The organism is Pseudomonas sp. Root401, from assembly GCF_001425105.1.
Taxonomy (GTDB): Bacteria; Pseudomonadota; Gammaproteobacteria; order Pseudomonadales; family Pseudomonadaceae; genus Aquipseudomonas; species Aquipseudomonas brassicacearum.
In genome coordinates this window covers 123819-178009 of sequence record NZ_LMDO01000005.1, presented here as the reverse complement: position 1 = coordinate 178009, position 54191 = coordinate 123819, and the positions used below count along the sequence as shown (strand labels likewise).

Genomic DNA, 54191 nt, shown 5'->3' with positions numbered 1-54191 from the left:
GGCACATTCAACATCGCTGCAAGCTGACCCACCGCCATCGCGAGCAAGCTCAGCTCCCACAGGGATTTGTGGTGAAGGCGGGATCTCTACCCCCCCCTCGAGATTCAGTGTGGAAGCAAGGCTTGCCCGCGATGGCGGTGGCACATTCAACATCGCTGCAAGYTGACCCACCGCCATCGCGAGCAAGCTCAGCTCCCACAGAGGATTTGTGSTGAAGGCAGGATCTCTACCCCCCCTCGAGATTCAGTGTGGGAGCAAGCTCAGCTCCCACAGGGGATTTGTGCTGAAGGCAGGATCTCTACCCCCCTCGAGATTCAATGTGGGAGCAAGGCTTGCCCGCGATGGCGGTGGCACATTCAACATCGCTGCAAGCTGACCCACCGCCATCGCGAGCAAGCTCAGCTCCCACAGGGNCAATGTGGGAGCAAGGCTTGCCCGCGATGGCGGTGGCACATTCAACATCGCTGCAAGCTGACCCACCGCCATCGCGAGCAAGCTCAGCTCCCACAGGGGATTTGTGCTGAAGGCAGGATCTCTACCCCCCCTCGAGATTCAGTGTGGGAGCAAGGCTTGCCCGCGATGGCGGTGGCACATTCAACATCGCTGCAAGTTGACCCACCGCCATCGCGAGCAAGCTCAGCTCCCACAGAGGATTTGTGCTGAAGGCAGGATCTCTACCCCCCCTCGAGAGTCAATGTGGGAGCAAGGCTTGCCCGCGATGGCGGTGGCACATTCAACATCGCTGCAAGCTGACCCACCGCCATCGCGAGCAAGCTCAGCTCCCACAGNATTCAACATCGCTGCAAGTTGACCCACCGCCATCGCGAGCAAGCTCAGCTCCCACAGAGGATTTGTGCTGAAGGCAGGATCTCTACCCCCCCTCGAGAGTCAATGTGGGAGCAAGGCTTGCCTGCGATGGCGGTGGCACATTCAACATCGCTGCAAGCTGACCCACCGCCATCGCGAGCAAGCTCAGCTCCCACAGAGGATTTGTGCTGAAGGCAGGATCTTTACCCCCCTCGAGAGTCAATGTGGGAGCAAGGCTTGCCCGCGATGNCATCGCGAGCAAGCTCAGCTCCCACAGAGGATTTGTGCTGAAGGCAGGATCTTTACCCCCCTCGAGAGTCAATGTGGGAGCAAGGCTTGCCCGCGATGGCGGTGGCACATTCAACATCGCTGCAAGCTGACCCACCGTCATCGCGAGCAAGCTCAGCTCCCACAGAGGATTTGTGCTGAAGGCAGGATCTYTACCCCCCTCGAGAKTCAATGTGGGAGCAAGGCTTGCCCGCGATGGCGGTGGCACATTCAACATCGCTGCAAGCTGACCCACCGCCATCGCGAGCAAGCTCAGCTCCCACAGGGATTTGTGGTGAAGGCAGGATCTCTACCCCCCTCGAGAGTCAATGTGGGAGCAAGGCTTGCCCGCGATGGCGGTGGCACATTCAACATCGCTGCAAGCTGACCCACCGCCATCGCGAGCAAGCTCAGCTCCCACAGAGGATTTGTGCTGAAGGCAGGATCTGTGAACACCCTGCTTCTACATCAGGTTCTGTATCCTGGCATCAGGTTTGGCGTTGGAAGGCATAGTCGCGTTCGACCTTGCACACCCTCGTATGGCAATGGGTATACCAGGTGGAGCGGCCGCGCTCACGGATCGCGCTGTGTTCGGGATGCTGCTTCCAGGCCAGGATCGCAGCTTCATCGCTCCAATAGGACACGGTAATCCCCAGACCATCTTCGCCACGCGCCGATTCGACACCGAGAAACCCTGGCTGCTCTTGAACCAAGGCCAGCATACGCTCGGCGGCTTCGGCGTAGTCTTGGTCCCCCTCGGTGCGCAGGGAGGTGAAAATCACGGCGTAGTAATGGGCACTCATGGCGTTGTCCTGGCGCAGGCTTCGACAAACGCGTTGACCAGCGGCGGCACGCGCCCTTCCAATGCGGCACGTTCAGGCTGGAACAGCGTGGCGACGAAGAACGGATGGTCCAGCAGCTCCACCGCTCGCAGGCCGCCGGCCGGGTCCCGGGCGACGGGGTGCAGGCGCTGATCGAGCAAGTCCTTTTCAAAATCCGGGTTGACCCCGAAGCGGCAATGGTAGCCCTCGAATACCATCAGGCGGCCATAGGCCTTGGCAATCAACGAGTCCGCATCGAGCTGAAGGCTGTCGATGGTTTCGACCAACGCGCAGCTCAACGGCGTCAGCAGTGCCCGTTCAGCCTCGGGGTCGGTTTCGCCATGGGCGGCGTCGGCCCAACCCATCACGTTGCGGGCGTATTCCAGCACGGCATGTTGAAAACCACCGCAGGTGCCCAGGAAAGGGCGACGCTGTTCGCGGGCAAAACGAATCGCTTGCAAGGCACCGGCTTCGTTTTGGTAGGGGCTGCCCGGCACGCACCAGATACCGTCGAAATCCTCCAGCACTGCGTTGTCGGCGATGAGCGGCGTTGCCAGCCATTGGACGCGAATGTCATGGCCGGTTTGCCCGCCGGCCAGCTCAAGTGCGATGGGGATCGCGCGGTGAGCGGTGATGTGTGGGTCGTGGTCGCCGACCAGGGCGATGTGTAAAGGACGCTGTTTTTCCATGAGAGACTCGCCGCTTGTTGATTCCTGGTCGCCACTATAGATTGGCGTTCACGCAATCAATATTGGCGTTTATCCAAGTGATCAATGCAGCAGCGCACTATCGTCTGGACTATCCCGACCTGTCCCTGATCCTCGCACTGGTCCGTGGCGGCACACTGGCCCGTGCCGCACGGCTGCTGCAGGTGGACGTGTCCACGGTGTTTCGTTCGGTACGTCGGCTGGAGGCGGCCCTGGGCCAGCCCTTGTTCGAAAAAAGCCGTTCCGGGTACTTGCCCACGAGCCTGGCCCAGGCACTGGCCGAGCAAGCCGAGCGTGCCGAACAGGCCTTGGAGGCGGCGCGGGTGGGTGTAGAGCAGGGCGGCGAGGTCATCAGCGGGACGGTACGCCTGACGTGCAGCGACTCGGTCCTGCAAGCCTTATTGCTGCCTGCGCTGGCGCGCTTCATGCCCGCTTATCCGGCCTTGACCCTTGAGCTGAGCACCTCCAACGACTTCGCCAACCTGAGCCGCCGCGATGCCGACATTGCGTTGCGCCTGACCCGTACGCCGCCGGAGCACCTGGTTGGTCGCAACCTGGGCAATGTGGCTTACCGGGTATGTGCCAGCGCCACCTACCTGCGCTCGGCGAATACGGATGACCTGGCTTCCATGACCTGGATCGCGCCGGACGATTTTCTCCCGGATCACCCCACCGTAGCCTGGCGCCGCCAGCATCTCCCCGGCGTGGTGCCCGCCTATCGCTGCAACAGCATGCTCTCGGTTACCGAACTGGTGCGAGCTGGCTTGGGTGTGGCGGCGCTGCCGGACTTTCTGATCGATGAACACCAAGGCCTGATGCCCCTTGGCGAACCGCTGGAGGGGTATGACACAGCCCTGTGGCTCCTGACCCGCCCCGACTGCCGGGCCTTGCGCTCGGTGGTGAGCTTGTTCGATGAGCTGGGACGCAATCTGCGCTGGCGCTGACTTTTAACGGGCAAGGTGTGCATGGCTCAATGGATGACGTTCCCCCAACGGTTATAGTGCCTTGAGCACCAGCCCTTGGCAGAGAACATCACGATGACGAAGTCTTCCCAACCCACTCCCGCCGCACCCGTTGACCACTTGCGCTTTCATCGCCCTCACGCGCATCTGGCGCCGACCTTTGGCAATGACCGCTTTGCGCTGAGAGCGGAGGCGTTCGCGCGTTTTTTCGGGACGCCGATGTTCCTCGGTGCGCAAACCCTGATCGTGTTGCTATGGATCAGTCTGAACCTGGTGGGGGTCTTTCATTTCGATGCTTACCCGTTCATTTTGCTGAATCTGGCGTTCAGCCTGCAGTCGGCCTATGCCGCGCCGCTGATTTTGCTGGCGCAAACCCGCCAGGCCGCTCGGGACAAAGCCCAGGCGGAAGCCGATGCCCAGCATCGCGAAGCCTTGGCCGTCGCCAACAGCGAGCGCCAGGCCCAGGCCGCGCAGAATACGGCGCAGTTGCTCGAATTGTTGGAGCAGAACACCCGCCTGACGGAAATGACCAAGGCATTGACCGAGCGTATCGACAACTTGACCACTGAAATGCACCAGAAGGTCGTGCACAACCCAACGACGCAATAACCCTTCATTACAGGACCTCTTGATCAGGCCTGGTAACGGCTCAGGAACATGTCGAGGGCCGATTCGATCACCTGGGCCTGCTCATCCTGGGTCAGGCTGGGTTGCCCCATCGAAACCTGTGGCCAGAAGGCGAACGTCTTGAGCAGCCCATGCATTTGCTGGGCGGCAAATGCCGGCTCTGCGGGTTTCAAGCGGCCATCGGCTTGGGCTTGGCGAATCCAGGCCGTCAGGCCTTCCTCACGCTGGCCCATGCGCGACACCATGTCCTGAGCTCGCTCGGGGGAATGAATGGTGGCGGCGATGGCGATGCGCGCCAGGTCGAGGAAATTCTCATCCGCCAGCAGCTGCAGTTTGGCTTGCAGCAATGTTTGAAGCTGCTCCCGTAGCGGCTTTTGCGGGCTGTAGGGCATGTCCTGTTCTGCAGTAATGCTGTTCCATAACCGATTCAGAATTTCGGCAAACAACGCTTCCTTGCTCGGGAAATGGTTATACACCGTGCGTTTCGATACGCCGGCGGTCGCCGCGATCTTGTCCATGCTGGTGATCTCGAAACCGCTGCTACGGAATTCAGCAATCGCGGCCTGGAGGATGGCTTCGCGTTTTCGTTCGGTAAGGCGCTGCGGTACGGTCATGGGCAATTCGTCGGTTGAAGTGAGAGATCTTACACTCAGCAGTTTACTTGCTCCGGGGATTCATGCAATCTAGAAACTACACCGAGTGGTGTAGTTTTTGAGTCGAGCGGCTGAGCGTGCATGCAACGGCCATCCAGCGTCCCACAACGACGAAGCGCAATGGCGACGACGTCCTTGGAGTTATCGCACCATGACCATTCCCTCTCTTTCGAGCGACAATCCGTCCAGCCATGACGCATCTCGGCATGAACAGGGCAAGTTTCGCAATCATGCCTTCACACCTCGGGAAGGCTTTGGCACCACCCTGCGCATCATCTGGAACATGATCTTCCACAAGCCGCGCACCACCCGGCCTGCTGGCGCCATCGAGGTTCAACCGCTGACGCGCGCCGCGCTGCTGGCGGCGCCGAACAACAGCGCATTCCGCCTCGGCCATTCCACCGTATTGCTCAAGCTGCGGGATAAATTCTGGCTGACGGACCCGGTGTTCTCCGAGCGCGCCTCACCCGTGCAATGGGCCGGCCCTAAGCGTTTTCATCAGCCGCCCATCAGCCTGGAAGAATTGCCGCCGATCGAAGCGGTGATCCTTTCCCACGATCATTACGACCACCTCGATCATCAGGCCATCCTCAAGCTGGCGGCCAAGACTCGCCACTTCCTGGCGCCCCTTGGTGTGGGCGACACCCTGATCAAATGGGGCGTCGACGCCAACAAGGTGCGTCAGCTGGACTGGTGGCAAGGTACCGAGGTGGACGGTATCGAGTTCATTGCCACGCCCTCTCAGCACTTTTCCGGTCGCGGCCTGTTCGACAGCAACAGCACCTTGTGGGCCTCGTGGGTGATGATCGACGGCGCCACGCGAATTTTCTTCAGCGGCGACACCGGCTACTTCGAGGGTTTCAAACGCATCGGCGAGCGATATGGCCCCTTTGACCTGACGCTGATGGAAACCGGCGCCTATAACGTCGATTGGCCCCATGTCCACATGCAACCGGAGCAGACCCTGCAGGCTCATATCGATCTCAAGGGCCGTTGGCTGCTGCCGATCCACAACGGTACGTTCGACCTGGCGATGCATGCCTGGTATGAACCCTTCGATCGCATCCTGGCCCTGGCCTGGGAGCGCAATGTTTACATTGCCACGCCGCAAATGGGCGAAGCATTCACCCTGACGCAGCCGCAACGTGGCCGCGCCTGGTGGCTGGACGTGGAGCCCTCGGCGTACCAGGACCAGGCCGGTATCGCCTAGCACTCACAGGCTTGGCGTTATTCAATCATGGCGTAATCGGAGCGCCCCATCGGGTCCGGCGTCGCACCCTTGATGTTCATGCCGCGCCCCGGTGCGAAGCCGGGGAAGAACACCAGGCCCTCGGCCTCCAGGCGAAAGGCCAGGGCCAGGCGAGTGACATCGAGCAACTCGCCGCCAGCCTCGAAGCGGCGGATGGCCTGAACCGAGACGCCGGATTGGCGGGACAGTTCCTCGACACTCCAACCCAGCATGGCTCGCGCCTGTGCACTGTGGGCAGGGGTGAATTGATAGACAGCGATGCGTTCCAGGGTGGTTTTGATTGCGAGAGAGGCCATGGGGGGCTCCAAAGCTGTGGGATTAAAAAATACTGTGTTTTTGTACAGTTGTTTTGAATCCCGATCAATCTCATTTCTTGATCAATGACCGGCGGTCTTCTCCAGCCAGGCGCTCGGGGCGTGACCCAGTACGCGACGAAACATCGTGGAGAATGCCGCAGGGCTGTCGTAACCCAGGTCCAGGGCGATTCGGGTCACTGAATTGCCTACGGCCAATCGGGACAATGCCGACATTACGCAGGCTTGTTGTCGCCATTGGCTGAAACTTAACCCGGTTTGCTGGCTGAACAGGCGGTTGAATGAGCGCAAGCTGATAGGCAACTGCGCCGCCCATTGCACGGGCGAGACGTGGGCGTCCGGGTGTTTCAGAAATGCCTGGCACAGGCCGAGCAGGCGCGGGTCCTGGGGCAGCGGAAGGTGCAGTGGCAGATGGGCGCTGCGCAGCAGTTCGTGCAGCAGCAGATCGATCAGCGCACCATCGCGTCCAGCCTCGTCATAGTCCAGCACAAGCTCCACGGCTTCCATCAGCAACTGGCGCATCAGCGGTGACACGCTGATGACCTGGCAACGGGCGTCCATGGTCGTTACCGCGGCCGGTTCGATATACAAACTTCGAGTGCTGACGCCCAGCATCAGTACCTCATGGGCAACCCCGGGCGGAATCCACACCGCCCGTTGCGGCGGCACCACCCAATTGCCGTCCGCGGTGCTGACCTGCATCACCCCGGTGGCGCCATAGAGCAACTGTGCGCGGCGATGGCGATGCATCGGCAACACTTGTCCATGGGCGTAATCGGTGCCAATGGCAACCACGGCCCTGGGTGTCGCATCCAATAAATCGATCGAAGTGTTGCGCATCGATGAGCCACTCGTCTTGGCGTAAACGCGAACATTATTGGCCTGTTTGCTACGGCGGGCCAAGCTTCGCTTACCTATTGTGGGTGTCTCCTATTCCACGGATTTGCCTCGATGTTCTATGTATTGCTTGCCTGCTTTGGCTGCCTGAGTGGTGTGACGGCTGTGTTGTTCGGCTTCGGCGGCGGATTCGTCGTGGTGCCCTTGCTATACCGCATGCTCACCGCCAGCCACGGCGCTGACGATCCTATTGGCCAGTCGGCGATGCACATCGCCGTGGCCACCTCGACCTGTGTGATGATCGTCAACGCGCTGATCGCCACCGCCAAGCATCACCGCGCCGGTAACCTCATTCGCCACTACGTGTGGCCGTTGGGCGGCTTCATCGGCCTGGGCGCTATCGTTGGAGCCATTGCCGCGATGTGGGCGAGTAGCGAAGTCATTCGCTATGCCTTCATCGTTTATCTGGGCGTGACCATTCTGGACTGCTTGTTCAGACGCGGTTTTCTGACACAGTCTGACGCTGTAATCCCACGGCGATTGGGCAGGGCGGAGGTATCGGCAGGCGGAATCAGCATCGGCGCCATCGCCACTTTTCTGGGTGTGGGTGGCAGTGTCATGACGGTCCCGTTATTGCGTCGTTGCGGGCTGAACATGTCGCGCGCGACGTCCATGGCTAACCCGCTGAGTTTGCCGGTTGCGGTGGCCGGGACGTTGACTTACATGGCCATGGCCGGGTTTACCGAATTTGATTTGGGGCCGTGGTTTGTCGGGTATGTGGATTTGCAGGCGTTTGCGGTTTTGACACTAGGCTCGTTAGTGGGGATTCGATTAGCTACGCCATGGATCGGGCGGATACCGGATGGGGTTCATGCCTGGGTTTATATTGGATTGTTGGTCATTGTGATGCTGGGCATATCGATACAATAAATCGCAGCATGGTGTTGCTCGATATCTTGTTGAGGAGGGTGGCATGTCGATATCTGACGCTGACTGGAAGCATTACGAGGAACTCCGCGATCTGGCGCTGGAGCGCTTCTGCCAAGGCGTACTTTCGGATGCCCAGACGGTGGCCCAGAACGGAGCTTTATCTGCTCACGCTCGATATCGCACGCTCTACGGCCTCATGCGAGATCGGGACAAGAGCTTGGCGATGGCGTTCAACGTAGGTCGACGTCGAGACATCTCTTTATCTTTGAGATTGCTGATTGCGTACGATCTGCTGAGCGATCAGGAGTTGACGATTCTGAGTGAGGAATTACGTGAAAGGGTCTCTGATGCTGTTCGCCAACCCTTCGAGATTGAATGGGCCGACGACGCCTAGCGTTTCTAATATTTTCCGAGAGTTTGAATGCTGATCTTCAACTGCACCGAAGCGGCCAGCAACTTTTTCAGCCGTGTGAGCAAAGGTAAGAAAGTCACCCCGGTAGAGAAACCACCATCACCTGTTATCGAGGGCGATGAGCTAGGTGAGCTCGACGAACAGTGGCTGGTTCACGTGATCACCGTGCAGCGCAAACATGTGTTGTTCGTCATCCACGTGCAAACCCGTTACTGCATGATTTTCGCTGGTGCTAAAAAAGCGGACGTCGAAGGTTTTGTTCAGCGATTTTCCGAGCGATGGATCAATGGCCTGATGCGCCACGCAGGGCAGCATGATCTTCTTCGCTGGGTCGATGACGAACCGATGATGGAGCGCTTCCAGGAAAATTGTCGTGAGTACATCTTTTATAAACGTGGCCACCGTGGTGCGCAAAAGCACCTCAACGAGATTTCCTGGATTTTTGAGGACTGTGCCGCCGAATGGGGCACGTTACCCTCAGATGAGTTCTCTGCAGGGCGCTTCGACGGCAGTATGAATGACACCCCGAGAAGCAGTAAGGGACATAAGGACTATTACTACCCGGACGAAGAAATGATCGTCCACTGGTTGCGGCGTTATGGCGGTTTGGATGAGTCCGCCGCCCAGGCCGCACGTGAGCGGCGCATGGAAGTGAAACGGGAGATGCGGGCGTTCGAACGTCAACTTGCTCAAGACGCGCAATGAAGAAGGCCTAGCACCACGGCTAGCCTAGGCGAAGTCACTTATCGGCCAGCCCCGGCGCCTCCCGAATAATGAAGTGATCCAGGTTCTCGATATTGGCACTGAACACCCCGAACGTTTCTTCGGGGTTCTTCTTGCTCGGCACCTGTTTCAACGCCGGCGTCACGCCATAAAAGAAGCAATACAACGGCGCGTCACTGTCGACGGCATGCTTGATCTCTTCCAGGAACGCTTTGCGCTTGCGGTAGTTATCGATCAGCTTCTTGCTCAGGTAAACGTTGACTGAGTAAGGCTTCTTCTTCGCCTCGTCCGGTTGCTTGAACCAGACCTTGGGTTCGAAATCGATACGAAAGCTTTGCGTGTAATCCTTTATTTCCTTGATCTTGCCCCAGTAAATCAAGCCCTTATTGTCCTGCAAGTATTCGATCTTCTTGAAGAACGATCCATAGGGCGCGGTGTGCTCGCCAATCTTCAACAACTTGCGCTTGAGCAGGTCCTTGTCCGCGAAGTTCGACACAAAACACTCCACCGGGTGGGCGAAGACGCTGGTCTTGTCGGGTGTCGAATCATGGGCGGAATGAGCGTCATCACCGTGGGACGATAAGGTGGGCGATGTAGGCCGAGTCGCTGCTTCAACGTCCTTCGACGGATCGGACGGCTTGCGCACGTACTGACGCCGAGTCAGCAACAGCTCCGACGGAAAATGCTCCTCACGGTCGTCATCCGTTTCCGCCTCAACACTTTCCGCATCCAGCCCCGGCGTTTTCGGACTGACATAAGGACAGCCTTCGATATGCCGGGTAGTTGGCTGATTCTTGAAATGTGGCGTGCGGATGTAATTGACGTTCTTGGCGTTGAACGTCGTCAGCCGATTGTCCTCATCAAACGCCGCCCGACAGGCATCATTGGGGCACTGAAAGCGCTCCTTGGCCGAATCGAAGGCCATGGTCTCGTCGAAATTCAGATCCCGAACGTCATAGATCGAAAGCTTGGTATCGAGGCTGAGGCAGTAGGCGGTATCGAATTTCATCGGGGCTCGCGTCCATGAGAGGAAGTGTATTAATACCGAAGGACGCGGCGGGCTGCACCCAAAGTTTCAACACACCACAAACCCCCTATGTGGGAGCGAGCTTGCTCGCGATTCCCAAACCCAACCATCAAGCCTGCCACCCACCTGCGCCCTGATATCAACCTGTGGCGAGGGGGCTTGCTCCCGCCGGGCTGAAGCAGTCCCCGTTCGCAGCCGTGCAGGTCTCGTCGAACGCTCGCATAGTGGCCTTGTCGATAGCGCTGATTTTCAACAGCGCTTCAACCTGGTAATGACGGCCTCGATCCAGCGTCAAAGCACGCAGTCATAGGTGCGGATGTTCTGCCTCAGCGCCGCCAGAAACGAGAAGGCATTTTCCACCCGCTCGCCCTGGAACCCGTGGTAATAGTTTTCCGGCGTCAGTACGGTGCCGGCGCTGCGTTTGTTGTCGGGGTGCAGGCAGTAGGGGATCGACAGAAAACTACTGTCGAAGGCGCCGAGCAGGGCTTCGGACAAGTTGCTGTCGTGGGCCAGCGCGCCTTCGATCAGGCGTTTCGCGCCGCGCAGGACGCGCCCGTGTTCCTGGGAATCGAACGGAATCTGCGGTAAGACACCGTTGGTGTTCAGGCAGTAGTCGCAGTACTCCAGCGCCGCGATATTTTCCTCTATCCGAGGAATGCGCCTTGATTCCACCGGTGTCTTGATGATCACGCGCTGCACACCCGTAGCGCGGATCATGGCCAGCGCATCGCCAGTGATTCGGCAAAAACCGCCAAGCGAGCGCGGGAAGAACCCCATGAACACATAACCGACAAAGTGATAGCTGCCCGGTGCAAAATATTCGGCCGCGAGTTGTTGGAGGGCCGTCACCGCCGCACGATCCTGCACCGGCGAGGTGCCTTGAGCGTAGGAGAACGACAGCGTCTTGATGCCATGGGCGCGCAAGAACAACCCTTCAAGAATATTTAGCGCCACCAGAATCACCGGGTCGCACATCTGCCCCATCATGCAGCCGGCGAAGCTTTCGATATGACTGTTGTCGACGCCGCTGGACAGCACCTGACAGGCTTTCTCCCAGTGACCGAACGCCTCGCGCAACGGCGTGCGACTGTACGGCAGGCAATAGGAAATCGGCCCGCCCTCGGTGGTGGGCAGACCGACTTCGACCATGCGCTTGAAAATGTGCAACGGGTCGGGTGAACCATGACGAACCTGCACCGGCAGACGGTAGTGCGCATCAATCTGATCGATCATGGCACGGGTCTGCGCCAGCGGATGGTTGACGATCGGATAACCGTTGAGCATCGATTCGCTGTCGATGGCCCGTTGCGCGGCTTCAAGATTGTTTACTCGGGTGAACGCATCAAGCGTGATGGTGCACACAGTATTCGCCCGGCTCGCTGCGGTGGCTTTCAGACCGGCTTGCATCCTGGCTGGGTCACTGAAGCCCATTCGCGGCTGGAGCACCGGGCCATGCGCGTTGAAGCGTTCAAGAACATGGGTGTTGAAATCGATCATCCTGATCTGCCTTTGTCTGCGAATCGGTAGGGGCTACGGGTCAGCGAGCGACCCGTTTCTCCACGTAATGCTCTGGATACAACTGGGCAGACACCAGTTTCTGAAAGGCATCGAAGCTGTTGGCCACGCTGTCGTCGAACACCTCATCGAAACCTGCGGCGCGCAGTGTGTCGCTATGTCGGGCAATGGTCTGGGGATCGTTTTCGGTGCAGATCTTGCCGCCGATATACACCCCGTCGGTGTGTTTGGTTTCGCTACGAATACGCCGCGCGAGTTCAGCGCCTTCGATGTAGCCATGGCCATTGACCGTGCTGACGACAACCATGGCGCTGGCGTGGCGGTTGAGCCGCGCGATCACCTCATCCATGGGTGTGTTCGGTCCCAGGTTCTCGACGTTGTAGCCCATGTCAGTGAGCAGGAACTCCATGAACACCAGATTCCAGCTATGGGAGTCCGAAGGTACGGTGGTGAGCAGAGCAGTTTTGCTGAAAGTCATCGTTAAATCCCTTTTAAGTTGCTGTCCTGGTTGCGTAGTACGGGAGCGCCCGCTGAAAGTTACGAAAGTTGGTGGTGACCGAGTTGATGTAGCCCCAGTTGTCGGCGTAGTTCGTGGGAAAGGGTTTGGAACCTTCGATCCTGTCGCGTTCGCGGGCAGTAATGTAGTTCGGCCAGTCTTTGGATCGTGGGCGCCGGTGATGAAAGTCGTGGCAAGGTGTATCGCCGACCATCACAAACACCCGGACAAACAAGTGGAACGCCAGCATCTTGATCAGCCACACGCTGATATGGGCGAAACGTCGAACAGTTCCCGCACCTTCGGGTATGCGCAGTTCTTCGCCGATAAATACGCCGGTGGTGCTCTCGCAAATGAAGTCGATGCCGCGTCGTTCCAGCACGTCCACGCTGGGCCAGGTGTGCTCGGCCGCCAGGCGAAATGTGGTGCTGATGTGGTAGCCGGCGAAGATCGGAATCACCCACGCCACGATGAACAGATCGAAATGACCCAAGGCTGCCGACAGCAGCGCAAGGCCCGCCCAGAAGACCAGCGTCAATCCTGCAACTCGGCGGTTTGCAGCCGTGGCGGTGCCTTTCAATCGGCCCCAGCACGAGCGCAGCACGGCCAGTGGCGACAGCGCGGTCGAGACCAGTTTGGTCCACAGGGTGGCGATGCTGTCGGACGGTTTTAACCCCACCACACTTTGCAGGTAGGAGAGGGTGTCATCGTCGTCGGTCAGCAGCGTTTTCGAACTGTGATGCAGAGCGTGTTCGCTCTTGTAGGTATCGAAGGGTTTGAGCATCAGGACGCCGGAAATGATCCGGCCGACGGTCATATTGGTCTCGCGCGATTCGAAGACCATGTCATGGGCGCAGTTGTGGCAGATCATCACTTGCATCTGCTTGATGCCACCGGTGGCCAGGACAAAGCCCAGCAGCCACAGCGCAATGCTGGCCTGCGAATAACCGATACCGGCCAACAGCGCGCCGCCGGCTATTAATCCCGCCGACACAACGATATGGTGGAGCGGCTTCAGAGGACGGACTTTATCGAGATCTTCGGGGAGAGGCTTGGCTGTCAGCCAACTCAGAAACGGCTGCATGAACCCTGGAAGGGCGCGCATTGAGTTACGTATCATCCATGTCTCCTCTAGGGTTTTGCTCCATGCAAAAACTGTAACGTGGCCTCTGGATATTTCGAATAGAAATAGGTGGGGATCGATTTTCCATTTTTGGGTATGTCATCGACATGGATTGGGATGATCTGAAGGTTTTTATCTTCGTCGCTAAATCGAACAACGTGACCGAGGCCGGAATTTCGCTCAAGGTTTCGGCCTCGACGGTGTCGCGCAAGATCGCGGCGCTTGAGGAATCGCTCGGTACGGTATTGTTTTCGAAGAAGACTAACGGCTACTTCCTGACTGAAGCGGGGAGGGCGTTGCTGCCATTGGCACTGGAAACGGAGGAGCGTTTCAAACTGATCGAGCGGCAGATGTCGCAACCGGGTGATCGGATGGCGGGGCAGGTGCGAATTGATTGTCCGGAACTAATGGGCACGCACTTGATCATTCCGCAACTCGCGGCATTTCATGATCAGCACCCCGAGATCAGCTTCGACTTCATTAACTCGGCGGTGTCATCGAAACTCACACAGAGCCACAGCGACATCATTATCCGCTTGCGCAGACCGGAGAACGGTAACTTCACCATGCGCCGGGTCGGGACACTGATGCAGGGGCTTTTCTGTTCCCAGGCGTATGCCGATGCCAACGGTCTGCCGGCCGAGCCCGCCGACCTCAAGCACCACAGCCTGATCGGCTGGACCGAAGAAATGTCGTATATGCCGCTCGCCCAATGGTTGAACGAAATGGCCGGAGACCAGAGGCTGTGGATGCGCGTTTCAAACCTGAATGCGCAGCTCAAGGCCGTCGAAGCCAATCTGGGGATTGCCGCGTTACCCGTCTATGTCGGACATCAGTCCGGTCTGTGCCAGGTATTGGCCAATCGCCCTGCGCGTAGCTCGGAAATCTGGTTGCTGCGCAATCAGGCGACCCAGGGTGTGAGCCGCGTTGATCGAGTGGTGGAGTATCTGACGGAGCTGTTTCACGGCAAAGCGGTCGCCTGCACTGATGGCCGTCTTACCGCCAGGTCATGGCACCAGAATCAATGAACCCTGGGTTTGGCGGTATTGCATGACGCAGTGGGTCTGGGCAGCCAGCGCGAGGGGAAAGTGCGTTATTCGCGGCAAACGAATCGCGCCGCTGGACATCGCTTGCAGCACCCGCGCGGCCGCGCGGGTCAATTCAGCGTTGTCGCCGATGTAATGCTTCAACGACGGCCGCGTCACATGCAGCGAGCCCATTTGCCCGAGGCGGGACAGGTTGAAATCCGTCACGTCGCCCGAAGCATTGCCAAACAACACGAGGTGGCCGCGCGGGCGCAAACTCGCCAATGACAGCTCTACGGTATCTTTGCCGGTGGAGTCGAACACGACATGGGCGCCTTTGCCACCAGTCAATTCACGGATCAATCCAAGTGTGTCTGGCGCTTCGGCGTCGAGGGCCGCGATGCACCCTGCATCCAGAACCTGGCGGCGTTTGGCTTCGGTCGAAGCGAGACCTATCACGCGCACCCCGCGAGCGACCAGCCAGCTTGTGGCAATGCTGCCCACGCCGCCCGCCGCCGCGTGCCATACCACAAAGTCACCAGGCGCCAGCGGCACGCAGCGATGCGTCAGGTATTCGGCCGTCAACCCTTTGAATATGACGCCTGCCGCGACTTCGCTCGGCACCTCATCGGGCAGGCGTATCGCCCGCGAAGCGCGAACGACCGCGTGACCGGCGTAGCTGCCGGTCGAGCTGTCGACGAAGGCCACTCGATCACCAATGGCCAAGCCTTCCACCTGCGATCCACATTCGACGACACGTCCCGCACCTTCCATGCCTAAGCCTCTGGGGAAGGCCGAGCCATCGTCCAGCGCGCCGGAGCGCCTGTGCAGGTCGATGAAATTCACGCCGGCGGCTTCGATGGCCACAGTGATTTCTTCAGGGCCGGCAGTATGCAGCGGGTATTTGCGCAACTCCATGACGTCGGGTGTGCCGGGGGCGGCGAAGACAATTCCGTGGGTCTGGGTCATGGGAGTCTCCTTAAAGCGGGCCGATGCGCAGGAAAATCCATACGGCAACCGCTATCAACATCAGGCCGAACGCAGCGTTCTGAAACATCAGCCATTTGGGACGGGACTGGATCAGTTTCTGCACGGTTGACCCCATCGACACCCAGATGACGTGCGAGAAGAAGTTCAGCGAAATCAGCGCCGCACTGAGGATCAACACGACAGTGCTGCTGGTCTCGCCGGAAGGCATGAATGTGGAAAACATCACCAGCAACATCACAATCCCTTGTACGTTGCCCAGTTGTACAACAATGCCGTCCCGAAATTGCAGGTGCATGGCCTTGTCGGTGGGCGTCTTCAGTGGACGACGCAGCATGCGCACACCCAGCCACAAGATGTAGAAACTGCCCACCACTTGCAGCGCCCATACCAGCGTCGGATTGTTAGTCAGCGTGTGATAAAGGCCTAAGCCGACCAGTACGGCGATCAGGAAGTAAGTAATGTCGAGCCCAACGATAAACCGCACCGAGCGACGCACACCGCTTTGCGCACCCGACGTCGCCACCATCAAGTTGCCAGGGCCTGCACTCAGGGTCAGCGGCACCATGGTCGATAGCCAAAGCAACCAGTTGATGCTGAAAATTTCTTGCATGTTGTCTTCCTTAATCACAACGCGGACTGAACTCCGGCAAGTCTAATTTGCAGTGGCTTCTAAGGTTATAGCGAAGAGCGCAAGGCGGTTTCTCATAAATGGGGGAAGGGTGGTAGGGAGGGGGGTGAGCTGCTCGCGATTCCCAAAAACAACCCAGTCATCAAGTCTGCCACTCACCCGTGACGAGGGGATTTATCCCCGCTGGCTGCGGCCCCTTTTACGGTTCCAGCCTGAAGTAATCGGTATCATAATGCCGGTTATAGCCTGGCCTTCCAGCTAACCGGCAATATATTGCCGAAACAACCAATAGAGTTTCGATGAAAGAGAACACGGGTGAACGGCGCAGGGCGATCATTGACGACATCGTCATGCAGCATGTGACGGGGATCGAAACCCTGGGAACCGCTATTCGCCGGCTACGGCTTGAGGTGACCGGCCTGGATCAGGAAACCTTTGCTGCCATGTGCAAGATGTCGACCAAGGCCCTGTACCAAATCGAGAGGGAGAAGGGTAATCCGACCATCAACACCCTCGAAGCTATTCTGAGAAAGTTCGGGCTGCGACTGGGGCTGACCAAGGCCGCGACAAACCTTTACTCGCCGCCGCTTGTGCAGCAAAAACCGGTCTCCGAAGTGCCCGTTCGTGGCGCCAACCCGAAACGTAAGTTGCGAGATAGCTCGGTATAGTTACCGCTCTACGAGCTACTGGGAAAGACAGCGCTGTTGACTAGGATGTGGGCAGGTTCATTCATGAAAAAGCCCCCGTCAGGGGGCTCAGTCTGGTCTTGCAGTGGTTTTTGATTGTTGCCCAGTGATACACCTTCGGTCGTCAGTTCGTCTCCGGCTCCGTGCCTGCTAGGCCAGTATTTCGATACCGTGTTTTTCCACGATACTGAGCAGCTTAAGGGCCATCCCTCCTGGACGTTTGTCGCCGGCTTCCCACTGCTTAACTGTCGATGCGCTTGTGTTCAGGTAGCGGGCAAAAACCGGCTGACTGACGTGACTGCGCAGACGAATTTTCTTGATCTGGGCAGGTGGGATCTCAGCAGGCACCTCAGCAATGCAGGTCTCATCGAATTCCCGCATGGTGGCCTTGTCGATAGCGCCGATTTTCAGCAGTGCCTCAGCCGAGCTATGAATCGACTCGAAAGCCTCACTTTTGAATTTTTTCGCCATTACATATCTCCACAAATTCTTTTCCGTCCAGCAGATGCTGGACTTGCTCCTTGCTCAAACCTTTATAGGCATCAGCAAGCTTCTTAAACGCGGCCAGCTCTTTTTCAGTGATGTTGTCTTTGTCTTTCTTAGCAAACAGAAACTGATAAACCCAATAGCTACGACCCTTGGCAAGGATGATCGAGCGGTGACGATTTTCATTGAGGCGTTTTTTCCAGACGCCTCCGCCCAAATCATCGGCTTGTCCGTTCACTACCTCCTGCACCGCCTTGCAGAGATCAGCATCTGTGATCGTTGCCTTCTTTGCTGCAGCAGCAAAGGTCTTCGTTTTGAATACCCTCATTGGCATATGCTTTCCCTTTGATGTGTAAAGCTACCACTCAGTGGTATAGGTGTCAAAAACCTGAATCTTGCAGATAGCGCCATCTAGTATGGGGACGGGGGACACGGCCGTGAGGGGAGCGGGGCTCTGATATTGTTTCAACACATCGCAAAACCTGTGCGAGCGAGCAGCAATCGAGCCTCAACACCAAACACCAGTGGCGAGGGAGCTTGCCCCCGCTGGGCGCGTAGCAGTCCCAATTCCATATCACCAACAAAAAACCGCCGCCCGAACACGGACGACGGCTTCTGATTGAATCTCAAAACCCTCGCAAAACCCGAGAAGCTTTCCGCCACCAGGATTCATGCTGACTAAACGGATCATCCACCAGCACCGCGGGCATATCCCGCAAGCGAATCCATGGTTCATCCTGCCAGTGCAGCATGCAGAGCGACATCTTCGGCCAATCCAGCACGCTCAACGTAGGTCGTTCCACCTTATGCGAGTAGCGCTCATCGCGCAGGGTTGGCACTACCTGATGCGTGATCCACTCACGCAGCAATCGATATTCAGGGCAGTAGTGATAAACCAGCAACGCATAAACGCCCGACTCGCTCAGCATCAGACGCTCTTCGGTCAAGCCGTGGACATGCACGAGCATCATCCGACGCTGGTCAGGGTCAAGTTTGCGGGTCATGCGCTCATCGAGGTGCTTGCCCATTAAACGACCCAAATCGGATGCACTGAACCAAGCCTGGTTTTCAACCAAGAGGGCATGCAGATGAATATTGTGTCGAATAAATTGAGTAGGAATCAGTGGGTCAGACATGACAGACCTCCTTGTAGGAAGGCGCGCAGTCAGGTGTAGCGCTGTAGCTGATTTCCTTCAGGATGAAGAGACGATTCTTAGGCATATCCTTTACCTCTACTTGTAGCTTTCTTAGGGCTAAGGCGCCGGGAGTTAAGAAACCCCAAGTAGAAGGCCGGACATATTCCCCTTTCAGGTCTTGTATTAGCCCACTCCCGACATAGCAGAGGTTTTCTTATGTCCACGAAAAATCCGTAGGCACAAAAAAGCCGCGTCTTTCGGGAGCGGTCAGGCCGCTACTTGAGGCGTTTCTTAGGCGCCGGACACAAGAGGTTAGGTGGTTGGAAATGAGCGGTCAAGCAAGGTTTTGGAGGTGCCTATGATATGGCGTTTCTAAAAGTAATAACGCTGCGATGACGAGGCCAAAAAATAGCCGCGGTGGCGCGGCTATTCCTACTCCGGACTCAAAGTTGAGCAAAAATACTAATCATATGGCTATCCCCTTTTTTGTAGCCAGGGCGTGGAGTCTGGAAGTAGGTACCAGAGATCGATAGATTATAAATTTTACTCAGTTCACAGAGGTCCCATTCATGACCAGGAGTCACATGACCGCCATGTGTCTGATAGCAGCGTAGGACTTCTTTTCCTGTGCGAGAGATGCCAAGCGCGTGAGGCTCAACCACTCGCGGGATACCACTGTAAGTGAATGTCAGGACTTGGAGATTATTGATAGCATCAATAATTGTCTGTTTCATAGGGTTTACTCAGAACGTGATTATAGAGCGGGGCAGTCACCTGTCCCACAACGTTACGCTTTTTAAAAAAAAGCAGATGGACCTTCGTCAATAACGAAATCTCCGACACGAGGCCGTTGAAACCGTCCGAAAGGTGTCTATAATCACGTCGCGCATTTTCTCAATGCTTCGTGATCTGAGTTCTTCCAGTCACGGCCCGCACCTTTGGGCTTCTGTTCATTGGTGCGGTCAAGACCCGTAGCAGTCGTTGGCGCGATTGCTACGGGTTTCTTGTTTTTGCCTACCTATAAGTTACGGGTTACCGCATTTTTTGGACCTGCTGCTCTTTCTAGCAGCAGGTCGTCTTGATCAATCCCAGCTCAAAGCCCCACCCGTCTGATACTCAATCACGCGCGTCTCAAAGAAGTTCTTCTCTTTCTTCAAGTCCATGATCTCGCTCATCCAAGGGAACGGGTTGGTCGTGCCTGGATACTCTTCTTTAAGACCAATCTGCGACAAACGACGGTTAGCGATGAACTTGAGGTAATCCTCCATCATCGCCGCGTTCATGCCCAGCACACCGCGAGGCATGGTGTCGCGGGCGTATTCGATCTCCAGTTGGGTCCCTTGCAGGATCATCTGGGTCGCTTCTTCCTTCATCTCGGCATCCCACAGGTGTGGGTTTTCGATTTTGATCTGGTTGATCACGTCGATGCCGAAGTTCAGGTGCATGGATTCGTCGCGCAGGATGTACTGGAACTGCTCGGCGACGCCGGTCATTTTGTTGCGGCGGCCCATGGAGAGGATCTGGGTGAAGCCGCAGTAGAAGAAGATGCCTTCCAGGACGCAGTAGTAAGCGATCAGGTTGCGCAGCAGCTCTTTGTCGGTGTCCGGGGTGCCGGTTTCGAACTTCGGATCGGAGATCGAACGGGTGTATTTCAGGCCCCAGGCGGCTTTTTTCGCGACCGATGGGATCTCGTGGTACATGTTGAAGATCTCGCCTTCATCCATGGCCAGCGATTCGATGCAGTACTGGTAGGCGTGGGTGTGGATCGCCTCTTCGAACGCCTGGCGCAGGATGTACTGGCGGCATTCCGGGTTGGTGATCAAGCGGTACACGGCCAGGACCAGGTTGTTGGCAACCAGGGAGTCGGCGGTGGAGAAGAAGCCCAGGTTGCGCATCACGATGCGGCGCTCGTCGTCGGTCAGGCCTTCCGGGGTTTTCCAGAGGGCGATGTCGGCGGTCATGTTGACTTCTTGCGGCATCCAGTGGTTTGCGCAGCCGTCCAGGTACTTCTGCCAGGCCCAATCGTATTTGAACGGCACGAGCTGGTTGAGGTCGGCGCGGCAGTTGATCATGCGCTTTTCATCGACGGCGACACGGGCGGAGGCGCCTTCGAGTTCGGCGAGGCCTTCGGCGACGTCGAGTTTGTCGAGGGCGGCCTTGGCGCGAATGATCGCGGCCGAGTCGCTGGCTGTCACGGCCCGCGCTTCCAGGGCGGCGGCACCGCCGGCGCTGTCGAGGCGGTCCATGTTGGCTTCAGAAGCGTGGCCGGCGTTTGCGCCTTTTACAGCAACTTCGCCGTCTTCTTTGTCGAATTCGTCCCAGCTCAGCATGACGTGTCGTCTCCTGCGTGAGGGCCAGATGCCCGATGAAGGCCTACTGGCCGCGGTGGATCTTGGAAAAATCGTTTGTTGCAGCAGCTGACGCAGGCAATAAACAGAAAAATGTACGGGTCATTCCGGAGCGGCTGTGAACGCGAGGAGGCGATTGGCCTCTGCGTGGGCTCCAGGCTGGCGTGATCCCCTGTAAGGGAATATTGCAGGCCCGTTTAAGGCGGCATTATAAGGACTTTTTTGCCTACGTGCTGCGGCGAAATGGCTCACAGAAGGGGTAGCGGGCGGCATATCCGCGTGGGAGCGAGGGTTTACAAGGCTTTGGCCGCTGAAGATTTTTTTTGCATGGATCGTGTTGCGGTTTTTTTTGATCAAAAAACGAGCGTTTTTTGCGGGTTTGCACTACATGTTGTGTTTGCGGAGGGTTTTCGGCGGTTCTAGACACAACCAGGCCCGATCGAAACCGGGCCGTGGAAAATGTCAGTAATGATCAATCGGTATGGGCCGAACCGGTGTGATCGCTGCCGTCGCTAGCCACCGCGGTGGGGTCAGTGGTGGCGTGATCGTCACTGGCTACCGTGGCGGAATCTGTCTGGTCGTAACCCTTGATCGCGGCTGCGGAACCGGTGCGATCAAAACCGTCGGCGGCGAAAGTATTGGCGGCCAGCACGGACAGGGCAAGGGCGAAGATCAATCTGCTTTTCATTTGGTAGTTGTTCCTGGTTCGATGACGTTGATCAGCCGTTGGAGCAGCCGTTGCCCATGACGCTGTAGCGCAGGATGTGGCGTTGGCCTTTGGAGTCGTCGTATTCCATCTTCGCCGGGACCACTTCGCAGACGTTCGGGATTTCGCTCATGGAGATGACTTTGGCGATGTCCAGGTGGGTGGAGTAGGTGTACTCCTCGATGGCCGGTTTTTGCTGTGCAACATCGGTCGGGAGCTCGTCTGCCATCGCGGTGGCGCAAAGGCTGCCGAGGACCAGAACCCATAAAGCTTTCATCTAATTCACCTTTCTTGAAGTCGAGTGGGGTCACGCAACCTTTTTAGGGTTGCGTGTGGAGCTGATATTGGAAGTTTGATTAACGGCCTTCGTGGGGGCTGTGTTGCGCTAATCGTGTTTGCCGGTTGGCGAGGTGGATTTTAGAAGGTGAGGGTGGGGGTAAACAGACTCGGTTTTGATAAACACTGTTGGTTGATCTGGTAATAATCCACTGGGAGTCGGTGGCTGTCTGGTGAATTGATATTGGATGGGCAGGCGCTATCGCAAGCAAGCTCGCTCCCACAGGGGATTTGGTGGGCTTGCACGTTAGTACCGACATTTTGTAGGGACTTGTTACTACCATCGTCGAATGGTTCTATAGGCCCGCCCCGGGCTACAACGGGATCATACAAAAACAACTATTCACCGAGGTAAGAAAGATGAGTGCGGCTTCTGTGTATCCCGTTCGTCCCGAGGTTGCGGCCAATACGCTGACTGACGAGGCGACCTACAAGGCCATGTACCAGCAGTCGGTCGTCAACCCGGACGGCTTCTGGCGCGAGCAGGCCAAGCGCCTCGATTGGATCAAGCCTTTCACCACGGTGAAGCAGACGTCCTTCGACGATCACCATGTCGACATCAAGTGGTTCGCCGACGGCACCCTGAACGTTTCCTACAACTGCCTCGACCGTCACCTGGCCGAGCGCGGCGATCAAATTGCGATTATCTGGGAGGGCGATGACCCTGCCGAGAGCCGTAACATCACCTATCGCGAGCTGCATGAAGAAGTCTGCAAGTTCGCCAACGCCCTGCGCGGCCAAGACGTGCACCGCGGCGACGTGGTGACCATCTACATGCCGATGATCCCTGAAGCCGTGGTCGCGATGCTGGCCTGTGCCCGGATCGGTGCGATTCACTCGGTGGTGTTCGGCGGTTTCTCGCCGGAAGCACTGGCCGGTCGGATCATCGACTGCAAATCCAAAGTGGTGATCACCGCCGACGAAGGCGTTCGTGCCGGCAAGAAGATCCCGCTCAAGGCCAACGTCGATGACGCGCTGACCAACCCGGAAACCAGCAGCATCCAGAAAGTCATCGTGTGCAAGCGCACGGCTGGCAACATCAAGTGGAACCAGCATCGTGACATCTGGTACGAAGACCTGATGAAGGTGGCCGGTACCGTTTGCGCGCCGAAGGAAATGGGTGCCGAGGAAGCGCTGTTCATCCTCTACACCTCCGGTTCCACTGGCAAGCCCAAGGGCGTGCAGCACACCACGGCCGGCTACTTGCTGTACGCGGCGCTGACCCATGAGCGGGTGTTCGACTACAAGCCAGGCGAAGTGTACTGGTGCACCGCCGACGTGGGTTGGGTCACCGGCCACAGCTATATCGTCTACGGCCCGCTGGCCAATGGCGCGACCACGCTGCTGTTCGAAGGCGTACCGAACTACCCGGACATCACCCGGGTGGCCAAGGTCATCGACAAGCACAAGGTCAGCATTCTCTACACCGCGCCGACCGCCATCCGCGCGATGATGGCCTCGGGCACCGCCGCCGTCGAAGGTGCTGACGGCAGCAGCCTGCGCCTGTTGGGTTCGGTGGGCGAGCCGATCAACCCGGAAGCCTGGGACTGGTACTACAAGAATGTCGGCAAGGAGCGTTGCCCGATCGTCGATACCTGGTGGCAGACCGAAACCGGTGGCGTGCTGATCAGCCCGCTGCCAGGCGCCACGGCGTTGAAGCCAGGTTCGGCCACGCGTCCGTTCTTCGGTGTGGTGCCGGCGTTGGTGGACAACCTGGGTAACCTGATCGAAGGCGCCGCCGAAGGCAACCTGGTGATCCTCGATTCGTGGCCAGGCCAGGCGCGTACGCTGTTCGGCGACCATGACCGTTTTGTCGACACCTACTTCAAGACCTTCAGCGGCATGTACTTCACCGGCGACGGTGCGCGTCGTGACGAGGATGGCTACTACTGGATCACCGGTCGGGTGGATGACGTGCTCAACGTGTCCGGCCACCGCATGGGTACGGCCGAGATCGAGAGCGCCATGGTCGCCCACCCGAAAGTCGCCGAAGCGGCGGTGGTCGGTGTGCCGCACGACATCAAGGGGCAGGGCATCTATGTCTATGTCACCCTCAATGCCGGCGAAGAAACCAGCGAGGCCCTGCGCCTGGAACTGAAGAACTGGGTGCGCAAGGAGATCGGTCCGATTGCTTCGCCGGATGTGATCCAGTGGGCACCGGGGCTGCCGAAAACCCGCTCCGGCAAGATCATGCGCCGTATCCTGCGCAAGATCGCCACGGCGGAGTACGACGGGTTGGGTGATATCTCCACCCTGGCTGATCCGAGCGTGGTGGCGCATCTGATCGAGACGCACAAGACGATGAACGTTGCCTGACGGTAGCGTGTAACACCAAAAAGCCCCGCCCGGCGTTTGCCGGGCGGGGCTTTTTTTTCATGCTGAGTGGCATGCCCCTCTGTGCTGGTAAGGTGGCTCCCGCTCGACTGTGCCTTGTGTGAGCTATGTACGAGCTATGTGGGAGCTATGTAGGAGCTGTCGAGTGCAACGAGGCTGCGATCTTTCCCCAGACACTTGAGTCCCAAGCGAAAGATCAAGATCAAGATCAAGATCAAAAGATCGCAGCCTTCGGCAGCTCCTACAGAGCCCAGCGGGAGCAAGCTTAGGTGGATGAATAAATATCGGCGTTCAAAGTAGGAAGAGTCTGAACGTTACCGGTGTTTCGAAATGTGTAACCAAAGGCGCCACAGCGGGGCGATGTGAAACGCCAAGCCCCATTACAGGGCGGTTCCAGGCATCTCCCAAAATAAGCCGACACGCTGTGCTTGCCGGATTAGAAGGGTTTGCGAATAATGGGCCCGCTATTTGCAGCATAGATCGGTTTCCCTTCTTTTGCTCTTGCATGAATTTGCGGGGCTGTCAATGCGCTCGAACAGCTTTCTCGGTGCTTCTGTAATTTGTTGTCGCATTGAAGAAATATCGGCTTCGGGCCTGTCGTTAGAATGCCGATCACTCGCTCGTCGTGGCTCGTGTTGAATAAAACGTGAGCTTCCTAGGACGCAGCACCAAAGTTCGTTTCACCCATTCGCATATTGGGCTGTTGCTCACTCTGCCGTTTTTGCCCTTTACCGATGGAGTCCCAAGATGAAGAAACTTGTGCTGCTTGGCGCCCTGGCACTGTCCGTGCTGTCCCTGCCGACCTTCGCTGATGAGAAACCCCTGAAGATTGGTATCGAAGCGGCTTACCCTCCGTTCGCCTCGAAAGCCCCGGATGGCAGCATCGTCGGTTTCGACTACGACATCGGCAATGCGCTGTGCGAAGAGATGAAGGTCAAGTGCGTGTGGGTCGAGCAAGAGTTCGACGGCCTGATCCCGGCGCTCAAGGTCCGCAAGATCGACGCGATCCTGTCGTCCATGTCGATCACCGAAGATCGCAAGAAGTCGGTTGATTTCACCAACAAGTACTACAACACCCCGGCCCGTCTGGTGATGAAGGCCGGTACTCAGGTCAGCGACGGCCTGGCCGAGCTCAAGGGCAAGAACATCGGCGTGCAGCGTGGTTCGATCCACGAGCGTTTCGCCCGTGAAGTCCTGGCTCCCCTGGGTGCCGAGATCAAGCCATACGGTTCGCAGAACGAGATCTACCTGGACGTGTCCGCCGGTCGTCTAGACGGCACCGTGGCAGACGCTACGCTGTTGGATGACGGCTTCCTCAAGACCGATGCCGGTAAGGGCTTCGCGTTCGTCGGCCCGGCCTTTACCGACGAGAAATACTTCGGCGACGGTATCGGTATCGCGGTTCGCAAGGGCGATGCCCTGAAAGACAAGATCAATGGCGCGATCACCGCCATTCGCGAGAACGGCAAGTACAAGCAAATCCAGGACAAATACTTCGCTTTCGACATCTACGGCAAGTAACGACGTCCCGCCACTCGTGCGAAATGGCGCAAGCAACAGGATCTCTGCGGTTTGCGCCATTTTTTCATCCCACTTTCGAGGACCTGAATCATGTTGAAAGGCTACGGGGCTGTCATCCTCGATGGCGCATGGTTGACGCTTGAGCTCGCCTTGTCGTCCATGGCCCTGGCCATCGTCCTGGGGTTGATCGGCGTTGCGTTGCGCCTCTCTCCGGTGCGCTGGCTGGCGTGGCTGGGCGATCTGTATGCCACGGTCATTCGCGGTATTCCCGACCTGGTGCTGATCCTGCTGATTTTCTACGGCGGCCAGGACCTGCTCAACCGCGTGGCGCCGATGCTCGGCTACGACGACTACATCGACCTGAACCCGCTGGCGGCCGGTATCGGCACCCTGGGTTTCATCTTCGGTGCCTACCTGTCGGAAACCTTCCGCGGTGCGTTCATGGCGATCCCCAAGGGTCAGGCCGAGGCGGGCATGGCGTACGGCATGAACGGCTTCCAGGTGTTCTTCCGGGTGCTGGTGCCGCAGATGATTCGCCTGGCGATCCCGGGCTTCACCAACAACTGGCTGGTGCTGACCAAGGCGACCGCGCTGATTTCGGTGGTGGGCCTGCAAGACATGATGTTCAAGGCCAAGCAGGCGGCAGATGCCACGCGCGAGCCTTTCACCTTCTTCCTCGCAGTGGCGGCGATGTACCTGGTGATCACCAGTGTCTCGTTGCTGGCGTTGCGTCACCTTGAGAAGCGCTACTCGGTAGGCGTAAGGGCGGCTGATCTATGATCTTCGACTACAACGTCATCTATGAAGCCTTGCCGCTGTATTTCAGTGGCTTGTTGACCACCCTGAAGCTGTTGGCCCTGTCGCTGTTCTTCGGTCTGTTGGCGGCGTTGCCCCTGGGGCTGATGCGGGTGTCCAAGCAGCCGGTCGTCAACATGACAGCGTGGCTCTACACCTACGTGATCCGCGGCACGCCGATGCTGGTCCAGCTGTTCCTGATCTACTACGGGCTGGCGCAGTTCGCGATCGTGCGTGAAAGCTTCCTCTGGCCGTGGCTGTCCAGTGCGACCTTCTGCGCGTGCCTGGCGTTCGCCATCAACACCAGCGCCTACACCGCCGAAATCATCGCCGGTAGTCTGCGGGCCACACCCAACGGTGAGATCGAAGCGGCCAAGGCCATGGGCATGTCGCGCTACAAGCTGTATCGCCGGATCCTGTTGCCATCGGCCTTGCGTCGGGCGCTGCCGCAATACAGCAACGAAGTGATCATGATGTTGCAGACCACCAGCCTGGCATCCATCGTGACCCTGATCGACATCACCGGTGCCGCGCGCACGGTGAACGCGCAGTACTACTTGCCGTTCGAGGCCTACATCACGGCCGGCGTTTTCTACCTGTGCCTGACCTTCATCCTGGTGCGCCTGTTCAAACTGGCCGAGCGCCGCTGGCTGGGTTACCTGGCCCCGCGCAAGCACTGATAACGCATCGATCCGATCGACTGCTCAACGACTGACGTTTTGTGAGAACCGACCGCATGTACAAGCTTGAAGTCCAAGACCTGCATAAACGCTATGGCAGTCACGAAGTGCTCAAGGGCGTGTCCCTGAAAGCCGTCGCTGGCGATGTGATCAGCATCATCGGCTCCAGTGGCTCCGGCAAGAGTACTTTCCTGCGTTGCATCAACCTGCTTGAGCAACCCCACGCCGGCAAGATCCTGCTCAACAACGAAGAGTTGAAGCTGGTGGCCGGCAAGGACGGTGCGTTGAAGGCCGCAGACCCCAAGCAACTGCAGCGCATGCGTTCGCGGCTGTCGATGGTGTTCCAGCATTTCAACCTGTGGTCCCACATGACTGCGCTGGAAAACATCATGGAAGCGCCGGTGCATGTACTGGGCGTGGCCAAGGCTGAAGCGCGGGAGAAGGCCGAGCACTACCTGAACAAGGTTGGCGTGGCTCATCGCAAGGATGCCTACCCGGGCCATATGTCCGGCGGCGAGCAGCAGCGTGTGGCGATTGCCCGTGCGCTGGCGATGGAGCCGGAGGTGATGCTGTTCGACGAGCCGACCTCGGCCCTCGACCCGGAACTGGTAGGCGACGTGCTCAAGGTGATGCAGGCCCTGGCCCTGGAAGGCCGGACCATGGTGGTGGTGACCCACGAAATGGGCTTTGCCCGTGAAGTGTCGAACCAACTGGTGTTCTTGCACAAAGGCATCGTCGAAGAAAGCGGCAACCCGCGCGAAGTGCTGGTCAATCCGCAATCCGAGCGCCTGCAACAATTTCTTTCGGGCAGCCTCAAGTAATCGCTCCCGTTACGCACCTGATTTGGGTCATGCTGCGCACCGCGCGCCAGATGGTCTAATTTGGTTGCAGCCGCTTTTGGCTTTAACACTGTTTTCGCTTCGGATTGCCCGCCATGACTGCCCATCGAATAGGTTTCCTGATTTGGCCCAGCACTAAAGCCTTGACGCTGGCGCTGGCCGAGGAGGCCTTGCGTGTTGCTCAGCGGGTGCATCCGGATGTGGTCTATGAGCTGTCGTTCTTGCAGGCCGAACCGTCGGCCGACGGCGCCTGGCAACTGCCGGGCGAGCCCTGGGCCGGCAAGCTCGAAGGCTTCCAGAAGCTGTTCCTGCTGGCCGATGAGCCGCCGGCTGCGCTGGCCTCACCCCTGAGCAGCGCCCTCAAGCAACTGGTGCGTGCCGGTTGTGTGATCGGCGGGTTGTCTGCCGGTGTCTATCCCCTGGCCCAACTGGGTTTGCTCGACGGTTATCGTGCCGCCGTGCATTGGCGCTGGCAGGACGATTTCTCCGAGCGCTTCCCCAAGGTCATCGCCACCAGCCATCTGTTTGACTGGGATCGCGATCGCCTGAGCGCTTGCGGCGGGATGTCGGTACTCGACCTGTTGCTGGCGGTGCTGGCTCGCGATCACGGCGCGGAACTGGCCGGCGCGGTGTCGGAAGAATTGGTGGTCGAGCGCATTCGCGAGGGCGGCGAGCGTCAGCGCATCCCGTTGCAGAACCGTCTTGGCTCCAGCCATCCAAAGCTCACCCAGGCGGTGCTGCTGATGGAAGCCAACATCGAAGAGCCGCTGACCACCGACGAGATCGCCCAGCATGTCTGCGTATCCCGTCGACAGCTGGAGCGGATCTTCAAGCAATACCTCAACCGCGTGCCCAGCCAGTATTACCTGGAGCTGCGCCTGAACAAGGCCCGGCAGATGCTGATGCAGACCAGCAAATCCATCATCCAGATCGGCCTGTCCTGCGGCTTCTCCTCGGGGCCACACTTCTCCAGCGCCTACCGCAACTTCTTCGGCGCCACACCGCGGGAAGACCGCAACCAGCGACGCAGCAGCAGCCCGTTCGAGTTGTCCTCGGTGCCGTCCGAGCGCGGCTAAGTGGCACAACACGCTTCTGTGGGAGCAAGGCTTGCCCGCGATGCAGGCGATGCGGTCCTTGGTGAACCGAGGCGCCTGTATCGCGAGCAAGCTTTGCTCCCACAGATAAGTCCCCTCGCCACAAGTGTTTTGCATGGCCGAGGGAAATGTGGAAGCCAGCCCCTCAAATACACCGGCAACGTTTAAACTGCGCCTTTGCGACGCTATTTGTCGCATTGCCGTAAACCCGCGAAAAACGTGGGTTGGCGCTATAAGAAGTTGTCGCTTGGCGGCAAGGCCGGGCTGAAAACTGTCCTTACAATCCTTACCAAGCCCGCCAGTTCCAGGCGGGTGTTCCTCATCAGGAGACTCCGATGTCCGTTGAGCAAGCCGCGGTACAACGCGCCGATTTCGACCAGGTTATGGTTCCCAACTATGCACCTGCTGCCTTCATACCTGTGCGTGGCGCCGGTTCCCGCGTATGGGACCAATCCGGTCGTGAGTTGATCGACTTTGCTGGCGGTATCGCAGTCAACGTACTGGGCCATGCCCACCCGGCGCTGGTCGGTGCACTGACCGAACAGGCCAACAAGCTGTGGCACGTGTCCAACGTATTCACCAACGAGCCGGCCCTGCGCCTGGCCCATAAGTTGGTCAACGCGACCTTTGCCGAGCGCGCTTTCTTCTGCAACTCCGGCGCCGAAGCCAACGAGGCCGCCTTCAAGCTGGCCCGTCGCGTCGCGTTCGATCGTTTCGGCAGCGAGAAGTACGAAATCATCGCCGCGCTCAATAGCTTCCACGGTCGTACCCTGTTCACCGTCAACGTCGGCGGGCAGTCGAAGTACTCCGACGGCTTCGGTCCTAAAATTACTGGCATCACCCACGTTCCTTACAACGACCTGGCTGCTTTGAAAGCCGCTATTTCGGACAAGACCTGCGCCGTGGTGCTGGAGCCGATCCAGGGCGAGGGCGGTGTACTGCCGGCCGAACAGGCCTACCTGCAAGGCGCCCGCGACCTGTGCGATGCCCACGACGCACTGTTGTTATTCGATGAAGTGCAGACCGGCATGGGCCGCAGCGGCCACCTGTTCGCCTACATGCATTACGGCGTGGTCCCGGACATCCTCACCAGCGCCAAGAGCCTGGGCGGTGGTTTCCCGATCGCGGCGATGCTCACCACCGAAGCGCTGGCCAAGCACCTGGTCGTCGGCACCCACGGCACCACTTATGGCGGTAACCCGCTGGCCTGCGCGGTGGCCGAGGCGGTGATCGATGTGGTCAATACCCCTGAAGTGCTGGCGGGTGTCAAAGCCAAGCATCACAAGTTCAAGGCGCGCCTGGAGCAGATCGGCGAGAAGTATGGCCTGTTCACTCAAGTGCGTGGCCTGGGCCTGCTGATCGGCTGCGTGCTGAACGACTCTTGGAAAGGCAAGGCCAAGGACATCTTCAACGCCGCCGAACAGGAAGGCCTGATGATCCTGCAAGCCGGCCCGGACGTGATTCGCTTTGCTCCGAGCCTGGTGGTGGAAGACGCCGACATCGACGAAGGCCTGGACCGCTTCGAGCGGGCCGTGGCGAAGTTGACCCAAGCCTGATTCAGGCTTGACCGGCTCCAGTGTGGGAGCCGGACTTATGTGGGTGCAGGTTTGTGGGAGCAAAGCTTGCTCGTGATGCGGGTGCCTCAGTTCACCAGGGACCGCGTCGCCTGCATCGCGGGCAAGCCTTGCTCCCACAAGCTTTGCTCCTACAAACCTGATCCCATATTGAGTCAGTGGGGAGCAGGTCCGGTTTTTATTCTCTGTGTATCGACCTGACGGTCGAACCCTTTATTTCAAGTTAAGGAGTGACACCATGCTGGTGATGCGCCCCGCGCAAATGGCTGATCTGGGCGAGGTACAGCGTCTGGCTGCGGACAGTCCGATCGGTGTCACTTCCTTGCCGGATGACGTGGAACGCCTGAGCGACAAGATCGCCGCAAGCGAAGCCTCGTTCGCCGCCGAAGTCAGCTTCAATGGTGAAGAGAGCTATTTCTTCGTCCTTGAAGATACCGCGACCGGCAAGCTGGTGGGCTGTTCGGCCATTGTCGCTTCGGCCGGCTATTCCGAACCGTTCTACAGCTTTCGCAACGAGACCTTCGTTCACGCCTCCCGTGAGCTGAAGATCCACAACAAGATCCACGTGCTCTCCCAGTGCCACGACCTGACTGGCAACAGCCTGCTGACCAGTTTCTACGTGGTGCCGGAGCTGGTGGGTTCGCCGTGGTCGGAACTCAATTCCCGCGGGCGCCTGCTGTTTGTCGCCAGCCACCCGGAACGGTTCGCCGATTCGGTGGTGACCGAGATCGTCGGCTACAGCGATGAGAATGGTGACTCGCCGTTCTGGGACGCCATCGGTCGCAACTTCTTCGACCTCAACTACGCCGCCGCCGAGCGCTTGTGCGGGCTGAAAAGCCGTACTTTCCTCGCCGAGCTGATGCCCCATTACCCGATCTACGTGCCGCTGTTGCCGGACGCCGCCCAGGAAGCCATGGGCCAGGTCCATCCGCGGGCGCAGATTACCTTCGACATCCTGATGCGCGAGGGTTTCGAGACCGATCACTACATCGACATCTTCGACGGTGGCCCGACCCTGCATGCTCGTGTCTCGGGCATTCGTTCGATTGCCCAGAGCCGCGTGGTGCCGGTCAAGATCGGCGAACCGGTCAAGGGGGCCGGCCGCCAATACCTGGTGGCCAATGCCCAATTGCAGGATTACCGCGCCGTGCTGCTCGAGCTTGATTACGCGCCGGGCAAACCTGTGACGCTGGACATGGAAGCGGCCGAAGCCTTGGGCGTCGGCGAAGGCGCCAGCGTGCGTCTGGTAGCCGTATAACGCTTTACAGCTGAGTTTCGCGGGTGGCGTGAGCGACCCGTTTGAGGAGATAGCATGATCGTTCGTCCCGTACGCAGCAGCGATTTACCCGCTCTGATCGCCCTGGCCCGCAGCACGGGCACCGGCCTGACCACCCTGCCGGCCAACGAAGAGCGCCTGGCCCATCGGGTCGGCTGGGCCGAGAAGACCTTTCGCGGCGAAGCCGGGCGCGGTGACGCGGACTACCTGTTCGTGCTCGAAGACGATGACGGTCGCGTGGTGGGCATTTCCGCCATCGCTGGTGCCGTGGGGTTGCGTGAGCCCTGGTACAACTTCCGGGTCGGCCTGACGGTCAGCGCTTCCCAGGAATTGAACATCTATCGGGAAATACCGACCCTGTTCCTGGCCAACGACCTGACCGGCAATTCCGAGCTGTGCTCGCTGTTTCTGCATGCCGATTTCCGCAGTGGTCTCAACGGCCGGATGCTGGCCAAGGCGCGGCTGTTGTTCATTGCCGAATTCCCACAGTTGTTCGGTAACAAGATCATCGCCGAGATGCGCGGCATGTCCGACGACAACGGTCGTTCGCCGTTCTGGGAAAGCCTGGGCCGGCACTTCTTCAAGATGGAATTCAGCCAGGCCGATTACCTCACCGGGGTGGGCAACAAGGCGTTCATTGCCGAGCTGATGCCCAAGTTCCCGCTGTACACCTGTTTCTTGTCCGAAGATGCCCGGGCCGTGATCGGCCAGGTTCATCCCGACACCGAGCCGGCGCTGTCGATGCTCAAGAGCGAAGGTTTCAGCTACCAGGGTTACGTCGACATCTTCGACGCCGGCCCGGCGGTGGAGTGCGAAACCGGCAAGATCCGCGCGATTCGCGACAGCCAGGCGCTGGTGCTGGCCATCGGCACGCCGGGCGATGACGCCACGCCGTTCCTCATCCATAACCGCAAGCGCGAAGACTGCCGCATCACCGCTGCGCCGGCGCGCTTTGCCGCCGGCACGCTGGTGGTCGATCCGCTGACCGCCAAACGTCTTCAACTCAATGCCGGCGATCAGGTACGCGCCGTCGCGTTGTCTGCTGCCCGGGAGTCGAAATAATGAACTCGCTGTACATCGCAGGAAGCTGGCTGGAAGGCCAGGGTGACCTCTTTGAGTCGTTGAACCCGGTCACCCAGCAGGTATTGTGGTCGGGTAACGGCGCCACGGCGGCGCAAGTGGAGTCGGCGGTGCAGGCCGCGCGCCAGGCGTTCCCGGACTGGGCTCGGCGCTCGCTGGATGAACGCATCCAGGTGCTGGAAGCCTTTGCCGCGGCCCTGAAAAGCCACGCGGACGAACTGGCCCAATGCATCGGTGAAGAAACCGGCAAGCCGTTGTGGGAAGCGGCGACCGAAGTGACCAGCATGGTCAACAAAGTCGCCATTTCGGTGCAGAGCTACCGCGAGCGGACCGGCGAGAAGAGCGGCCCCCTGGGCGACGCCACCGCTGTGCTGCGCCACAAACCCCATGGTGTGGTGGCGGTGTTCGGCCCCTACAACTTCCCTGGCCATTTGCCCAACGGCCACATCGTGCCAGCGCTGCTGGCCGGCAACAGCGTGTTGTTCAAACCGAGCGAGCTGACGCCGAAAGTCGCCGAGCTGACGGTCAAGTGCTGGGTCGAGGCCGGTCTGCCGGCGGGCGTACTGAACCTGCTGCAAGGCGCGCGGGAAACCGGCATCGCCCTGGCGGCGAACCCAGGCATCGACGGGCTGTTCTTCACCGGCTCCAGCCGCACCGGCAATCTCTTGCATCAACAATTTTCCGGGCGTCCGGACAAGATCCTCGCGCTGGAAATGGGCGGTAACAACCCGCTGGTGGTGGATGAGGTGGCCGACGTCGATGCGGCGGTCTACACCATTATTCAGTCCGCTTTCATTTCCGCCGGGCAGCGCTGCACCTGTGCGCGCCGCCTGCTGGTGCCGGAAGGCGCCTGGGGCGATGCCTTGCTGGCGCGCCTGGTGGCGGTCAGCTCGACCCTTGAGGTCGGTGCCTTCGACCAGCAACCGGCGCCGTTCATGGGCTCGGTGATTTCCCTGGCCGCGGCGAAGGCGCTGATGGATGCGCAAAACCATTTGCTGGGCAAAGGCGCCGTGCCGCTGTTGAGCATGACCCAACCGCAGGCCCAGGCCGCATTGCTGACGCCGGGTATCCTGGACGTGACGGCCGTGGCCGAGCGCCCTGATGAAGAGCTGTTCGGGCCGTTGCTGCAAGTGATTCGCTACAAAGATTTCGCAGCGGCAATCGCCGAGGCCAACAATACGCAATATGGCCTGGCCGCCGGATTGCTGTCCGATTCCCAGGCGCGTTACCAGCAGTTCTGGCTGCAAAGCCGCGCCGGTATCGTCAACTGGAACAAACAGCTGACCGGTGCCGCCAGCAGCGCGCCGTTCGGCGGTGTCGGCGCCTCGGGCAACCATCGCGCCAGCGCTTATTACGCGGCCGATTATTGCGCGTATCCGGTGGCGTCCCTGGAGACACCAAGCCTTGTGATGCCGGCTGCCCTGACCCCCGGCGTGCGCATGTCTTGAGACTGCCATCGCGGGCAAGCCTTGCTCCCACAGGCGTTATGCAAAACCTGTGAGAGTAGAGCTTGCTCCCACAGGAGCTATGCAAAACCTGTGGGAGCAAGGCTTGCCCGCGATAGCCGCGACTCGGTTGTTATTGATGCCTATAAAAAAACAGATTCTCGTGGAGCCTCGCTGATGAAATCCTATGAAGTCAACTTTGACGGTCTAGTGGGGCCGACCCATAACTACGGCGGGCTCTCGTACGGCAACGTCGCGTCCCAGAGCAACAGCCAGCAGTCCTCCAACCCCAAGGAAGCGGCGTTGCAGGGCCTGGCGAAAATGAAAGCGCTGATGGACATGGGTTTCCAGCAAGGTGTGCTGGCGCCACAGGAACGCCCGGACGTGGCGGCCCTGCGCCGGTTGGGCTTTGCCGGTAGCGATGCCCAGGTCATCCAGCAAGCCGCGAAAGAGGCGATGCCGTTGCTGGTTGCCAGTTGCTCGGCTTCCAGCATGTGGGTGGCCAATGCCGCCACAGTCAGCCCGAGCGCCGACACGGCCGATGGTCGCGTGCATTTCACCGCCGCCAACCTGAACTGCAAATACCACCGCAGCATCGAGCATCCGACCACCAGTCGTGTGCTGGGGGCGATGTTCGCCAACCAGCAACACTTCGCCCACCACGCCGCCTTGCCGGCGGTGGCGCAGTTCGGCGACGAAGGCGCGGCCAACCACACCCGTTTCTGCCGCGCCTACGGCGAGGCCGGTGTCGAGTTCTTCGTGTTCGGTCGCAGTGCCTTTGATACCCGCTATCCCGCGCCGCAGAAATACCCGGCGCGCCAGACCCTGGAAGCGTCCCAGGCCGTTGCCCGCCTGCACGGGCTGAGGGAGGAAGGCGTGGTCTACGCCCAACAGAACCCATCGGTGATCGACCAGGGTGTGTTCCACAACGACGTGATCGCGGTGGGCAATGGCGAAGTGTTGTTCTATCACGAGGACGCGTTTCTCGAGACCGACAAGATGCTGGCCGAATTGAGCAGCAAACTCGCCAAGGTCGGTGGGAAATTTCAATCGGTGTGCGTACCGCGTTCGGCGGTCACCGTCGATGACGCGGTACGTTCCTACCTGTTCAATAGCCAGTTGCTGTCGCGTCCCGACGGTTCAATGCTCTTGATCGTGCCGGAAGAGTGCCGTAGCAACGAACGTGTCTGGCAATACCTGCAAGGTCTGACGGGCGCTGGCGGGGTGATTCGCGAAGTGAAGGTCTTCGACCTCAAGCAAAGCATGCAGAACGGTGGCGGCCCGGCTTGCCTGAGGTTGCGCGTGGCGCTCAATGAAACCGAGCTGGCGGCCGTCAACCCAGGGGTTATCATGACCGCGCCGCTGTACGATTCGCTGACCCAATGGGTCGAGCGGCATTACCGCGACCGCATGACCGAAAACGATCTGGCAGACCCGCAGTTGCTGCTCGAATGCCGCGCGGCACTGGATGAACTGACACAAATCCTTAAACTTGGCTCGGTTTATCCTTTCCAGATCAATTGAAAGCGCGCGCGACCTGACTACAGTCAAAGCAGGGCGCGTTGCCTTATCCCCAGACGAGAATGTAAAGACATGAGCGATACCCTGCAGCTGATCCTTGAAGACACCGACGGCACCCAACTGGAAACTTCCTGCACCCGCGTCGCGGTGATGTGGCAAGGCAAGGAGTTGTGGATCCAGCAGGATGGCCGCGGTCAGTTGCTGATCGGCGTCGATGTCGAGGAAGGGGACGAGGAATACGCCAACCTGTTGTTGCGTCCATTGGCGACCAACCTGGTCAGCCTGCAACTGGAAATGGAACCGGCGGACGTCGGCGACGATGACCATGTCCATGGCCCGGATTGCGGCCACGACCATTAAGGAAACCGCGCTATGCTCGCCCTCGGCAAACTGCTTGAACTGACCCTCGCCGGCCGTGAACCGGCGGAGAAGACTCAACTGACTGTCGAAGGCGTACGGATGCGCTGGTTGAGCGAGGGCGCGCTGGAGGTCAAGCCGCCCGAAGCCCGGGATAACGGTCTGGACCTGCTGCTGTCGGCCGGTATCCACGGCAATGAAACCGCGCCGATCGAGTTGCTCGACCGTTTGCTGCATGACATCGCCCGTGGCCATTTGAAGCCGCGGGCACGCATTCTGTTCCTGTTCGGCAACCCCGAGGCTATCCGGCGCGGTGAGCGTTTCGTCGAACAGGACGTCAACCGCCTGTTCAATGGCCGCCATGAGCTGAGCGGCGGCCCCGAGGCGCTGCGGGCCTGCGAGCTGGAGCGATTGGCCGCCAGTTTCTTCAGCCGGCCAGAACGCAGTCGCTTGCATTACGACCTGCACACCGCCATCCGCGGCTCGAAGATCGAGCAGTTCGCCCTCTACCCGTGGAAAGAAGGTCGCCAGCATTCACGCCGTGAACTGGCACGCCTGCGTGCCGGGGGCATGGAGGCGGTGCTGCTGCAGAACAAGCCGTCCATTGTGTTCAGCGCCTACACCTACGACCAGCTCGATGCCGAGTCCTTCACCCTGGAACTGGGCAAGGCCCGGCCATTCGGGCAGAACGATGGGGTCAACGTCAGCCTGCTGGAAACCCGCCTGCAACAGATCATCGAGGGCAACGAGCCGGAGCTGGATGAAGGGCTCGATGGCCTGCAGCTGTTCAGCGTGGCCCGGGAAATCATCAAGCACAGCGACAGCTTCCGCCTGAACCTGCCAGCGGACATCGAGAACTTCTCGGAATTGGGCAAAGGCTACGTGCTGGCCGAAGACATCGCCCAGACCCGCTGGGTGATCGAAGAAGAGGGCGCCCGGATCATCTTTCCGAACCCCAAGGTCAAGAATGGCTTGCGGGCTGGCATCCTGATCGTGCCGGCGACCGACGAAAACCTGATCTAAACCGAATCTTAGACTCAATACATGCCCCCCTGTGGGAGCGAGCCTGCTCGCGATAGCGGTATATCGGCCGACATTGATGGCGACTGATACTCCGTCATCGCGAGCAGGCTCGCTCCCACAGGGGAAACTGTGTCCAGGCTTAGACCGCCACCGCCCGCTGCTCACTACGGCGCAACGCCCGGGTCTTGTGCAACGTATCGGCGCAGGTCTTCGCTGCTTCCTGGCCCTTGTGCACGAAATGCTCAAAGAAGAACTTCTGATGTTCTTCCCCGGCATGGAAGTGATGCGGTGTGAGCACCACCGAGAATACCGGCACTTCGGTTTCCAGCTGGACCTGCATCAGGCCGCTGATCACCGATTGGGCGACGAACTCGTGGCGGTAGATGCCACCGTCCACCACCAGGCCGGCGGCGACGATGCCGGCGTAGCGGCCGGACTTGGCCAGCAGCTTGGCGTGCAGCGGAATCTCGAAGGCGCCGCCGACTTCGAAGAAGTCGATATCACTTTCCTGATAACCCTGGGTGATCATTTCGGCGACGAAGCCTTTACGGCTCTGGTCGACGATTTCCTTGTGCCAGCAGGCCTGGATGAACGCGACGCGCTCGCCCGGATGACTTTTGCTTTTGCTGTCGATTGCAGTGGGTTGCATGTTCTGGTTCCTGTTTGTGTAAAAAACAGGGCGTCATGAATCGAAGGGGATTCGAGGGTACGCCGCGCACGGACAGTCGCAGTCGGCCCTTGGGTGCCAATCCCGTTCTCTCTTCATCCGGACTATGACCGTCGGCCCCGGAATCACACCGGGTCTGCTGACCTTGTCGCTACACCCCAAAAAGTGGTGCACCACCAAGCGCTCGCGGGCTATGCACGTTGCGTGCAATTACCGCCGGTGGGGAATTACACCCCGCCCTGAGAACGTTTTGCCGTCACGCTTTGTGACGGCGGACAATTATTAACACATAACCCCTTATGGGAGCGAGCCGTGGGAGCAAAGCTTGCTCGCGATTGGCGGTGGGTCAGTCAACATCAATACTGCCTGGCCCGACGCCATCGCGAGCAAGCTTTGCTCCCACGGCACACAAGGGGGGTGTTGCCCTTTCCGTCGACCAGGCTTGATTATTTCTCGCCATGACCGCAGTAATTGCCCTTCGAAAGGGATTTCCCTCCACTTGAGCCCGAGGCCAGATTCATGAGTGTTATCGATCTTCGCAGCGACACGGTCACCCAACCTACCGCCGGCATGCTGGATGCCATGGCCAGCGCGCCTACCGGCGACGATGTGTATGGGGAAGACCCGACCGTCAATCGCCTCGAGGCCGAACTGGCCGCGCGCCTGGGGTTTGCCGCAGCGCTGTTCGTGCCCACGGGGACCATGAGCAACCTGTTGGGCTTGATGGCCCACTGCGAGCGCGGCGACGAATACATCGTCGGCCAGCAAGCCCACACCTACAAATACGAAGGCGGCGGTGCGGCCGTGCTCGGTTCGATCCAACCCCAGCCCCTTGAGGTACAGGCGGACGGTTCCCTGGACCTGGCGCACGTCGCCGCAGCGATCAAGCCCGATGACTTCCACTTTGCCCGCACCCGCCTGCTGGCCCTGGAAAACACCATGCAGGGCAAGGTGCTGCCACTGGAATACCTGGCCCGGGCCCGGCGTTTCACCCAGGAACATGGCCTGGCCCTGCACTTGGACGGGGCGCGGTTGTACAACGCCGCGGTCAAGCTGAATGTCGATGCCCGGCAGATCACGCAATATTTCGACTCGGTGTCGGTGTGCCTGTCCAAGGGCCTCGGCGCGCCGGTGGGCTCGGTCCTGTGTGGCAGCGCCGAACTGATCGGCAAGGCCCGCCGGCTGCGCAAGATGGTCGGTGGCGGCATGCGCCAGGCCGGGATTCTCGCGGCGGCGGGGCTGTACGCCCTGGAACATCAGGTCCAGCGCCTGGCCGATGACCACGCCAATGCCCAGCGGCTCGCCGAGGGCTTGCGTGCGGCGGGTTACGAGGTCGAGCCGGTGCAGACCAACATGGTCTACGTGCAAATGGGCGAGCGGGCCGAGGCGATCAAGGCATTTGCCGATGAGCGGGGCGTCAAGCTCAGCGCGGCGCCACGCCTGCGCATGGTGACGCACATGGACGTGAGCGCGGCGCAAATCGACCAGGTGGTCGCCACTTTCGTCGAATTTTCCCGCCACTGACCCGTCAACCGGGCCAATTGACAGTTTCTATCGCATAAACACGCTGTACCCCACGCGAAGGGCCGATATAATGCGGCCCTTTGCCGTTGCTTCGTCTGTTGACGTTTTGCACAGGCCTTTGGCCGCAGCCTCCGTGGAAGAACCTAATGAAAAGCGCAGAAATCCGTGAAGCCTTCCTTCGCTTCTTCGAAGAGCAAGGCCACACCCGAGTAGCCTCCAGCTCTTTGATTCCGGGCAACGACCCGACCCTGCTGTTTACCAACGCGGGGATGAACCAGTTCAAGGACTGCTTCCTGGGCCAGGAAAAACGTGCCTACACCCGTGCGGTGAGCAGCCAGAAGTGCGTGCGCGCCGGCGGCAAGCACAACGACCTGGAGAACGTCGGTTATACCGCTCGTCACCACACCTTCTTCGAAATGCTGGGTAACTTCAGCTTCGGTGACTATTTCAAGCGCGACGCCATCACCTTCGCCTGGACCTTCCTGACCTCCGACAAGTGGCTGAACCTGCCAAAGGAGAAGCTCTGGGTAACGGTCTACGCCACTGACGACGAAGCCTATGACATCTGGACCAAAGAAGTCGGTGTCCCGGCTGAGCGCATGGTGCGCATCGGCGACAACAAAGGCGCGCCTTACGCCTCCGATAACTTCTGGACCATGGGTGACACCGGCCCGTGTGGCCCGTGCACCGAGATTTTCTACGATCACGGCGCCGACATCTGGGGCGGCCCACCTGGCTCGCCGGAAGAAGATGGCGACCGCTACATCGAGATCTGGAACAACGTGTTCATGCAGTTCAACCGCACCGCCGATGGCGTGTTGCATCCGCTGCCAGCGCCGTCGGTCGACACCGGCATGGGCCTGGAGCGGATCAGTGCGGTGCTGCAGCACGTTCACTCCAACTACGAAATCGACCTGTTCCAGAGCCTGCTGAGCGCGTCGGCCCAGGCCATCGGTTGCACCAACGACAACCAGGCGTCGCTCAAAGTGGTGGCCGACCACATCCGTTCCTGCGGTTTCCTGATTGCCGACGGTGTGCTGCCTTCCAACGAAGGCCGCGGCTATGTGCTGCGCCGGATCATCCGTCGCGCCTGCCGTCACGGCAACAAGCTGGGCGCCAAGGGCAGCTTCTTCTATCAGATCGTCGCGGCATTGGCGGCCGAGATGGGCGAAGCCTTCCCGGAGCTCAAATCCCAGCAGGCGCACATCGAGCGCGTGCTCAAGGCTGAAGAAGAACAATTCGCCAAGACCCTGGAGCAAGGCCTGAAGATCCTCGAGCAGGACCTGGCCGAGCTCAAGGGCAACGTGGTCCCGGGCGATGTGGTGTTCAAGTTGTACGACACCTACGGTTTCCCGATGGACCTGACCGGCGACATCGCCCGCGAACGCAACCTGACCCTCGACGAGGAAGGTTTCGAGCGCGAGATGGACGCCCAGCGGGTGCGTGCGCGTTCCGCCAGTTCCTTCGGCATGGACTACAACAGCCTGGTCAAGGTTGACGTGGCCACCGAGTTCACCGGTTATGCAGGCACCACCGGTTCGGCCAAGATCGTTGCCATCTATAAGGACGGGCAATCGGTCGACATCCTGAGCGAAGGCCAGGAAGGCGTGATCGTGCTGGACAAGACCCCGTTCTACGCCGAATCCGGCGGCCAGATCGGCGACAGCGGTTACCTGCAGGCCGGCAGCTCGCGTTTCGACGTGCGTGACACCACCAAGACCGGCGGCGCCTTCCTGCACCACGGTGTGCTGGCTTCGGGCAGCCTGATGATCGCAGCCCCGGTGGCCGCCCATGTCGACGCTGACGTCCGACATGCCACGTCGCTGAACCACTCCGCCACGCACTTGCTGCACGCCGCGTTGCGCCAGGTGCTGGGCGAGCATGTCCAGCAGAAAGGTTCGTTGGTGGACAGTCAGCGCCTGCGCTTCGACTTCAGCCATTTCGAAGCCATCAAGCCTGAGCAGCTCAAGGCGTTGGAAGAAATCGTCAACGCCGAGATTCGCAAGAACTCCCCGGTGGAAACCGAAGAAACCGACATCGAGACCGCCAAGCGCAAGGGCGCGATGGCGTTGTTCGGCGAGAAATACGGCGACAGCGTCCGCGTGCTGAGCATGGGCGACTTCTCCGTTGAACTGTGCGGTGGCATCCACGCCAACCGCACCGGTGACATCGGCCTGATGAAAATCATCAGCGAAGGTGGCGTGGCATCCGGCGTGCGCCGGATCGAAGCGGTCACCGGCGCGGCGGCCCTGGCGTACCTCAACGCGGCCGAAGAACAACTCAAGGAAGCGGCAACCCTGATCAAGGGCAGCCGTGACAACCTGATCGACAAGCTGTCGGCTGTGCTGGAGCGCAATCGCCTGCTGGAAAAGCAACTCGAGCAGTTGCAGGCCAAGGCCGCCAGCGCTGCGGGCGACGATCTGTCGGCCCAGGCCGTGGACGTCAAGGGCGTGAACGTGCTGGCCGTGCGTCTGGACGGCCAGGATGGCAAGGCGCTGCTGGCGCTGGTCGATCAACTGAAAAACAAACTCGGCCGCGCAGTGATCCTGCTCGGCAGTGTCCATGAGGAAAAGGTCGTTCTCGTCGCAGGCGTGACCAAAGACCTGACTGGCCAACTCAAAGCCGGTGATTTGATGAAGCAAGCCGCTGCGACAGTGGGCGGCAAGGGCGGTGGTCGTCCGGACATGGCGCAAGGCGGTGGTACCGACGTCGGCGCACTGGACGCAGCACTGGCCCAGACCGTTGCATTTGTAGAGCAGGGTATTTAAGGCAGCGCCGCTGGGCTTGTGGTCTAGTGACGAGCCCAGCCGCTGTTTGAGTGATCTATTGGGCGCCCTTCATGGGCAGAGGCGGCTTTGAAATGGCTTTGATCGTACAGAAATTTGGAGGCACCTCGGTCGGCACTGTCGAGAGAATCGAACAAGTCGCCGACAAGGTTAAGAAATTCCGCGAGGCGGGCGATGACCTGGTGGTTGTGCTGTCGGCAATGAGCGGCGAGACCAACCGTCTGATCGATCTGGCCAAGCAAATCAGTGGCGATCAGCAACCGGTTCCGCGGGAACTGGATGTGATCGTTTCCACCGGCGAGCAGGTGACCATCGCCTTGCTGGCCATGGCGCTGATCAAGCGTGGCGTGCCGGCGGTGTCCTACACCGGCAACCAGGTGCGTATCCTGACGGACAGCGCGCACAACAAAGCGCGTATTCTGCAGATCGACGACCAGAAGATTCGCGGCGACCTGAAGGCTGGCCGTGTCGTGGTCGTCGCCGGTTTCCAGGGTGTGGACGAGCAGGGCAACATCACCACCCTCGGCCGTGGTGGTTCCGACACCACGGGCGTAGCGCTGGCAGCGGCCCTCAAGGCTGACGAATGCCAGATCTACACCGATGTGGACGGTGTCTACACCACTGACCCACGCGTGGTGCCTGTGGCCCAGCGCCTGGACAAGATCACGTTCGAAGAAATGCTGGAAATGGCCAGCCTCGGTTCGAAGGTGTTGCAGATCCGGGCGGTCGAATTCGCCGGCAAGTACAACGTTCCGCTGCGCGTTCTGCACAGCTTCAAAGAGGGTCCGGGCACCCTCATTACTATTGATGAAGAGGAATCCATGGAACAGCCGATCATTTCCGGCATCGCTTTCAACCGCGATGAAGCCAAGCTGACCATCCGTGGCGTGCCAGACACCCCCGGCGTGGCGTTCAAGATTCTCGGCCCGATCAGTGCCGCGAACATCGAAGTCGACATGATCGTGCAGAACGTCTCGCACGATAACACCACTGACTTCACCTTCACCGTGCACCGCAACGACTACCAGTCTGCCGAAGCGATACTGAAAAAAACCGCTGGCGAGATCGGTGCCCGTGAAGTGGTCGGCGATACCAAGATCGCCAAGGTCTCGATTGTCGGTGTCGGCATGCGCTCCCACGCAGGCGTGGCCAGCCGCATGTTCGAATCCCTGGCCAAGGAAAGCATCAACATCCAGATGATCTCTACCTCGGAAATCAAGGTTTCCGTGGTGATCGAAGAGAAATACCTGGAACTGGCCGTGCGCGCCCTGCACACGGCTTTCGAACTCGACGCTCCTGCCCAGCCGGGCGAATAAAGCGTTGTCTGGAGGGCGCGGCTGGACCGCGCCCTTTGTTTTTCTGAATGGCGCGTCCCAAAACTGTTCTTTTGCCCGCGCTGGTCAATACTAGGCCTGTAGGCTTCGACCGTTTCGGTTGTAGGTCCAATGCCTTTTTTTTGCAGACTGTTGTCCCTTAAGTGAATTGCATGAGGAGAAAGGTATGCTGATTCTGACCCGTCGGTGTGCAGAAAGCCTGATTATTGGCGATGGCGAAATCACCGTGACCGTGCTCGGCGTCAAAGGAAACCAAGTGCGTATCGGCGTCAATGCCCCGAAAGAGGTTGCTGTACACCGCGAGGAAATTTACCTGCGTATCAAGAAAGAGAAGGACGACGAACCAAGCCATTAATTTTTATCGATTTTTATGTTTGCAAACGGGGATGAAGGTGGTTAATATACGCCCCGTGTTGCGGAGAGCTGGCCGAGTGGCCGAAGGCGCTCCCCTGCTAAGGGAGTACACCTCAAAAGGGTGTCGGGGGTTCGAATCCCCCGTTCTCCGCCATTATTCGTTTAGTGCGTCAAAACCTGGCTTGTTCAGTAAGTGATTGAAATTACTGAAAAAAGCGCTTTACAAAAGGAATTGACGACCTATAATGCGCGGCAACAAATGCACTCGTAGCTCAGCTGGATAGAGTACTCGGCTACGAACCGAGCGGTCACAGGTTCGAATCCTGTCGAGTGCACCATTTAAGAGTTGTTTTGCAGCAATGCAAATAACTTGGCTTCAACCAGTTGTGATCTGGTATAAAACCACAACCTGCACTCGTAGCTCAGCTGGATAGAGTACTCGGCTACGAACCGAGCGGTCACAGGTTCGAATCCTGTCGAGTGCACCAAACACCAAAAAGCCCGCGTTTAACGCGGGCTTTTTGCTGTCTACGATTTGCCTTTCACGCATCCCCTCTCGTCGAACACGATCTCTGCGCTGCGACCTTTCTTCGCTTTGTAGGTATACCGGGTGCTCGAATTCCGAACTTTGATCGAGTCTGGCTTGCCCAGGGCGCTCTCTACGTCCTGTTGGCTCATGCCGGCGATGATGCGTCGGTCCAGGATGGCGTCGCGGCGTTGCCTGGCGTCGATGAGGTTCCCGCAGCGGTCCTGGAACTGGCCAACCACGGTCGGTTCCTTGCGCGTGGTTTTGTTTCCGGATGTTTGCCCGCGCTCCGCTTCGGGCAGCATCGCCTCGGTCGTCGGTTTGATTGTCGGTTCGGTCGAACCTGGGCGGTACGGATGGATCTGTTGTAGCGACAGGGCTTCTCCCGGGCCGCAGCTCAGGGTGGTGAATGTCACGTGCCCTGCGATGTTTTCGCAGCGATGCACGGTCTGCCCGGCAGCCCACAAAGGCAGGCAGGGCAAGCAGGCGAGCAGGAACAGGCAGTGGTTGAGGTGCATCCGGTCGTCCTCCTTGACGGTGCAGAAGAGAAGGGTAGTCGCCGCATTTCTGCCGCGGCGTGTGTTTTCTTTTCTGGATAAGTCGTCGTAAAGGAACAGGTTCAGCCTGTGTTCAGGTTTGTCTCGCAAGCGCTTGTTCTTGCCCTGATTTTTTAGCGTTTTAAAGCGTCAAGCGGTGTATGATTGCGCCCGTCAGCCCCGCCGGGGCTTTGGAATATTTCCATGGACTTACCCAGTAGTTACTCAATATTTAGTTTTGCCAATCATGAATTGACTGATTGATCCTTCCGGCGTGCTCCACTGCTGGGAGTGGAGTTCGCCTATGACCCAAGTAGATGTAAAAAAAACGCAGGAAAGCCTTCAGGATCGCCTCGCTCAAGTTGTTGAGCTGCTGCAGCGCCAGCGGGTCGTCGAAGACCTGACGCATCGCCAGGAAGGTCCGCATCATGACCGGGTCGAGAACCTGGTCCATCGGCAGAATCTCGTCGAGCTGCAACGCAAGCTCGATGATCTGCACTCCGCCGACGTCGCCTACATTCTTGAAGCCTTGCCACTGGAAGAGCGTCTGACGGTCTGGCAGTTGGTCAAGGCTGATCGCGACGGTGACATCCTGCTCGAAGTGTCGGACTCGGTTCGGGAAACCCTGATCGCCGACATGGATGATCACGAGTTGCTGGCGGCGGCCAAGGAAATGGACGCCGACGAACTCGCCGACCTTGCGCCCGAACTGCCGCGGGACGTTGTCCACGAACTGATGGAAGCCCTCGACGGCCAGCAGCGTGAGCGCGTGCGCTCGGCGTTGTCCTACGACGAGGAGCAGGTCGGTGCGCTGATGGACTTCGAGATGGTGACGATCCGCGAGGACGTCAGCCTTGAAGTGGTATTGCGCTACCTGCGTCGCCTCAAGGAGCTGCCGGGGCATACTGACAAGCTTTTCGTGGTCGACTACGACGGCGTGCTCAAGGGCGTTCTGCCCATCAAGCGCCTGCTCGTCAACGACCCGGAAAAACAGGTGGCCGAGGTCATGGCCAGCGATCCGGTGAGCTTTCACCCGGACGAAGACGCCTATGATGCGGCCCAGGCGTTCGAACGTTATGACTTGATTTCGGCGCCGGTGGTCGACAAGAACGGCAAGCTGATCGGCCGTCTGACCATCGATGAAATGGTCGACTTGATTCGTGAGGAAAGCGAAAGCGAAGTCCTCAACATGGCCGGTCTGCGCGAAGAAGAAGACATCTTCGCCTCGGTCTGGAAATCCCTGCGTAACCGCTGGGCCTGGTTGGCGATCAATCTGATCACCGCGTTTGTTGCCTCCCGGGTCATCGGCCTGTTCGAAGGCTCCATCGAAAAACTGGTGGCACTCGCGGCGCTGATGCCCATCGTCGCCGGTATCGGTGGCAACTCCGGCAACCAGACGATCACCATGATCGTCCGTGCCATGGCGCTGGACCAGGTCAGTACCGGCAACACTTCGCGATTGATGCGCAAGGAACTGGCTGTGTCCTTGATCAACGGCGTGATTTGGGGCGGTGTGATTGGTGTGGTGGCTTATCTGCTCTATGGCAGCTGGTCGCTGGGGGTGGTCATGACGGCCGCTATGACGCTCAATCTGTTGTTGGCGGCATTGATGGGGGTCCTGATCCCCATGACCCTGGCCCGCATGGGCCGTGACCCTGCCATGGGTGCCAGTGTGATGATCACGGCCGTGACTGACAGTGGCGGGTTCTTCATTTTCCTGGGGTTGGCGACGATTTTCCTGCTCTGAGTCGCTCATCAAGAAACCCGCCTATCTGGCGTAAGACTGTCCACTTAGAAAAAACGGCGCTTCTTTCAGAAATGGGAAGCGCCGTTTTTTTTGCGCTTTTTTTTGGTTGAAGGGGCGTCGAGATCAAGTGCCCAAGGCAAGAGCAGCAGGCAGGCCCAGCCTCTATGCAACTGCACCACCGCTATCGCGAGCAAGCCCAATATCCATGTGACTGAACCACCGCCTTCGCGAGCAGGCTCGCTCCCACAATTGGATCGGAGTACGACCGGAAGAACCAGGTCGGCTACAAGGCCGCCTCGCGGTGGACGTAGATCTCGGCGCCCCGTTACCGCAGCAATGGATATACACACCAACCCTGCCCCCCGCAAAATCCCCCCGCGCATCACTGCATCAACGCCAATCGTGCCGCCAGTAACACAAAAGCTGCCGAGAATAGCCGGCGCAACCACTGCAACACGGATGGACGCTCCAGGACATGGCGGCGCATCGATGCGCAGAGCACGCCATAGATGACGAAGACGGCAAAGGTGATCGCCATGAAGATGAAGCTCAGTTGCAGCATGCGCCACATGGCATCCGTTTCTCCTGGCGTGAGAAATTGCGGTAGAAAGGCCAGGAAAAAAATCGACAGCTTTGGATTCAGCAGGTTGAGCAAGATGCCCGACAAAATCACCGCGCCATTCGAGCGCGGAGTCTTGTGCGGATCAATATGCAAGGCCCCATGGCTCTGGAGCGTGCTCCATGCCATCCACAGCAGGTAAGCGACGCCCAGGTACTTGATGATCTCGAAGGCCAGTGGGCTGGTATGCAGCAGTGCGGCGAGGCCCGTGATGGCTGCCAGCATGTGCGGCACGATCCCCAGGGTGCAGCTGAATGCGGCTACCACACTCGCGCGCCAGCCCCGGGCCAGGCCGGCTGCCACCGTATAGACCACGCCAGTACCAGGCGAAGCTGCGACGATCAGGGAAGTGACAAAAAAATCGAGGTTCATGCGACGCCGACCTTGGCAGTTATGAAGTCTCCAGCCTGCCTGCGATGAGGAGGGGCGTCTTGAACGAAATTGCAGGTCGCTACGGGTGGCCTTGCCGGGCGTACATGCCGGGTGAGAATCCAAAGTTGCGCACGAAGCATCGGGTCATATGGCTCTGATCGGCGAAACCGCTGGCCAGGGACGCATCGGCCAGCGGCATGCCAGCAGCGATCAGTTGTCGTGCCCGGTGGATACGTCGTTGCAGCAGATAGGCGTGGGGTGTCAAACCCGTCAGGCGGGTGAAGGCGCGTACCAGTTGAAAGCGGCTTAAATCGGCCTCCCTGGCGAGCAGGGCAAGCGACATGGACGACTGCGGATCGTCGTCGATCAGGGCTTTCGCACGGTTTGCCGCGACCTCCGGCAAAGACGATGCCGGCATGGAGCGATCCAGCAAATGTTCGAGCAAAAGCGCGAGCGTTTCTTCGATCTTCAGCCGATCGCCAAACTCCTCGGCTTGAGCGACGGCTTGGTACAGAGTGCGAAACAATTCGGCCGCGCGCGGCCTTCGCAATACCGGATAAGCGAATTCCTGGGCACAGATGCCCCCATCGTTCGCCATATCCTTGAATGCCTGCGCAATCAGCGGCGGGTCGAAATACAGCATCTGCCAACGACGTGTCCCGTTTCCGATGGGCGCGCCGTCATGCACTTCGGCCGGATTGACCGATATAAGGTCGCCAGCCGTCGCTTCTACCTGGCCTCGGCCGCTGGCTGAACGTTGCGCCCCGCGCACAAGCAAGCCAATGCCAAAATGTTCATGCATATGCCGGACGAACGTTCGATCTGAATCGGCCTCGACCATTTCCACGCCCAGCCCTGGGATCCTTTGAATCTTGAATGCGTGACCTGTCATGCAGGCCTCCATGCCCATGCTTTTTAGCGGATCAATTTAGCATTACTGCCATGGGGCAGCAGTGGTGTTGGTTCGCTGATGAGTGCCTGAAATGCAGGCTTGGGCCAAACGCCAGGCAAAAAAAAAGCCAGCACGAGGCTGGCTTGAGTATTTTGGGGGCTATCAGGTCGCGTCGGCGGCCATTTCTGCGTCATGGGCAATCAGCGAAACGAGGGCGTTCTGCTGGCGATGGGAGAGTTGTCGGAAACGTTGAAGCAGTTCGCGCTCATGCAATGACAGCTCTGGGCTGTCCAGGCGCATGCTCAACTCTTCACCCAACGCGCCTTCCTGAATAAGGCTTTGCTCAAGACGCGCGATGATTTCAGAGTTCATGCTGCGGTGATGATTGCGAGCCACTTCGGCAATGCGTTCCCGCATTCCGTCTGGCAGACGTACGACGAACTTGTCAGCCGTACGGCTGGAATAAATTGCCTGTTTCAATGGGCGCATATATTTAACCGGTTAGTTCAGGGGAGCGGTTCTCGGGATTGGCCGCAGGATGTCGATAGGACAAGCTCCATTGCCAAATGTTCAACCTGAATTGTTAAGAGGCCCGCATCATGCCTCAAAATTGCCAGATCATTGGCGCCAATTCTGTGACAAATTCTGATCCGGGTAAAGGCGTTCTGCCAGTACCCTTCATCAAAAAATGCGGACTGGTTGGTAAAAAACAACAGGTTCGCATCTGTGACCGTCGGATTGTGTCTATGTGCCATACCGTCTGGCGGATAACGGAAATGGACAAAAACCTGTGTCGTCCCTGTCTTGTACAGGATAGTGGCAAATGGCCGATTTACTAGGATAAGCGAGCCAGGACAGATGAATGGCGGCCCAAGCTCGGCGTCCAGGATCTGCCAGCCGTACAGGGAGTACTATTTGCCTACACTTAAAAAGCCATGGGCGACATGACAAACGCAGGGCAGGTCGTTAACATGCACGCCGTCCTGCGCACCGCGTCTCTCGTGGTCGACTCGTGTCTCAGTAGCTCAATTGGATAGAGCATCCCCCTCCTAAGGGGAAGGTTGGCAGTTCGAACCTGCCCTGGGACACCATTATAAACAATGGGTTAGCGAAATTTCCGCTGACTTTTCCTGCTTTCATCCCCCTCTCCCGAACGATCAACTCCGGCCTGAGCGCGCCGTTCAGGCCTTGCACGGCCATTTCACCGCTCAATGCTGTGACCGATTTCCCATTTCTAGCCATTTGTATCGAGGATATTTCGGTAATGCGAAACTTTCTTCCCCCTCGGCTATCTGACCGTCTCGGTACGTTGTAGGACTTTTCCTTCGTTTTCGATGGAATTCGTACCTCTTTTATCTATGTCAGCGCCAATGCCGCGTCCGGCGGGCGTGACTCACCGTGTCTTTGATTCAGGCCACAAGGATGTGACATGCACCCAGCCGCACCCTGCCGAACGCGTAAACCGAGCAACGCTCGCCGTTGTGTTGACGGATCCCCTTCATCTGCACAAAACGCCAAGTGTCTCGCGCTGCTGTTGATGGCGGCGTGGATGACGGGGGCGTGGAGCGCTGCGCAGGCGGCTGGGCCTGAAGAAGAACTGTTGCGCCAGCAAGAGCGCGAACGGGTGTTGAGGGAACAGTTGGAATCCCGGCCGGATGTGCGCCTGCAGGCGGCCCCGGTGGCTGAGGGTGTCGATCGCTTGCCCGCCAAGGAAAGTCCCTGCTTTGCCATCAATGACATCCGTCTGATTGGCGAGGCGTCGGAGAAATTCCAGTGGGCGTTGCGCGCCGCCAACCCCAAGGATGACCCTGCCATCGGTCGTTGCCTCGGCGGTGGCGGGATCAATCTGACGATGAAGCGCATGCAGAACGCGATCATCGAGGCCGGCTACGTCACCACTCGCGTGCTCGCCGAAGCCCAGGACCTGAACAGCGGAGTGCTGGTCTTGACCCTGGTGCCGGGGCGCATTCGCGAGATTCGTTTCGAGGAGGGCACCAGCTCTCGCGCCAATGCCTGGAACGCGATGCCGGCCAATCCTGGCGACCTGCTCAACTTGCGCGACATCGAACAGGCGCTGGAAAACTTCAAGCGTGTGCCGACCGCCGAAGCCGATATCAAGATCGCACCGGCCCGTGCCGCCGACGCCAAACCCGGTGAGAGCGACGTGGTGATCGCCTGGAGCCAACGGTTCCCCGCCCGTGTGAGCCTGTCGGTGGACAATTCGGGCAGCAAGACCACCGGTAAATACCAGGGCAACGTGTCGCTGTCATTGGACAACCTGCTCTCGCTCAACGATTTGCTCTACGCCAGCGTCAACCATGACTTGGGCGGGGGCGAGTCCGGGCACCGCGGCTCCGATGGCCGCACGCTGCATTATTCGCTGCCGTTCGGCTACTGGCAGGTGGGGTTCACCAGCAGCGAATACAACTACGAACAGTCCGTCGCCGGCACCAACCAGACCTATCAGTACCGGGGCGAGAGTCGTAACAACGAGTTGCGCCTGTCACGCCTGCTGTACCGCGACGCTGTTCGCAAGACCACCGCCTGGGGCAGCCTCTGGACGCGCTCGTCGGAGAACTTCATCGACGACACCGAAGTCGGCAACCAGAAACGCCGCATGGCCGGCTGGCAGTTGGGGTTGGATCATCGAGAGTTCATTGGTGCTTCGATTCTTGACCTGGGTGTCGCCTATCGTCGCGGTACCGGTGCCCACGACTCGCTCAGGGCACCCGAGGAAGATTTTGATGCCGGCACGTCGCGCTCGCAAATCATCACCGCCGACGCCCAACTGCAGGTGCCATTTCAGCTTGGCGATCAGCGCCTGCGCTACATCGGCGGCTGGCGTGCGCAATGGAACCGGACGCCGCTGGTCCCCCAGGATCGTTTCTCGATTGGCGGGCGCTACAGCGTGCGGGGCTTCGACGGTGAAAACATTCTTTCCGCCGACCGTGGCTGGACCCTGCGCAACGAGGTCGGCCTGTCCTTGGGTCAGACCGGCCAGGAGCTCTACACCGGTATCGACTATGGCGAAGTCAGCGGCCAATCCAGTGAGTTCCTGATCGGTCAGCGCCTGGCGGGGGCCGTGGTGGGCATTCGCGGTGGTTACAAGGGCCTGTCCTATGACTGGTCGGTGGGCACGCCGTTGAAGAAACCCGATGGTTTCGAGACGGCCAACGTGACCAGCGCCTTCACCGTCATCTGGTCATTCTGAGGTGATCCCATGCAGTTCGAGACGCTAGACATTATCGCCCCCGGCCTGATCGATGAACCCTGGAGCGAAGCCGCGGTGTTCGGCTCTGCCACTTGGTTGTGGATGCATTCCGAGGCCCATCGCGATGCGCCGTTGCACACCTTGCCGACGCTGCTGCTGCCGGCCCTCAAGCATCGCCAGTTCGTGCTCGGCTCCGAGCACGGCAAGCCGGTGTTCTACCTGTCCTGGCTCAACCTCGACGAGGCGGCAGAGCAACGCTACCTGCGCCAGTCGCCGCTGGCGCTGACCCAAGACGACTGGAACAGCGGCGAGCGCCTCTGGCTCAACGACTGGGTCGCGCCCTTTGGCCACACGGCGGTATTGAGCCGCTTGTTGCAACGTCACCTTTTCATCGATCGCTGCGCCCGTGCCCTCTATCACCGAGGCGATGAGCGCGGCCTGCGGGTCAAGACATTCCAAGGGATCGGGGTCATTCCCGAACAGGCCCAGGCCTGGTTCGCCGCCCACCCACTGGCAATCGAAGCGTAACTCCAACCACTGGTCGTGCGGGCTGGCTCCGCAAATGGAATTGCTATGAACAAGCATCTGTACCGAATCGTTTTCAACAAGGCCCGCGGACTGCTGATGGTCGTGGCCGAGAACGTCACCAGCCAGGTCAAGGCGCCGGGGACCCGCTCCGGGCCGACGACGAGCGCAGCGGCTTGCACGGCGACACTCGGGGCGTTGCGCTTTGCCTTGATGACCGCGATTGGCCTGGTGTCCTTGAGCGTGGCGCCGGCCTGGGCTGGAACCATCGTCGCCGATCCTGGCGCTCCGGCCGGCCAGCAACCCATGGTGATACAAAGCGCCAACGGCACGCCGCAGGTCAATATCCAGGCCCCCAGTGCCGGCGGTGTCTCGCGCAACACTTACAACCAGTTCGACGTCGATAGCCGGGGGGTGATCCTCAACAACGGCACGGGCAATAGCCAGACGAAACTGGGCGGTTGGATCGAAGGCAACCCGATGTTGGGCAATGGCAGCGCGCGGGTCATCCTCAACGAAGTCAACGCCAGCAATCCCAGTCAACTGCGCGGTTACGTCGAAGTCGCCGGCCAGCGCGCCGAAGTGGTGATCGCCAACCCGTCCGGCATCACCTGCAACGGTTGCGGCTTCATCAACGCCGACCGGGCCACCCTCAGCACCGGCCGGGCGCAGTTGGAGAACGGTCGCATCACCGGCTACACCGTGCAGGGCGGCACCATCAATATCGAAGGCAAAGGCCTGGACGCCCGCGAGACCGACTACACGGACCTGATTGCCCGCTCGGTGCAGGTCAACGCCGGGGTGTGGGCCAACGACTTGAAGGTCACCGCCGGACGTAATCAGGTCAATGCCGACAACACCCAGGCCACGCCGCTGCCAGGCACCGAGGGAGACAAACCCACCGTTGCCATCGACGTTGCCAAGCTCGGCGGCATGTATGCCGGGAAGATCATGCTGGTGGGCACCGAATCCGGCGTGGGTGTGCGCAACGCCGGGCAGATCGGCGCCATGGCTGGCGAGGTCGTGATCAGCGCCGACGGCAAACTGCAAAACCAGGGTGCGATCAGCAGCGCTACAGCGACCCGAATCAATGCCGCCAGTGTTGAAAACAGCGGCACGCTCTACGCCAAGGGCGACCTGGGCCTCGACAGTACCGGTGACATCGACAACAGCGGCACCGTTGCCAGCCAGAACCACACGACACTGACCGCCAAGAACATTCGCAGCACCACGGCCTCGAGCCTGGCGGCGGGCGTCGGGGCGGACGGCAAGTTGGGCAGCAGCGGTAACCTCGCGTTACAGGCCGCCACGGTCAAGGCGCAAGGCCAGAACCTTGCCGGCGGCGATGTCAGCGTCGAAGCCGCTGACCTGGACCTGAGCAGCAGCCAGACCCTGGGCCAGAACGTCACCCTGACGGCCAGCGGCGGCGATGCCAACCTCAGTGGCAGTCAAGTCGATGCGACCCAGGTGCTGGCTGCCAAAGCGGCCAAGACCCTGCGCACCAATGGAGCCAAGGTCACCGCTGGCAACCTGCAATTGGGCGCGCGGGATGTTGTCAATGTCGGCGGTGAGCTGGTGCAGACCGGCACCGCCGACGCGTCGATCAAAGCCACTGCCACGCTCGACAACAGCGGTGGCCGTATTGCCTCCAACGGCAACAACCTGAAGCTTGGCGCCAATCGCCTCGACAACAGCAAGGGCAAGGTCGAGCACGCCGGCAAAGGTACCTTGGACATCCAGGCCACCCA

Annotated in this window: 51 protein-coding genes, 4 tRNA genes and 1 riboswitch (1 of these 56 only partly in view); of the genes, 33 read left to right on the top strand and 22 right to left on the bottom strand. The window is 59.4% G+C overall.

Features of this window, described 5'->3' with window-relative positions; all coding sequences use genetic code 11:
• Positions 1-1562: 1562 nt before the first annotated feature.
• Together ASC85_RS06330 and ASC85_RS06325 are read right to left on the bottom strand one after the other, a co-directional pair.
• On the bottom strand, positions 1563-1877 hold the full coding sequence (locus ASC85_RS06330; protein ID WP_057448667.1) for an antibiotic biosynthesis monooxygenase family protein: 315 nt from the start codon (positions 1875-1877) through the stop codon (positions 1563-1565).
• On the bottom strand, positions 1874-2584 hold the full coding sequence (locus ASC85_RS06325) for a CTP synthase C-terminal region-related (seleno)protein (RefSeq protein WP_057448666.1): 711 nt from the start codon (positions 2582-2584) through the stop codon (positions 1874-1876). The genes ASC85_RS06330 and ASC85_RS06325 overlap by 4 nt, the downstream gene beginning before the upstream one ends.
• Before the next feature lie 14 nt (positions 2585-2598).
• Between ASC85_RS06325 and ASC85_RS06320 the strand changes: the two genes are divergently transcribed.
• Both ASC85_RS06320 and ASC85_RS06315 read left to right on the top strand, forming a co-directional pair.
• Positions 2599-3546, top strand: a complete 948-nt coding sequence (locus ASC85_RS06320) for a LysR family transcriptional regulator (protein WP_057448665.1) — start codon at positions 2599-2601, stop codon at positions 3544-3546.
• A gap of 93 nt (positions 3547-3639) precedes the next feature.
• Complete coding sequence (locus ASC85_RS06315) at positions 3640-4173, top strand: DUF1003 domain-containing protein (RefSeq protein ID WP_057448664.1); 534 nt, start codon at positions 3640-3642, stop codon at positions 4171-4173.
• Positions 4174-4196: 23 nt separating this feature from the next.
• Here ASC85_RS06315 and ASC85_RS06310 read toward each other — a convergent pair whose 3' ends face one another.
• Positions 4197-4805, bottom strand: a complete 609-nt coding sequence (locus ASC85_RS06310) for a TetR/AcrR family transcriptional regulator (protein ID WP_057448663.1) — start codon at positions 4803-4805, stop codon at positions 4197-4199.
• A 190-nt stretch (positions 4806-4995) separates the two neighbouring features.
• Here ASC85_RS06310 and ASC85_RS06305 point away from each other — a divergent pair, with 190 nt between their 5' ends.
• On the top strand, positions 4996-6054 hold the full coding sequence (locus ASC85_RS06305; protein WP_057448662.1) for an MBL fold metallo-hydrolase: 1059 nt from the start codon (positions 4996-4998) through the stop codon (positions 6052-6054).
• Positions 6055-6071: 17 nt separating this feature from the next.
• Here the strand turns inward: ASC85_RS06305 and ASC85_RS06300 are convergent, their stop codons facing one another.
• Together ASC85_RS06300 and ASC85_RS06295 are read right to left on the bottom strand one after the other, a co-directional pair.
• A complete protein-coding gene (locus ASC85_RS06300; protein ID WP_003204826.1) occupies positions 6072-6389 on the bottom strand; it encodes a helix-turn-helix domain-containing protein in 318 nt (105 codons plus the stop codon).
• An 81-nt stretch (positions 6390-6470) separates the two neighbouring features.
• Entirely contained in the window at positions 6471-7247 is a 777-nt protein-coding gene (locus ASC85_RS06295) for an AraC family transcriptional regulator (protein ID WP_057448661.1), read from the bottom strand.
• A gap of 111 nt (positions 7248-7358) precedes the next feature.
• On the opposite strand from ASC85_RS06295, the gene ASC85_RS06290 reads away from it, so the two are divergent.
• From ASC85_RS06290 to ASC85_RS06280, 3 genes are read left to right on the top strand one after another with little or no spacing between them, the layout of a single operon-like run.
• Positions 7359-8174, top strand: a complete 816-nt coding sequence (locus ASC85_RS06290; RefSeq protein WP_057448660.1) for a sulfite exporter TauE/SafE family protein — start codon at positions 7359-7361, stop codon at positions 8172-8174.
• A gap of 43 nt (positions 8175-8217) precedes the next feature.
• Positions 8218-8568, top strand: a complete 351-nt coding sequence (locus tag ASC85_RS06285; protein ID WP_041476106.1) for a hypothetical protein — start codon at positions 8218-8220, stop codon at positions 8566-8568.
• A gap of 27 nt (positions 8569-8595) precedes the next feature.
• Positions 8596-9291 (top strand): DUF6933 domain-containing protein, encoded by a 696-nt coding sequence (locus tag ASC85_RS06280; protein WP_024617073.1) that lies wholly within the window; start codon positions 8596-8598, stop codon positions 9289-9291.
• 34 nt (positions 9292-9325) lie between these two features.
• On the opposite strand, the gene ASC85_RS06275 is transcribed toward ASC85_RS06280, so the two are convergent.
• From ASC85_RS06275 to ASC85_RS06260, 4 genes are all read right to left on the bottom strand, one after another.
• On the bottom strand, positions 9326-10318 hold the full coding sequence (locus ASC85_RS06275; RefSeq protein WP_057448659.1) for a hypothetical protein: 993 nt from the start codon (positions 10316-10318) through the stop codon (positions 9326-9328).
• 309 nt (positions 10319-10627) lie between these two features.
• Entirely contained in the window at positions 10628-11833 is a 1206-nt protein-coding gene (locus ASC85_RS06270; RefSeq protein ID WP_057448658.1) for a methylaspartate mutase, read from the bottom strand.
• A 40-nt stretch (positions 11834-11873) separates the two neighbouring features.
• Positions 11874-12329, bottom strand: coding sequence for a cobalamin B12-binding domain-containing protein (locus ASC85_RS06265; RefSeq protein ID WP_057448657.1), 456 nt, complete (start codon positions 12327-12329; stop codon positions 11874-11876).
• Positions 12330-12342: 13 nt separating this feature from the next.
• Positions 12343-13452, bottom strand: a complete 1110-nt coding sequence (locus ASC85_RS06260; protein ID WP_177343161.1) for a fatty acid desaturase — start codon at positions 13450-13452, stop codon at positions 12343-12345.
• Between the two features lie 125 nt (positions 13453-13577).
• On the opposite strand from ASC85_RS06260, the gene ASC85_RS06255 reads away from it, so the two are divergent.
• The gene (locus ASC85_RS06255; protein WP_057448656.1) at positions 13578-14498 is read left to right on the top strand and encodes a LysR family transcriptional regulator; all 921 of its coding nucleotides are present in this window, start codon (positions 13578-13580) and stop codon (positions 14496-14498) included.
• Here the strand turns inward: ASC85_RS06255 and ASC85_RS06250 are convergent.
• Together ASC85_RS06250 and ASC85_RS06245 are read right to left on the bottom strand one after the other, a co-directional pair.
• The gene (locus ASC85_RS06250) at positions 14478-15464 is read right to left on the bottom strand and encodes a quinone oxidoreductase family protein (protein WP_082534326.1); all 987 of its coding nucleotides are present in this window, start codon (positions 15462-15464) and stop codon (positions 14478-14480) included. The genes ASC85_RS06255 and ASC85_RS06250 overlap by 21 nt on opposite strands.
• A 10-nt stretch (positions 15465-15474) precedes the next feature.
• The gene (locus ASC85_RS06245; protein WP_057448655.1) at positions 15475-16095 is read right to left on the bottom strand and encodes a LysE family translocator; all 621 of its coding nucleotides are present in this window, start codon (positions 16093-16095) and stop codon (positions 15475-15477) included.
• 317 nt (positions 16096-16412) lie between these two features.
• Here ASC85_RS06245 and ASC85_RS06240 point away from each other — a divergent pair, with 317 nt between their 5' ends.
• Positions 16413-16781 (top strand): helix-turn-helix domain-containing protein, encoded by a 369-nt coding sequence (locus ASC85_RS06240; RefSeq protein WP_057448654.1) that lies wholly within the window; start codon positions 16413-16415, stop codon positions 16779-16781.
• A 168-nt stretch (positions 16782-16949) separates the two neighbouring features.
• On the opposite strand, the gene ASC85_RS06235 is transcribed toward ASC85_RS06240, so the two are convergent.
• The 6 genes from ASC85_RS06235 to ASC85_RS06210 form a co-directional block, all read right to left on the bottom strand.
• Complete coding sequence (locus ASC85_RS06235) at positions 16950-17270, bottom strand: helix-turn-helix domain-containing protein (protein WP_046062559.1); 321 nt, start codon at positions 17268-17270, stop codon at positions 16950-16952.
• On the bottom strand, positions 17248-17619 hold the full coding sequence (locus ASC85_RS06230) for a type II toxin-antitoxin system RelE/ParE family toxin (protein ID WP_057448653.1): 372 nt from the start codon (positions 17617-17619) through the stop codon (positions 17248-17250). The genes ASC85_RS06235 and ASC85_RS06230 overlap by 23 nt, the downstream gene beginning before the upstream one ends.
• 292 nt (positions 17620-17911) lie before the next feature.
• Entirely contained in the window at positions 17912-18421 is a 510-nt protein-coding gene (locus ASC85_RS06225) for a BRO-N domain-containing protein (protein WP_057448652.1), read from the bottom strand.
• Positions 18422-19503: 1082 nt separating this feature from the next.
• A complete protein-coding gene (locus tag ASC85_RS06220) occupies positions 19504-20751 on the bottom strand; it encodes a ribonucleotide-diphosphate reductase subunit beta (RefSeq protein ID WP_025215114.1) in 1248 nt (415 codons plus the stop codon).
• A gap of 490 nt (positions 20752-21241) precedes the next feature.
• Entirely contained in the window at positions 21242-21457 is a 216-nt protein-coding gene (locus tag ASC85_RS06215) for a hypothetical protein (RefSeq protein WP_057448651.1), read from the bottom strand.
• A gap of 31 nt (positions 21458-21488) precedes the next feature.
• Complete coding sequence (locus ASC85_RS06210) at positions 21489-21752, bottom strand: DUF2790 domain-containing protein (protein ID WP_014339814.1); 264 nt, start codon at positions 21750-21752, stop codon at positions 21489-21491.
• A 419-nt stretch (positions 21753-22171) separates the two neighbouring features.
• On the opposite strand from ASC85_RS06210, the gene acs reads away from it, so the two are divergent.
• From acs to astE, 13 genes are all read left to right on the top strand, one after another.
• A complete protein-coding gene (gene acs, locus ASC85_RS06205; protein WP_057448650.1) occupies positions 22172-24127 on the top strand; it encodes an acetate--CoA ligase in 1956 nt (651 codons plus the stop codon).
• 765 nt (positions 24128-24892) lie between these two features.
• Positions 24893-25666, top strand: a complete 774-nt coding sequence (locus tag ASC85_RS06200) for an ABC transporter substrate-binding protein (RefSeq protein ID WP_014339812.1) — start codon at positions 24893-24895, stop codon at positions 25664-25666.
• A 90-nt stretch (positions 25667-25756) separates the two neighbouring features.
• Positions 25757-26446: an ABC transporter permease gene (locus ASC85_RS06195; protein WP_003204800.1), complete on the top strand. Its 690-nt coding sequence runs from the start codon at positions 25757-25759 to the stop codon at positions 26444-26446.
• Complete coding sequence (locus tag ASC85_RS06190) at positions 26443-27141, top strand: ABC transporter permease (protein WP_003204798.1); 699 nt, start codon at positions 26443-26445, stop codon at positions 27139-27141. Before ASC85_RS06195 ends, ASC85_RS06190 begins: the two co-directional genes overlap by 4 nt.
• A gap of 56 nt (positions 27142-27197) precedes the next feature.
• The gene (locus tag ASC85_RS06185) at positions 27198-27962 is read left to right on the top strand and encodes an ABC transporter ATP-binding protein (RefSeq protein WP_057448649.1); all 765 of its coding nucleotides are present in this window, start codon (positions 27198-27200) and stop codon (positions 27960-27962) included.
• 113 nt (positions 27963-28075) lie between these two features.
• Positions 28076-29056 (top strand): GlxA family transcriptional regulator, encoded by a 981-nt coding sequence (locus ASC85_RS06180; RefSeq protein ID WP_014339809.1) that lies wholly within the window; start codon positions 28076-28078, stop codon positions 29054-29056.
• A gap of 353 nt (positions 29057-29409) precedes the next feature.
• Entirely contained in the window at positions 29410-30630 is a 1221-nt protein-coding gene (locus ASC85_RS06175) for an aspartate aminotransferase family protein (protein ID WP_057448648.1), read from the top strand.
• A gap of 256 nt (positions 30631-30886) precedes the next feature.
• The gene (aruF, locus tag ASC85_RS06170) at positions 30887-31906 is read left to right on the top strand and encodes an arginine/ornithine succinyltransferase subunit alpha (RefSeq protein WP_003204790.1); all 1020 of its coding nucleotides are present in this window, start codon (positions 30887-30889) and stop codon (positions 31904-31906) included.
• A gap of 54 nt (positions 31907-31960) precedes the next feature.
• Complete coding sequence (gene astA, locus ASC85_RS06165) at positions 31961-32986, top strand: arginine N-succinyltransferase (RefSeq protein WP_018612658.1); 1026 nt, start codon at positions 31961-31963, stop codon at positions 32984-32986.
• Positions 32983-34452, top strand: a complete 1470-nt coding sequence (gene astD / locus ASC85_RS06160; RefSeq protein WP_164488473.1) for a succinylglutamate-semialdehyde dehydrogenase — start codon at positions 32983-32985, stop codon at positions 34450-34452. The genes astA and astD overlap by 4 nt, the downstream gene beginning before the upstream one ends.
• Positions 34453-34626: 174 nt before the next feature.
• Entirely contained in the window at positions 34627-35973 is a 1347-nt protein-coding gene (astB, locus tag ASC85_RS06155; protein ID WP_057448646.1) for an N-succinylarginine dihydrolase, read from the top strand.
• 69 nt (positions 35974-36042) lie between these two features.
• A complete protein-coding gene (locus ASC85_RS06150) occupies positions 36043-36330 on the top strand; it encodes a hypothetical protein (protein WP_003178862.1) in 288 nt (95 codons plus the stop codon).
• A 12-nt stretch (positions 36331-36342) separates the two neighbouring features.
• Entirely contained in the window at positions 36343-37350 is a 1008-nt protein-coding gene (gene astE / locus ASC85_RS06145) for a succinylglutamate desuccinylase (protein WP_057448645.1), read from the top strand.
• A gap of 139 nt (positions 37351-37489) precedes the next feature.
• Here the strand turns inward: astE and ASC85_RS06140 are convergent, their stop codons facing one another.
• A complete protein-coding gene (locus ASC85_RS06140) occupies positions 37490-37999 on the bottom strand; it encodes a 6,7-dimethyl-8-ribityllumazine synthase (protein WP_003204780.1) in 510 nt (169 codons plus the stop codon).
• A gap of 100 nt (positions 38000-38099) precedes the next feature.
• A riboswitch (FMN riboswitch) is annotated at positions 38100-38268 on the bottom strand.
• Between the two features lie 268 nt (positions 38269-38536).
• Here ASC85_RS06140 and ltaE point away from each other — a divergent pair.
• From ltaE to ASC85_RS06105, 7 genes are all read left to right on the top strand, one after another.
• Complete coding sequence (gene ltaE, locus ASC85_RS06135; RefSeq protein ID WP_057448644.1) at positions 38537-39541, top strand: low-specificity L-threonine aldolase; 1005 nt, start codon at positions 38537-38539, stop codon at positions 39539-39541.
• A gap of 146 nt (positions 39542-39687) precedes the next feature.
• On the top strand, positions 39688-42309 hold the full coding sequence (gene alaS / locus ASC85_RS06130) for an alanine--tRNA ligase (RefSeq protein WP_057448643.1): 2622 nt from the start codon (positions 39688-39690) through the stop codon (positions 42307-42309).
• Positions 42310-42401: 92 nt separating this feature from the next.
• Positions 42402-43643: an aspartate kinase gene (locus ASC85_RS06125; protein ID WP_003204774.1), complete on the top strand. Its 1242-nt coding sequence runs from the start codon at positions 42402-42404 to the stop codon at positions 43641-43643.
• A 184-nt stretch (positions 43644-43827) separates the two neighbouring features.
• Positions 43828-44016 carry a carbon storage regulator CsrA gene (gene csrA, locus ASC85_RS06120; protein WP_003178872.1) on the top strand — a complete coding sequence of 63 codons (189 nt, stop codon included), beginning with the start codon at positions 43828-43830 and terminating at the stop codon, positions 44014-44016.
• Between the two features lie 62 nt (positions 44017-44078).
• Positions 44079-44169, top strand: a tRNA-Ser gene (locus ASC85_RS06115).
• Positions 44170-44276: 107 nt separating this feature from the next.
• A tRNA-Arg gene (locus ASC85_RS06110) sits at positions 44277-44353 on the top strand.
• 73 nt (positions 44354-44426) lie between these two features.
• Positions 44427-44503 (top strand) — tRNA-Arg (locus ASC85_RS06105).
• Between the two features lie 40 nt (positions 44504-44543).
• Here the strand turns inward: ASC85_RS06105 and ASC85_RS06100 are convergent.
• Positions 44544-45059, bottom strand: coding sequence for a hypothetical protein (locus ASC85_RS06100; protein ID WP_057448642.1), 516 nt, complete (start codon positions 45057-45059; stop codon positions 44544-44546).
• 322 nt (positions 45060-45381) lie between these two features.
• On the opposite strand from ASC85_RS06100, the gene mgtE reads away from it, so the two are divergent.
• On the top strand, positions 45382-46824 hold the full coding sequence (mgtE, locus tag ASC85_RS06095; RefSeq protein ID WP_003204768.1) for a magnesium transporter: 1443 nt from the start codon (positions 45382-45384) through the stop codon (positions 46822-46824).
• A 382-nt stretch (positions 46825-47206) separates the two neighbouring features.
• Here the strand turns inward: mgtE and ASC85_RS06090 are convergent, their stop codons facing one another.
• The 3 genes from ASC85_RS06090 to ASC85_RS06080 all read right to left on the bottom strand — a co-directional run bounded on the left by ASC85_RS06090 (position 47207) and on the right by ASC85_RS06080 (position 49196).
• The gene (locus tag ASC85_RS06090; protein WP_057448641.1) at positions 47207-47815 is read right to left on the bottom strand and encodes a LysE family translocator; all 609 of its coding nucleotides are present in this window, start codon (positions 47813-47815) and stop codon (positions 47207-47209) included.
• A gap of 79 nt (positions 47816-47894) precedes the next feature.
• Complete coding sequence (locus tag ASC85_RS06085) at positions 47895-48707, bottom strand: AraC family transcriptional regulator (RefSeq protein ID WP_082534324.1); 813 nt, start codon at positions 48705-48707, stop codon at positions 47895-47897.
• Between the two features lie 162 nt (positions 48708-48869).
• Entirely contained in the window at positions 48870-49196 is a 327-nt protein-coding gene (locus ASC85_RS06080; protein ID WP_003204761.1) for an Arc family DNA-binding protein, read from the bottom strand.
• A 525-nt stretch (positions 49197-49721) separates the two neighbouring features.
• On the opposite strand from ASC85_RS06080, the gene ASC85_RS06075 reads away from it, so the two are divergent.
• From ASC85_RS06075 to ASC85_RS06060, 4 genes are all read left to right on the top strand, one after another.
• A tRNA-Arg gene (locus tag ASC85_RS06075) sits at positions 49722-49798 on the top strand.
• Between the two features lie 458 nt (positions 49799-50256).
• Positions 50257-51918, top strand: coding sequence for a ShlB/FhaC/HecB family hemolysin secretion/activation protein (locus ASC85_RS06070; RefSeq protein ID WP_057448640.1), 1662 nt, complete (start codon positions 50257-50259; stop codon positions 51916-51918).
• Between the two features lie 9 nt (positions 51919-51927).
• Entirely contained in the window at positions 51928-52446 is a 519-nt protein-coding gene (locus ASC85_RS06065) for a toxin-activating lysine-acyltransferase (RefSeq protein WP_057448639.1), read from the top strand.
• A 45-nt stretch (positions 52447-52491) separates the two neighbouring features.
• Positions 52492-54191: the start of a two-partner secretion domain-containing protein gene (locus ASC85_RS06060; protein WP_057448638.1), read on the top strand. The gene runs 7468 nt beyond the window's last position; the window shows 1700 of its 9168 coding nt (coding positions 1-1700); it begins with the start codon at positions 52492-52494; its stop codon lies off the right edge, out of view.

Coding starts and splice junctions, on each gene's coding strand:
- ASC85_RS06330 (WP_057448667.1), bottom strand. CDS start 1,877: ATGAGTGCCCATTACTACGCCGTGATTTTCACCTCCCTGCGCACCGAG.
- ASC85_RS06325 (WP_057448666.1), bottom strand. CDS start 2,584: ATGGAAAAACAGCGTCCTTTACACATCGCCCTGGTCGGCGACCACGAC.
- ASC85_RS06315 (WP_057448664.1), top strand. CDS start 3,640: ATGACGAAGTCTTCCCAACCCACTCCCGCCGCACCCGTTGACCACTTG.
- ASC85_RS06310 (WP_057448663.1), bottom strand. CDS start 4,805: ATGACCGTACCGCAGCGCCTTACCGAACGAAAACGCGAAGCCATCCTC.
- ASC85_RS06305 (WP_057448662.1), top strand. CDS start 4,996: ATGACCATTCCCTCTCTTTCGAGCGACAATCCGTCCAGCCATGACGCA.
- ASC85_RS06300 (WP_003204826.1), bottom strand. CDS start 6,389: ATGGCCTCTCTCGCAATCAAAACCACCCTGGAACGCATCGCTGTCTAT.
- ASC85_RS06295 (WP_057448661.1), bottom strand. CDS start 7,247: ATGCGCAACACTTCGATCGATTTATTGGATGCGACACCCAGGGCCGTG.
- ASC85_RS06290 (WP_057448660.1), top strand. CDS start 7,359: ATGTTCTATGTATTGCTTGCCTGCTTTGGCTGCCTGAGTGGTGTGACG.
- ASC85_RS06285 (WP_041476106.1), top strand. CDS start 8,218: ATGTCGATATCTGACGCTGACTGGAAGCATTACGAGGAACTCCGCGAT.
- ASC85_RS06280 (WP_024617073.1), top strand. CDS start 8,596: ATGCTGATCTTCAACTGCACCGAAGCGGCCAGCAACTTTTTCAGCCGT.
- ASC85_RS06275 (WP_057448659.1), bottom strand. CDS start 10,318: ATGAAATTCGATACCGCCTACTGCCTCAGCCTCGATACCAAGCTTTCG.
- ASC85_RS06270 (WP_057448658.1), bottom strand. CDS start 11,833: ATGATCGATTTCAACACCCATGTTCTTGAACGCTTCAACGCGCATGGC.
- ASC85_RS06265 (WP_057448657.1), bottom strand. CDS start 12,329: ATGACTTTCAGCAAAACTGCTCTGCTCACCACCGTACCTTCGGACTCC.
- ASC85_RS06260 (WP_177343161.1), bottom strand. CDS start 13,452: ATGCGCGCCCTTCCAGGGTTCATGCAGCCGTTTCTGAGTTGGCTGACA.
- ASC85_RS06255 (WP_057448656.1), top strand. CDS start 13,578: ATGGATTGGGATGATCTGAAGGTTTTTATCTTCGTCGCTAAATCGAAC.
- ASC85_RS06250 (WP_082534326.1), bottom strand. CDS start 15,464: ATGACCCAGACCCACGGAATTGTCTTCGCCGCCCCCGGCACACCCGAC.
- ASC85_RS06245 (WP_057448655.1), bottom strand. CDS start 16,095: ATGCAAGAAATTTTCAGCATCAACTGGTTGCTTTGGCTATCGACCATG.
- ASC85_RS06240 (WP_057448654.1), top strand. CDS start 16,413: ATGAAAGAGAACACGGGTGAACGGCGCAGGGCGATCATTGACGACATC.
- ASC85_RS06235 (WP_046062559.1), bottom strand. CDS start 17,270: ATGGCGAAAAAATTCAAAAGTGAGGCTTTCGAGTCGATTCATAGCTCG.
- ASC85_RS06230 (WP_057448653.1), bottom strand. CDS start 17,619: ATGCCAATGAGGGTATTCAAAACGAAGACCTTTGCTGCTGCAGCAAAG.
- ASC85_RS06225 (WP_057448652.1), bottom strand. CDS start 18,421: ATGTCTGACCCACTGATTCCTACTCAATTTATTCGACACAATATTCAT.
- ASC85_RS06220 (WP_025215114.1), bottom strand. CDS start 20,751: ATGCTGAGCTGGGACGAATTCGACAAAGAAGACGGCGAAGTTGCTGTA.
- ASC85_RS06215 (WP_057448651.1), bottom strand. CDS start 21,457: ATGAAAAGCAGATTGATCTTCGCCCTTGCCCTGTCCGTGCTGGCCGCC.
- ASC85_RS06210 (WP_014339814.1), bottom strand. CDS start 21,752: ATGAAAGCTTTATGGGTTCTGGTCCTCGGCAGCCTTTGCGCCACCGCG.
- acs (WP_057448650.1), top strand. CDS start 22,172: ATGAGTGCGGCTTCTGTGTATCCCGTTCGTCCCGAGGTTGCGGCCAAT.
- ASC85_RS06200 (WP_014339812.1), top strand. CDS start 24,893: ATGAAGAAACTTGTGCTGCTTGGCGCCCTGGCACTGTCCGTGCTGTCC.
- ASC85_RS06195 (WP_003204800.1), top strand. CDS start 25,757: ATGTTGAAAGGCTACGGGGCTGTCATCCTCGATGGCGCATGGTTGACG.
- ASC85_RS06190 (WP_003204798.1), top strand. CDS start 26,443: ATGATCTTCGACTACAACGTCATCTATGAAGCCTTGCCGCTGTATTTC.
- ASC85_RS06185 (WP_057448649.1), top strand. CDS start 27,198: ATGTACAAGCTTGAAGTCCAAGACCTGCATAAACGCTATGGCAGTCAC.
- ASC85_RS06180 (WP_014339809.1), top strand. CDS start 28,076: ATGACTGCCCATCGAATAGGTTTCCTGATTTGGCCCAGCACTAAAGCC.
- ASC85_RS06175 (WP_057448648.1), top strand. CDS start 29,410: ATGTCCGTTGAGCAAGCCGCGGTACAACGCGCCGATTTCGACCAGGTT.
- aruF (WP_003204790.1), top strand. CDS start 30,887: ATGCTGGTGATGCGCCCCGCGCAAATGGCTGATCTGGGCGAGGTACAG.
- astA (WP_018612658.1), top strand. CDS start 31,961: ATGATCGTTCGTCCCGTACGCAGCAGCGATTTACCCGCTCTGATCGCC.
- astB (WP_057448646.1), top strand. CDS start 34,627: ATGAAATCCTATGAAGTCAACTTTGACGGTCTAGTGGGGCCGACCCAT.
- ASC85_RS06150 (WP_003178862.1), top strand. CDS start 36,043: ATGAGCGATACCCTGCAGCTGATCCTTGAAGACACCGACGGCACCCAA.
- astE (WP_057448645.1), top strand. CDS start 36,343: ATGCTCGCCCTCGGCAAACTGCTTGAACTGACCCTCGCCGGCCGTGAA.
- ASC85_RS06140 (WP_003204780.1), bottom strand. CDS start 37,999: ATGCAACCCACTGCAATCGACAGCAAAAGCAAAAGTCATCCGGGCGAG.
- ltaE (WP_057448644.1), top strand. CDS start 38,537: ATGAGTGTTATCGATCTTCGCAGCGACACGGTCACCCAACCTACCGCC.
- alaS (WP_057448643.1), top strand. CDS start 39,688: ATGAAAAGCGCAGAAATCCGTGAAGCCTTCCTTCGCTTCTTCGAAGAG.
- ASC85_RS06125 (WP_003204774.1), top strand. CDS start 42,402: ATGGCTTTGATCGTACAGAAATTTGGAGGCACCTCGGTCGGCACTGTC.
- csrA (WP_003178872.1), top strand. CDS start 43,828: ATGCTGATTCTGACCCGTCGGTGTGCAGAAAGCCTGATTATTGGCGAT.
- ASC85_RS06100 (WP_057448642.1), bottom strand. CDS start 45,059: ATGCACCTCAACCACTGCCTGTTCCTGCTCGCCTGCTTGCCCTGCCTG.
- mgtE (WP_003204768.1), top strand. CDS start 45,382: ATGACCCAAGTAGATGTAAAAAAAACGCAGGAAAGCCTTCAGGATCGC.
- ASC85_RS06090 (WP_057448641.1), bottom strand. CDS start 47,815: ATGAACCTCGATTTTTTTGTCACTTCCCTGATCGTCGCAGCTTCGCCT.
- ASC85_RS06085 (WP_082534324.1), bottom strand. CDS start 48,707: ATGACAGGTCACGCATTCAAGATTCAAAGGATCCCAGGGCTGGGCGTG.
- ASC85_RS06080 (WP_003204761.1), bottom strand. CDS start 49,196: ATGCGCCCATTGAAACAGGCAATTTATTCCAGCCGTACGGCTGACAAG.
- ASC85_RS06070 (WP_057448640.1), top strand. CDS start 50,257: ATGACGGGGGCGTGGAGCGCTGCGCAGGCGGCTGGGCCTGAAGAAGAA.
- ASC85_RS06065 (WP_057448639.1), top strand. CDS start 51,928: ATGCAGTTCGAGACGCTAGACATTATCGCCCCCGGCCTGATCGATGAA.